General features: G+C 31.9%; 48 protein-coding genes and 1 riboswitch (2 of these 49 only partly in view). Of the genes, 24 read left to right on the top strand and 24 right to left on the bottom strand.

Annotation, left to right across the window (positions count from 1 at the left end; all coding sequences use genetic code 11):
* From SLH33_RS01485 to SLH33_RS01465, 5 genes are all read left to right on the top strand, one after another.
* Positions 1-277, top strand: partial view of a class I SAM-dependent methyltransferase gene (locus tag SLH33_RS01485; protein WP_320417287.1) — the final stretch only. Its footprint begins 899 nt before the window's first position; the window shows 277 of its 1,176 coding nt (coding positions 900-1,176); its start codon lies off the left edge, out of view; its stop codon occupies positions 275-277.
* Between the two features lie 168 nt (positions 278-445).
* The gene (gene fdhD, locus SLH33_RS01480; protein ID WP_320417286.1) at positions 446-1,243 is read left to right on the top strand and encodes a formate dehydrogenase accessory sulfurtransferase FdhD; all 798 of its coding nucleotides are present in this window, start codon (positions 446-448) and stop codon (positions 1,241-1,243) included.
* A complete protein-coding gene (locus SLH33_RS01475; RefSeq protein ID WP_320417285.1) occupies positions 1,233-3,533 on the top strand; it encodes an FdhF/YdeP family oxidoreductase in 2,301 nt (766 codons plus the stop codon). The genes fdhD and SLH33_RS01475 overlap by 11 nt, the downstream gene beginning before the upstream one ends.
* 48 nt (positions 3,534-3,581) lie before the next feature.
* Positions 3,582-4,202 (top strand): hypothetical protein, encoded by a 621-nt coding sequence (locus tag SLH33_RS01470; RefSeq protein WP_320417284.1) that lies wholly within the window; start codon positions 3,582-3,584, stop codon positions 4,200-4,202.
* Between the two features lie 10 nt (positions 4,203-4,212).
* The gene (locus tag SLH33_RS01465) at positions 4,213-5,754 is read left to right on the top strand and encodes a hypothetical protein (protein ID WP_320417283.1); all 1,542 of its coding nucleotides are present in this window, start codon (positions 4,213-4,215) and stop codon (positions 5,752-5,754) included.
* A 71-nt stretch (positions 5,755-5,825) separates the two neighbouring features.
* Here the strand turns inward: SLH33_RS01465 and SLH33_RS01460 are convergent, their stop codons facing one another.
* Entirely contained in the window at positions 5,826-7,451 is a 1,626-nt protein-coding gene (locus tag SLH33_RS01460; protein WP_320417282.1) for an aminopeptidase P family protein, read from the bottom strand.
* A 165-nt stretch (positions 7,452-7,616) separates the two neighbouring features.
* Between SLH33_RS01460 and gcvT the strand changes: the two genes are divergently transcribed.
* Positions 7,617-8,699, top strand: coding sequence for a glycine cleavage system aminomethyltransferase GcvT (gene gcvT, locus SLH33_RS01455; RefSeq protein WP_320417281.1), 1,083 nt, complete (start codon positions 7,617-7,619; stop codon positions 8,697-8,699).
* Positions 8,700-8,755: 56 nt separating this feature from the next.
* Here the strand turns inward: gcvT and SLH33_RS01450 are convergent, their stop codons facing one another.
* The gene (locus tag SLH33_RS01450) at positions 8,756-9,313 is read right to left on the bottom strand and encodes a 1-acyl-sn-glycerol-3-phosphate acyltransferase (RefSeq protein WP_320417558.1); all 558 of its coding nucleotides are present in this window, start codon (positions 9,311-9,313) and stop codon (positions 8,756-8,758) included.
* Between the two features lie 114 nt (positions 9,314-9,427).
* Here SLH33_RS01450 and rmuC point away from each other — a divergent pair, with 114 nt between their 5' ends.
* On the top strand, positions 9,428-10,759 hold the full coding sequence (rmuC, locus tag SLH33_RS01445) for a DNA recombination protein RmuC (protein WP_413818253.1): 1,332 nt from the start codon (positions 9,428-9,430) through the stop codon (positions 10,757-10,759).
* A gap of 40 nt (positions 10,760-10,799) precedes the next feature.
* Here rmuC and glyA read toward each other — a convergent pair whose 3' ends face one another.
* The 3 genes from glyA to SLH33_RS01430 are packed head-to-tail and all read right to left on the bottom strand — an operon-like array spanning position 10,800 to position 13,575.
* Complete coding sequence (glyA, locus tag SLH33_RS01440) at positions 10,800-12,074, bottom strand: serine hydroxymethyltransferase (protein ID WP_320417279.1); 1,275 nt, start codon at positions 12,072-12,074, stop codon at positions 10,800-10,802.
* A gap of 32 nt (positions 12,075-12,106) precedes the next feature.
* Positions 12,107-12,412: an LETM1 domain-containing protein gene (locus SLH33_RS01435; RefSeq protein ID WP_320417278.1), complete on the bottom strand. Its 306-nt coding sequence runs from the start codon at positions 12,410-12,412 to the stop codon at positions 12,107-12,109.
* Entirely contained in the window at positions 12,412-13,575 is a 1,164-nt protein-coding gene (locus SLH33_RS01430) for a proline dehydrogenase family protein (RefSeq protein WP_320417277.1), read from the bottom strand. Before SLH33_RS01430 ends, SLH33_RS01435 begins: the two co-directional genes overlap by 1 nt.
* A 98-nt stretch (positions 13,576-13,673) precedes the next feature.
* Here SLH33_RS01430 and aroB point away from each other — a divergent pair, with 98 nt between their 5' ends.
* Positions 13,674-14,732: a 3-dehydroquinate synthase gene (gene aroB, locus SLH33_RS01425; RefSeq protein WP_320417276.1), complete on the top strand. Its 1,059-nt coding sequence runs from the start codon at positions 13,674-13,676 to the stop codon at positions 14,730-14,732.
* Here aroB and bshA read toward each other — a convergent pair.
* Both bshA and SLH33_RS01415 read right to left on the bottom strand, forming a co-directional pair.
* Positions 14,720-15,847: an N-acetyl-alpha-D-glucosaminyl L-malate synthase BshA gene (gene bshA, locus SLH33_RS01420; protein WP_320417275.1), complete on the bottom strand. Its 1,128-nt coding sequence runs from the start codon at positions 15,845-15,847 to the stop codon at positions 14,720-14,722. The two genes, aroB and bshA, sit on opposite strands and share 13 nt — an antisense overlap.
* A gap of 104 nt (positions 15,848-15,951) precedes the next feature.
* Positions 15,952-16,797 carry a transketolase gene (locus SLH33_RS01415; RefSeq protein WP_320417274.1) on the bottom strand — a complete coding sequence of 282 codons (846 nt, stop codon included), beginning with the start codon at positions 16,795-16,797 and terminating at the stop codon, positions 15,952-15,954.
* Between the two features lie 308 nt (positions 16,798-17,105).
* Between SLH33_RS01415 and SLH33_RS01410 the strand changes: the two genes are divergently transcribed.
* On the top strand, positions 17,106-18,806 hold the full coding sequence (locus SLH33_RS01410) for an AraC family transcriptional regulator (RefSeq protein WP_320417273.1): 1,701 nt from the start codon (positions 17,106-17,108) through the stop codon (positions 18,804-18,806).
* Here the strand turns inward: SLH33_RS01410 and SLH33_RS01405 are convergent.
* Positions 18,803-20,062, bottom strand: coding sequence for an asparagine synthetase B (locus SLH33_RS01405; RefSeq protein ID WP_320417272.1), 1,260 nt, complete (start codon positions 20,060-20,062; stop codon positions 18,803-18,805). The genes SLH33_RS01410 and SLH33_RS01405 overlap by 4 nt on opposite strands.
* A 73-nt stretch (positions 20,063-20,135) precedes the next feature.
* Positions 20,136-21,662, bottom strand: coding sequence for a replicative DNA helicase (gene dnaB, locus SLH33_RS01400; protein WP_320417271.1), 1,527 nt, complete (start codon positions 21,660-21,662; stop codon positions 20,136-20,138).
* A 124-nt stretch (positions 21,663-21,786) separates the two neighbouring features.
* On the opposite strand from dnaB, the gene SLH33_RS01395 reads away from it, so the two are divergent.
* From SLH33_RS01395 to lysA, 3 genes are all read left to right on the top strand, one after another.
* Positions 21,787-22,863, top strand: coding sequence for a DUF3810 domain-containing protein (locus SLH33_RS01395; RefSeq protein WP_320417270.1), 1,077 nt, complete (start codon positions 21,787-21,789; stop codon positions 22,861-22,863).
* Between the two features lie 83 nt (positions 22,864-22,946).
* Positions 22,947-24,185, top strand: coding sequence for a peptidase T (pepT, locus tag SLH33_RS01390; RefSeq protein ID WP_320417269.1), 1,239 nt, complete (start codon positions 22,947-22,949; stop codon positions 24,183-24,185).
* A gap of 233 nt (positions 24,186-24,418) precedes the next feature.
* Positions 24,419-25,621 (top strand): diaminopimelate decarboxylase, encoded by a 1,203-nt coding sequence (gene lysA, locus SLH33_RS01385; protein ID WP_320417268.1) that lies wholly within the window; start codon positions 24,419-24,421, stop codon positions 25,619-25,621.
* 236 nt (positions 25,622-25,857) lie between these two features.
* On the opposite strand, the gene SLH33_RS01380 is transcribed toward lysA, so the two are convergent.
* The 4 genes from SLH33_RS01380 to rpsF form a co-directional block, all read right to left on the bottom strand.
* Positions 25,858-29,061 (bottom strand): carboxypeptidase regulatory-like domain-containing protein, encoded by a 3,204-nt coding sequence (locus SLH33_RS01380; RefSeq protein WP_320417267.1) that lies wholly within the window; start codon positions 29,059-29,061, stop codon positions 25,858-25,860.
* A 108-nt stretch (positions 29,062-29,169) separates the two neighbouring features.
* Complete coding sequence (gene rplI / locus SLH33_RS01375) at positions 29,170-29,619, bottom strand: 50S ribosomal protein L9 (RefSeq protein ID WP_320417266.1); 450 nt, start codon at positions 29,617-29,619, stop codon at positions 29,170-29,172.
* A 15-nt stretch (positions 29,620-29,634) separates the two neighbouring features.
* Positions 29,635-29,931, bottom strand: coding sequence for a 30S ribosomal protein S18 (gene rpsR / locus SLH33_RS01370; RefSeq protein ID WP_320417265.1), 297 nt, complete (start codon positions 29,929-29,931; stop codon positions 29,635-29,637).
* Between the two features lie 3 nt (positions 29,932-29,934).
* The gene (gene rpsF / locus SLH33_RS01365; protein WP_320417264.1) at positions 29,935-30,276 is read right to left on the bottom strand and encodes a 30S ribosomal protein S6; all 342 of its coding nucleotides are present in this window, start codon (positions 30,274-30,276) and stop codon (positions 29,935-29,937) included.
* 141 nt (positions 30,277-30,417) lie between these two features.
* Here rpsF and SLH33_RS01360 point away from each other — a divergent pair, with 141 nt between their 5' ends.
* Complete coding sequence (locus SLH33_RS01360; RefSeq protein WP_320417263.1) at positions 30,418-32,637, top strand: TonB-dependent receptor; 2,220 nt, start codon at positions 30,418-30,420, stop codon at positions 32,635-32,637.
* A gap of 84 nt (positions 32,638-32,721) precedes the next feature.
* Positions 32,722-33,612: a sterol desaturase family protein gene (locus SLH33_RS01355; RefSeq protein ID WP_320417262.1), complete on the top strand. Its 891-nt coding sequence runs from the start codon at positions 32,722-32,724 to the stop codon at positions 33,610-33,612.
* Here the strand turns inward: SLH33_RS01355 and ald are convergent.
* On the bottom strand, positions 33,602-34,696 hold the full coding sequence (ald, locus tag SLH33_RS01350; RefSeq protein WP_320417261.1) for an alanine dehydrogenase: 1,095 nt from the start codon (positions 34,694-34,696) through the stop codon (positions 33,602-33,604). The two genes, SLH33_RS01355 and ald, sit on opposite strands and share 11 nt — an antisense overlap.
* A 353-nt stretch (positions 34,697-35,049) precedes the next feature.
* Complete coding sequence (gene mqo / locus SLH33_RS01345; RefSeq protein WP_320417260.1) at positions 35,050-36,525, bottom strand: malate dehydrogenase (quinone); 1,476 nt, start codon at positions 36,523-36,525, stop codon at positions 35,050-35,052.
* A 182-nt stretch (positions 36,526-36,707) separates the two neighbouring features.
* On the opposite strand from mqo, the gene SLH33_RS01340 reads away from it, so the two are divergent.
* Together SLH33_RS01340 and SLH33_RS01335 are read left to right on the top strand one after the other, a co-directional pair.
* Entirely contained in the window at positions 36,708-38,798 is a 2,091-nt protein-coding gene (locus tag SLH33_RS01340) for a S46 family peptidase (RefSeq protein WP_320417259.1), read from the top strand.
* Between the two features lie 153 nt (positions 38,799-38,951).
* Entirely contained in the window at positions 38,952-40,364 is a 1,413-nt protein-coding gene (locus tag SLH33_RS01335) for a P-loop NTPase fold protein (RefSeq protein WP_320417258.1), read from the top strand.
* Positions 40,365-40,471: 107 nt separating this feature from the next.
* Here the strand turns inward: SLH33_RS01335 and SLH33_RS01330 are convergent, their stop codons facing one another.
* Positions 40,472-40,846 (bottom strand): Fur family transcriptional regulator, encoded by a 375-nt coding sequence (locus SLH33_RS01330; RefSeq protein ID WP_320417257.1) that lies wholly within the window; start codon positions 40,844-40,846, stop codon positions 40,472-40,474.
* Positions 40,847-41,005: 159 nt separating this feature from the next.
* Here SLH33_RS01330 and SLH33_RS01325 point away from each other — a divergent pair, with 159 nt between their 5' ends.
* From SLH33_RS01325 to SLH33_RS01310, 4 genes are all read left to right on the top strand, one after another.
* The gene (locus SLH33_RS01325; RefSeq protein WP_320417256.1) at positions 41,006-41,914 is read left to right on the top strand and encodes an NAD(P)/FAD-dependent oxidoreductase; all 909 of its coding nucleotides are present in this window, start codon (positions 41,006-41,008) and stop codon (positions 41,912-41,914) included.
* Positions 41,901-42,173: a hypothetical protein gene (locus SLH33_RS01320; RefSeq protein WP_320417255.1), complete on the top strand. Its 273-nt coding sequence runs from the start codon at positions 41,901-41,903 to the stop codon at positions 42,171-42,173. Before SLH33_RS01325 ends, SLH33_RS01320 begins: the two co-directional genes overlap by 14 nt.
* Complete coding sequence (locus SLH33_RS01315) at positions 42,166-42,789, top strand: class I SAM-dependent methyltransferase (protein ID WP_320417254.1); 624 nt, start codon at positions 42,166-42,168, stop codon at positions 42,787-42,789. The genes SLH33_RS01320 and SLH33_RS01315 overlap by 8 nt, the downstream gene beginning before the upstream one ends.
* 49 nt (positions 42,790-42,838) lie before the next feature.
* Positions 42,839-43,024, top strand: a riboswitch (cobalamin riboswitch).
* A 172-nt stretch (positions 43,025-43,196) separates the two neighbouring features.
* Positions 43,197-43,583 carry an acyl-CoA thioesterase gene (locus SLH33_RS01310; protein WP_320417253.1) on the top strand — a complete coding sequence of 129 codons (387 nt, stop codon included), beginning with the start codon at positions 43,197-43,199 and terminating at the stop codon, positions 43,581-43,583.
* Positions 43,584-43,792: 209 nt separating this feature from the next.
* On the opposite strand, the gene priA is transcribed toward SLH33_RS01310, so the two are convergent.
* From priA to recG, 3 genes are all read right to left on the bottom strand, one after another.
* Positions 43,793-46,240, bottom strand: coding sequence for a primosomal protein N' (gene priA / locus SLH33_RS01305; protein ID WP_320417252.1), 2,448 nt, complete (start codon positions 46,238-46,240; stop codon positions 43,793-43,795).
* A 241-nt stretch (positions 46,241-46,481) separates the two neighbouring features.
* Positions 46,482-47,006: a GNAT family N-acetyltransferase gene (locus SLH33_RS01300; RefSeq protein WP_320417251.1), complete on the bottom strand. Its 525-nt coding sequence runs from the start codon at positions 47,004-47,006 to the stop codon at positions 46,482-46,484.
* 23 nt (positions 47,007-47,029) lie between these two features.
* Positions 47,030-49,147: an ATP-dependent DNA helicase RecG gene (gene recG, locus SLH33_RS01295; RefSeq protein ID WP_320417250.1), complete on the bottom strand. Its 2,118-nt coding sequence runs from the start codon at positions 49,145-49,147 to the stop codon at positions 47,030-47,032.
* Between the two features lie 61 nt (positions 49,148-49,208).
* Here recG and SLH33_RS01290 point away from each other — a divergent pair, with 61 nt between their 5' ends.
* The gene (locus tag SLH33_RS01290; protein WP_320417249.1) at positions 49,209-50,426 is read left to right on the top strand and encodes an RsmB/NOP family class I SAM-dependent RNA methyltransferase; all 1,218 of its coding nucleotides are present in this window, start codon (positions 49,209-49,211) and stop codon (positions 50,424-50,426) included.
* Positions 50,427-50,591: 165 nt separating this feature from the next.
* On the opposite strand, the gene SLH33_RS01285 is transcribed toward SLH33_RS01290, so the two are convergent.
* From SLH33_RS01285 to SLH33_RS01265, 5 genes are read right to left on the bottom strand one after another with little or no spacing between them, the layout of a single operon-like run.
* On the bottom strand, positions 50,592-51,425 hold the full coding sequence (locus tag SLH33_RS01285; RefSeq protein WP_320417248.1) for a prohibitin family protein: 834 nt from the start codon (positions 51,423-51,425) through the stop codon (positions 50,592-50,594).
* A 42-nt stretch (positions 51,426-51,467) separates the two neighbouring features.
* On the bottom strand, positions 51,468-52,364 hold the full coding sequence (locus tag SLH33_RS01280) for a cation diffusion facilitator family transporter (protein ID WP_320417247.1): 897 nt from the start codon (positions 52,362-52,364) through the stop codon (positions 51,468-51,470).
* A 43-nt stretch (positions 52,365-52,407) separates the two neighbouring features.
* A complete protein-coding gene (locus SLH33_RS01275; RefSeq protein WP_320417557.1) occupies positions 52,408-52,800 on the bottom strand; it encodes an acyl-CoA thioesterase in 393 nt (130 codons plus the stop codon).
* A complete protein-coding gene (locus SLH33_RS01270) occupies positions 52,800-52,985 on the bottom strand; it encodes a CPXCG motif-containing cysteine-rich protein (protein ID WP_413818249.1) in 186 nt (61 codons plus the stop codon). The genes SLH33_RS01275 and SLH33_RS01270 overlap by 1 nt, the downstream gene beginning before the upstream one ends.
* Positions 52,982-54,997 (bottom strand): VWA domain-containing protein, encoded by a 2,016-nt coding sequence (locus SLH33_RS01265; protein ID WP_320417246.1) that lies wholly within the window; start codon positions 54,995-54,997, stop codon positions 52,982-52,984. The genes SLH33_RS01270 and SLH33_RS01265 overlap by 4 nt, the downstream gene beginning before the upstream one ends.
* Positions 54,998-55,098: 101 nt before the next feature.
* Between SLH33_RS01265 and purB the strand changes: the two genes are divergently transcribed.
* The 3 genes in view from purB to SLH33_RS01250 are tightly spaced (at most 14 nt apart) and all read left to right on the top strand, a layout consistent with a single transcriptional unit that may run on beyond the window.
* Positions 55,099-56,442 carry an adenylosuccinate lyase gene (purB, locus tag SLH33_RS01260; RefSeq protein ID WP_320417245.1) on the top strand — a complete coding sequence of 448 codons (1,344 nt, stop codon included), beginning with the start codon at positions 55,099-55,101 and terminating at the stop codon, positions 56,440-56,442.
* 4 nt (positions 56,443-56,446) lie between these two features.
* The gene (locus SLH33_RS01255) at positions 56,447-56,929 is read left to right on the top strand and encodes a hypothetical protein (RefSeq protein WP_320417244.1); all 483 of its coding nucleotides are present in this window, start codon (positions 56,447-56,449) and stop codon (positions 56,927-56,929) included.
* A gap of 14 nt (positions 56,930-56,943) precedes the next feature.
* Positions 56,944-57,671: the 5' portion of a DUF808 domain-containing protein gene (locus SLH33_RS01250; RefSeq protein WP_320417243.1), read on the top strand. Its footprint extends 151 nt past the window's final position; 728 of the gene's 879 nt are visible here — the first part of the coding sequence; the start codon lies at positions 56,944-56,946; its stop codon lies beyond the right edge, outside the window.

Genomic DNA, 57,671 nt, shown 5'->3' with positions numbered 1-57,671 from the left:
TATACATAAGCTACACTTACACTCTCATTTATATACTTCTAATAAACTTATTTGTTTTCCGGGAAGAAAATTTAAAATAATTAATACTCTCAACTACGACAAAAAAGAATTAAAAAAATTAACCCAAGGAAAAGCTAACATTACAACACGTAACTTCCCTAAAAAAGTAGAACAGGTAAGAAAAGAAACAAAAATTAAAGATGGAGGATCTATTTATGTTTTTTTAACAACTAATAAAAATGGTAAATTATGTAGTATACTATGTGAAAAGGTATAAATTTTTATACAAATTATACAATTTCAGTCTATTTTTCATAAATTTTATAATTATATTTGAATACACAACAAAATTAGTAGCATATAAGTGTTTAAACTGGGGGGTATAAACACTTATAAAAGCTTCGGAATGTTTCCGAGGCTTTTGCTTTTTTAGTAAGTTTGTTAAGTGCAAACTAATACATATATATCTTTAAAAGTTATTGCTAATTATTCTACTAAAATCCAGGATACATTAGTAATAGAAGCTCCGTTACAAATTAACATTAATGGTGAGCCTTACACTGTAGTTATGAGAACTCCAAATGATGATTTAGAGTTGGCTAGAGGTTTATTATATGCTGAAGATATTTATAAAGAAAATCAACGACTCAACTATCAAATTCAAGAAAAAGAAAACTTTTCTTCTGTTATTAATTTTAATATTCCTTCTGAAAAATTAGGAAAAGGATATTTAAACAAAAGAACGCTACTATCCGTTTCCTCTTGTGGTATTTGCGGTAAAAAAGAACTTGATCATGTCCACATTTCAGGAAAACCTATTAAAAGTTTATTTCAAATTTCACAGTCCAGTATTCAGCAAATGTTTGAAATTATGCAAAGCCAACAAACTACTTTTCAACAATCTGGAGGAAGTCATGCCTGTGCTATTTTCAATCAGGAACAAAAATTATTAACTTTAAAGGAAGATATTGGTCGCCACAATGCCGTAGATAAGTGTATTGGCGAATTATTAATAAAAAATAACTTACAAAAAGCAAAAATTATGTTGGTAAGCGGACGCGTTTCTTATGAAATCATTTCCAAAGCTTTTTTTGCTAAAATACCTATCATTGTAGCTGTCTCTGCTTGCTCTTCATTAGCAGTTGATTATGCCAAAGAATTCGGAATTTGCCTCATTGGTTTTAACCGAAATAATAAAATGACCATTTACTCCAACCCTCAATACATTCAATATGAACAGTAAAAAAACCAATGCCCAACCTCCTGTAAAACTAACGGGAATTGAATTGAGTAATGTCCCTAAAGAAGCTGTAGGTACAAAAGCTATTCAATCAGCAATTAATCATATTTTCTCTGAAGTTGGAGTTATAAAGGGCATTAGTGCATTAAAAAATTTAAATCAAACTTACGGATTTGATTGTCCGGGTTGTGCATGGCCAGATCCTGACGAAAAACGAGCTTTTTTAGCTGAGTATTGTGAAAATGGTGCAAAAGCTGTTGCAGAAGAAGCTACCAAAAATAAAGTTTCTCCGATGTTTTTTGCCACACATTCTGTTGAAGAACTTTCAAAGTGGTCAGATTATGAAATTGGTAAAAGCGGTCGTATTACGCACCCAATGGTATTAAAAGAAGGAAGTTCTCATTACGAAGAAATTTCTTGGAAAGATGCCTTTACTATGATTGGTAAGGAATTAAATTCTTTAAATTCTCCTGATGAAGCTATTTTTTATACGTCTGGAAGAACTAGTAATGAAGCAGCTTTTTTGTATCAGCTATTCGTTCGACAATTTGGAACTAATAATCTGCCCGATTGCTCAAATATGTGTCATGAAAGTAGCGGAGCAGCATTATCAGAAACCTTAGGAATTGGAAAGGGTTCTGTTACTTTAGATGATTTTGAACATGCTGATTTGGTAATTGTAATTGGTCAAAACCCTGGAACTAATCATCCAAGAATGTTAACTGCCTTGGGCGATACGAAGAAGAATGGCGGAAAAATAATGACTATTAATCCTCTTCCTGAAGTTGGTTTAATGCGTTTTATTGCCCCACAAAACCCATTAAAATGGTTTGGTAAAGGACTTCAACTTACTGATTTGTTCTTACAAGTTAAAATTAACGGAGACGTAGCGTTGCTAAAAATTATTTTAAAATTGATGCAACAGCGTGAACAAGAAAATCCAGGTTCAGTTTTTAATCATCAGTTTATTAAAAACAAAACTCATGGTATAGAAGAGCTTTTAGCCGATTTAGATACTTACTCAATAGAAGATTTACTTCCACAAACAGGATTAGAGCTTACACAAATACAAGAAGCTACCGAACTAATCATCAACAATGAAAAGATAATTATTTGTTGGGCAATGGGTTTAACTCAACATAAAAATGCTGTTGATAATATTCGAGAAGTTGTAAACTTACTATTATTAAAGGGAAGTATTGGTAAAAAAGGTGCTGGCACCTGCCCTGTTAGGGGACATTCTAACGTGCAAGGTGATAGAACTGTTGGCATTTGGGAAAAATTAAACCCTGCATTTGGAGAAAAACTAGCAAAAGAATTCCATTTTAGTCCTCCAACCAAAGAAGGGTATGACGTAGTAAATGCTATAAAAGCAATGCACGATAAAAAAGCAAAAGTTTTTGTGGGAATGGGTGGTAATTTTATTTCTGCAACTCCAGATACTGAATATACTGCTGAGGCATTGCGTAATTGTAATTTAACGGTTCATATTTCAACCAAATTAAATAGAAGCCATTTAATTCATGGAAAAAAAGCACTGATTTTACCTTGTTTAGGAAGATCGGAAAAAGATATTCAAAATTCAGGAGAACAATTTGTTTCTGTAGAAAACTCAATGGGAGTTGTGCACCAATCTCACGGACATCTAAAACCATGCTCTGAACATTTACTTAGTGAACCTGCAATTGTTGCTGGAATTGCCAATGCAACACTTAAAAATTCAAAAGTAGAATGGTCAAAATTAATCTCAAACTATGATCTTATCAGAGATAAAATTGAAGCGACCATTCCTGGGTTTGAAAAGTATAACAAACGTGTGAGACAAAAAGGCGGATTTTATCTTCCAAACAACGCTCGTAGCAACGATTTTAGCCCTACATCAACAGGAAAAGCAAACTTTACGCTTAATAAACCATCAGATATTGTTTTAAAAGAAGATCAATTTATGCTGATGACCATTAGAACTCACGATCAATACAACACAACCATTTACGGATTAGATGATCGTTATCGCGGAGTCTTAAATGAACGAAGAGTTGTTTTTATAAATCCAGATGATATGACAAAACTTGGATTGAAAAAGCTAGACAAAGTCAACTTAATCAGTCATTTTAATAATGAAAATAGAATAGCCGAAGGTTTTTTAGCCATTCCATATAGCATACCAAAACAATGTATGGCCACCTATTTTCCAGAAGCAAATGTTTTAGTTCCTATAAAAAGTGTTGCTAAAATAAGTAACACCCCAGCATCTAAAACTGTGATAATTTCAGTAGAAAAGATGGCTAATTAAAAAAGATTTGTATTTTTAGAAGCTCATTAACCCTTAAACCTAATTATCATGCCATTTTTAGATGAACAAGAATTAGCAGCATTAAGACAAGAAATTCATGATGCCAACGAAAGAAATGAGGAGTTGGAAAATGAAATGAATGAAAAAATAGAAAAGTTAGAAGACGCTAAATATGCTGCCCGTAATAGAAATATTGTACTCAGTGTTTTACTTGGGGTTGCTGGTGCTTTAGCCTATTATTTTTATTCTAATAAAACTGTTAATAATGTAAATATAGCTGAAATTAAAAAAGCAGAAGCAGAAAGAGTTATTGACAGTATTGGTGAACTACAATTAGCAAACAACAATAATAATGATGATGATTATGAAGAAGGAGATGAAGAATTTTCTGTAGAAGAAGGAGCTGCCGCAATTAGCAACCAAATGGATGGAGAAACTATTTACTCTGTACAAATTGGTGTGTTTACTAAAAAAAAGCATCCCCTACTATCTGAAACATTTACAGGAACAGTATCTAAAGGAAATTTGTTTAAATATTCTGTTGGATTATTTAAAACCTTACCCGAAGCTCAAAAATTTAGAAAAGAATTAGTAGACATTGGCTTTGATGATGCTTTTGTAGCTTCATATATTAATGGAGTTCGTCAACAAATTCATCAACCAAATTAAAAAATTAACTATGGTATATACCATTAAAAAGGCACTCATAGTACTCAGTATTATGAGTGCTTATTTTTTACAAGCGCAAACACCCGAAAAGAAAACCCAACTAGGTTTTGGACAGGTAGATTTTTTATCCATAAAAATGCCTGAGAACGAAAAGAACATGGATTTCACTGGAATTCATTATAACCTTATGCTTAATGATTGGAGCTATGCAGGTGCAGGATTTTATGGTGCTGTAGGCGGAACTCGTGGTGGTTTTTTTACTTTGGGGGTAAATGCAGGAATCAAACAAAACTTAACAGATAATTTATTTGTCGATGCAGGAATCCACTTTGGCGGTGGCGGTGGTGCCGGGGCTCCTGATGGTGGAGGTGCTTTTATTTTACCTCATGTTAATTTGGGGTACGATTTTAAAAATGTTGCCGTTACAGCGGGTTGGAGTTATATTGACTTTTTTGATGGTGGAGATATCAACAGTAATCAGTTTTATGCCTCGGTACAGATTCCTCTTTCTTTTGATTTTTCTGATTTTGATGATAGAGAATCTTCTTTTTCTATGGATGGACTAACTTCTTCAAGTTGGAATCAAAAATCAAATAGAGTATCTTTATTAGTTCATTTAAACAATTTAAAAGCAGAAGGTGATTCAAGATTTACAGATGAAACTCCCACAAGCACCAATAAGTTAAGCGGAAAAACAATTCGATTGGCAGGATTTGAATTGAACTCATATCTAAATAAAAATTGGTTTTACTTTGTAAAAGCCGATGGTGCTTACCACGGAATTAAAGCGGGGTATATGGATATTTTTGTTGGTGGTGGTTATCATCTATCCATGAACAAAAAAAGAACTAATATTTTAGCAAAATTCGGTTTAGGTGCTGGAGGTGGCGGTGGTGTTGATACTAAAGGAGGTTTCTTAATTTATCCAGATCTGTCTATAGAACAAAAACTATTTGATAATGTATATGCATCTATCAATAAAGGATATTTAATGACTCCTGATTCTCATTTCCTCTCTTCTACTCTAGGTTTTGGATTGAAATATTATGTAGATAAAGATGGAATTACTTCGGATGAAAACGAATATTCATCAGTAAAATTTAAAGGTATTGAGGCTATCATGAAACAAGATTGGTATATGGATGCTTCTAGAGATGGTGGATTTGAACAAGATATGCATCAAATATCGTTACAAATTAACTTCTTCTTAAATAAATACATTTACGGAGCTGGACAAACCTCGTTTGCTAATTTTGGTGATGCAGGTGCCTATGCCGAAGGAATTGTTGGTTTGGGGGTGCAATCTAATCGTTTTTTAAATGATAAAGTAGCTGTTTTTGCTCAATTGTTAGGAGGAGCTGCCGGTGGTGGTGGTATTAGTACAGGTCAAGGTTTAATTGTAAAACCAAGTGCTGGATTGAATTATAAAATATCTGACAGGCTTAATTTACGTGGTGGATTGGGTTATGTAAAAGCACGTGGAGGTAGTTTAAGTAGTACATTCGCAAACTTGGGGTTAAGTTATAATTTTTCTTTTTTAAGCGCGAAATAAGATTTAAAACTGATACAATAAAAAAAGCAGCTACAAATTATGTAGCTGCTTTTTGTTTATGAATAAATCTTTTAATCTAAACTTGGTAATACAAAATCATCTAAAACACTCTTTTTAGCCATCATTTTTTCAATAGCTTCTACAGTTCTTGGTGCTTCTTCTGATAAGTTTTTAGGTCCGCTTTTAGTAATTAAAATATCATCTTCAATTCTAACGGCAATTCCCCACCATTTTTTATCACATGGGCTTCCCTCCGGGATATAAATACCAGGTTCTACCGTAATCACCATGTTCTCTGCAAATTCTCCGTACGTTCCCGGATCATGAACATCTAAACCTATGTGATGTGAAGTTCCGTGAGGAAAATAATTGTGTTTAGCAGATGGCGAGCTGATTATTCCCAATGCCGCTAATCCATTATTAATTACTTTTTTAGCTTCAGTATTTGGCTGCCAAAACTTGTTTCCAACTTTACAAGCAGCTATTCCAGCATCTTGTGCTTTTAATACAATTTCATAAATAGCTTTTTGTTCAGTAGAAAACTTTCCGTTTGCAGGAATAGTACGTGTAACATCTGCCGTATAACCACGGTATTCAGCACCTAAATCCATCAACACTAAATCGTGCCCTACTTTGGTTTTATTATTTTCAATATAGTGCAAAATACATCCGTTATTCCCTGCTCCAACTATACTTGGATACCCTTCATACTCTGCTCCGTATTTTTTATAAACAAACTCGTGAATTCCTTGAATTTCAGTTTCTGACATATGCGGTTGCATTGCTTTCATCATTTCTATTTGTCCTACTGCTGAAATTCGAATAGCTTTGATTAATAGTTTTAACTCTGCCGGAGTTTTTACCTCTCGCATTTCTGCTAATTGTGTTGGCAAAAAACTCACATCAATATTTGAAGGTTCATTAAGCTTTAAAGCAGCTTTTTGTTTAAACTCTTTTTTTAAAACATCGGTACCTGCTTTACTAAAACCCATAATAATTTCATCTTCTTTTAAAGAAGGATAATATGTTACTGCTTGACCTATCATTTGTGCTACATTAGCAGAGTTTTCAATTGGTGTAGCCTTAATTAATTCATAAACTCGCTTTTTAGTTTGTGATAAAAACATTGAAGGATTATAGCTTGATCTTTCTTTAAAACTCTTCACTAAATCGTATAAATCACCATTGTTTCTTTCAGAATTTCTGTAATCATCTTTGAATTTTTCTACAAATATTTTATCAAAATTTTTAAAGTTTAATTGATCCGAAATGAATTCTTCTGAAGTTTTAGCTACTTTAAAACCTAACTCCTTTTGCACTCCTTCTACTCCCAAACGCTTTCCATTCCACATTTCAAATTGCGGATCTCTTTTGGGTACATATAAAACTTCATTAAAACTATTCCCATTAGCATCTTTCTGACTTTCAGAAAATAGTACCAAAACCGCATTAGGTTCTCTAAAGCCTGTTAAGTAGTAAAAATTAGGATCTTGATGAAACACATAATCCACATCATTAGCTCTATTTCTTACTGGATTTGCAAACACTACCGCTACTGAATTTGAAGGCATTTTACTTCGTAAAATATCTCTACGTTCTTTATGAAATTCTTTTGGAAGATAATCGGTTGGTGTTTGTGCAACAACAACGTTCATGGCAAAAGCCAATAGTAACAATAAAGTAGTTTTTAGTTTCATCAATGTTTAATTTTCTGTAATAAATCAAATTTAAGGTTATTTATGACATCTGCTGAGTAATTAACATTTTTTTAGGGTTCATAATGATGAATATTAACGCTTAATTTCATCTGCTTTTTGATGATTTTTCAATACTTTTGAGCATCTTAAAACAAACAAACTAAAATGAAAAATACTGCATTAACCCATATACACGAAGCCTTAGGTGCTAAATTAGTTCCGTTTGCAGGTTATAACATGCCTGTACAGTATGAAGGTGTGAATATTGAACACGAAACTGTAAGAAACGGTGTAGGTGTATTTGATGTTAGCCATATGGGTGAATTCTTTTTAAAAGGAGAAAATGCTTTGGCATTGATTCAAAAAATAACTACCAATGATGCTTCTAAATTAGTTCCGGGAAAAGCACAATATACATGCATGCCAAATGCTGATGGCGGAATTGTAGATGACTTGATCATTTACATGATTGCTGAAAACGAGTATATGTTAGTGGTGAATGCTTCGAATATTGAAAAAGATTGGAACTGGATTGCTAATCATAACGATTTAAACGTTGAAATGGAAGATCGTTCAGAAGATTGGTCGTTATTAGCCATTCAAGGTCCAAAAGCAGCTGAAGCAATGCAATCGTTAACCTCAGTAGATTTATCAACTATTAAATTCTATACATTTGAAATTACTGATTTTGCCGGAATACCAAATGTTGTGGTATCTGCAACAGGTTATACCGGTTCTGGTGGATTTGAAGTATACGTGAAAAATGAAGATGTTGAACAACTTTGGAACAACGTATTTGAAGCTGGAGCTGATTGGGGGATCAAACCTATCGGATTAGCTGCACGTGATACACTTCGTTTAGAAATGGGATATTGTTTATACGGAAATGATATTGACGATAGCACCTCTCCTATCGAGGCTGGTTTAGGTTGGATTACCAAATTCACCAAAGACTTTGTAAATGCAGAAGAATTAAAAGAGCAAAAAGAAAACGGAGTATCTCGTAAACTGGTTGCTTTTGAGTTAACTGAACGCGGAATTCCTCGTCACGATTATGAAATTGTAGATGCTGACGGAACTGTAATTGGAAAAGTAACTTCGGGTACCATGAGCCCAAGTTTAGGAAAAGGAATTGGTTTAGGATATGTGACCATCGAAAATTCTAAAGTAGATAGTGAAATCTTTATTCAAATTCGTAAAAAACAAATTCCTGCTAAAGTGGTGAAATTGCCGTTTTATAAAGGATAAAAATTATCAATCTGAGTTTATTTCAGAGTGACAATATTAAAACAAAATACCTGCTTTTACAGCAGGTTTTTGTTATTGAATAACTCTGGTTTAGCAGGTGTAATATCTTTGTAAAAGTTTAAAAAATGATCAAAATCAGCCTGCATATCATCTGTTAAATAGTAAGGTTCTGCAACTATTATTTGCTTATTTTTAAAATCAAAAGCAAACATTACAATAGGTACATTCGCTCCTTTGGCTATATAATAAAACCCCGTTTTCCACTTATCTACATATTCTCTTGTTCCTTCAGGTGATAATGCCAACCTGAATTCTTCTTTAGAATTGAATAAATCTACAATAGCATCTACCAAATTATTACTCTTACTTCTATCTACCGGAGATCCTCCTAGTTTTCTAAAAATGAATCCGAAAGGTGGTTTAAACAACGAATCTTTTCCTATGTAATTTATGGGAGTTCCATCAACACTTCTTGCTAAAATAGCAATAGGAAAATCTTTCCAACTGGTATGTGGTGCACCAATAACTATATACTTTTTTAAATCTTTAGGAAAAGAACCAACCAATTTCCAACCTAATATGTTAGAAAATATAAATTTTGCAATAAAGCGTATCAAATTATCTTATTTTGGGTTGTCAATGATACGTTTTTAAAAACAAAACTTCAAATAAATATCTTTTTACCATTCAATTATAAAATGATAAATTTAAACTTTGATTTTAAAATGATGAATGAACAATTAATTTATTTACTACTTACTGGTTTAGTGGGAACTATCTTAGGATACCTAATAGCTTATATCGTACAAAAAAATAAAACTAGCGAGGTAGAACGCGAAAAGACGAGTCTTTTTGAAAGAAATACTTTATTACAAGAAAGTAAATTAACTGCAGAAAACACTATTGAAGAACTAAAAATTGAATTAAGAAGTATTCAAAATGAAAAAGAAGGTTTAATTAAAGTAAATACACGTCAGGATGTAGATTTACAAAACCTTCAAATAAAATTAGATGAGCAAAAAAGTGAAGTTGAAAAATTGCAGGATAAGTTTACCAAAGAGTTTGAAAATTTAGCCAATAAGATTTTAGAAGAAAAATCGACCAAATTTGCAAATCAGAATAAAGAAAACATCAAAACTATCCTTGATCCATTAGAAAGAAAGATCAAAGATTTTGAAGAAAAAGTAGAAAAAACGCATAAAGAAAGTATTGATTATCATTCAGCGCTTCGTCAGCAAATATTGGGTTTAAAAGAGTTAAACCAACAAATGAGTAAAGAAGCTGTTAATCTTACCAAAGCGTTAAAAGGTGATAGCAAAACACAAGGAAACTGGGGAGAATTGGTATTAGAGCGGGTGTTAGAAAAATCTGGATTGGAAAAAAATCGTGAGTATTTTGTACAACAAAGTTTTGTTAGCGAATTAGGAAAACGTATGCTCCCTGATGTGGTAATACATCTACCTAACGAACGTAAAATGATCATTGATTCAAAAGTATCATTAACCGCATACGAACAGTACATTAATAGCGAAGATGAAATTTTAAAAGAACAGTTTTTAAAAGAACATGTTGGTTCTTTAAAACGCCATGTTGAGCAATTATCTGAAAAGAAATACGAAGATATTTACAAAATAGAATCTCCTGATTTTGTATTATTATTTGTTCCTGTTGAACCAGCTTTTGCTGTGGCTTTAAATGAAGATCATACACTTTATAACAAAGCTTTTGAAAAAAATATTGTTATTGTTACCCCTACTACCCTTTTAGCTACACTGCGTACTATTGATACGATGTGGAATAATGAAAAACAGCAGCGTAATGCATTAGAAATTGCTGTACAAGCAGGTAGACTGTACGATCAATTTGTTAACTTAACAGAAGATTTGATCAAAGTAGGAAATCAGTTAAAAACAGTTCAAGGAAGTTATGACACAACTATGAAAAAGCTTACCGGACAAGGAAACTTAATTAGAAAAGTTGAAAACATTAAAAAATTAGGAGCTAAATCTAGTAAGCATTTTAATGATAAGCTACTGGAAAGAGCAAATGATGATGAATAAAAAAAGCACCGATTTCGGTGCTTTTTTTGTTTTGCTTTTATTACATCACAAACAATCTTCTAAAGTGCATTAAATCATACACTTTTTCTCCTATTTCGTGTAGTTTATCTTCGCTATTAGCATTTTGGATAGCTTCATCAATCAAATCAACGATAATAACCATATCTTTTTCAGCCAAACCACGTGTAGTTACAGCAGGAGTACCTATTCTTATTCCTGAGGTTACAAATGGTGATTCGGTGTCAAAAGGTACCATATTTTTATTTACCGTAATTTCTGCTTTTCCTAAGGCTATTTCTGCATCTTTACCAGTAATGTTTTTATTTCTAAGGTCAATTAGCATCATGTGATTGTCTGTTCCTCCAGAAATAATATTATATCCTTTTGCTACAAAGGCATCTGCCATTGCTTTTGCGTTGGCACGTACTTGAATTTGATATTCTAAAAATTCATCCGTCAATGCTTCTCCAAAGGCAACCGCTTTAGCAGCAATAACGTGCTCTAAAGGTCCTCCTTGATTTCCTGGAAAGACTGCTGAATTTAATATAGTTGACATTTTTTTAGGGTTTCCGTTCTTTAATTTTTGTCCAAACGGATTGTCAAAATCCTTCCCCATCATAATCATTCCTCCACGTGGTCCACGTAATGTTTTGTGCGTAGTTGTAGTAACCACATGACAATGTGGTAAAGGATCATTTAAAATACCTTTAGCAATTAAACCTGCCGGATGAGAGATATCTGCCATTAAAATAGCGCCTATACTATCAGCAATTTCTCTAAATCGTTTAAAATCTATGTCACGAGAATATGCCGAAGCACCCGCAATAATTAATTTAGGCTTATGATCTTTAGCTTGTTTTTCTAAATGATCGTAATCTATATATCCTGTTTCTTTATTTACTCCATAAAACACAGGATTATACAATTTTCCTGAAAAGTTTACTGGAGAACCATGTGTTAAATGACCTCCGTGAGATAAATCAAATCCTAAAATAGTATCACCCGGTTGTAAACAAGCTGCAAAAACGGCTGTATTAGCCTGACTACCAGAATGTGGTTGTACATTCACATACTCTGCTCCAAAAAGCTCTTTTGCTCTATCAATAGCAATTTGTTCCACTACATCAACTACTTCACAACCTCCGTAGTAACGTTTACCTGGATAGCCTTCTGCATATTTATTAGTTAATACCGAACCTTGCGCTTGCATTACTTGCTCACTTACAAAGTTTTCAGAAGCAATTAACTCTAAACCGTTTGTTTGTCTTTCTTTTTCTTCTTGAATTAAATCAAAAATTAAATGATCTTGTTGCATTGTTGTTTGGTTTTTATCTTAAAACTGAATACTCAATTTTGAGGTTTTATTTTATCGGAATTATCTTCTCTAAACGAACTTGGTAAAATGGTGGGAATCATTTTTATTAATAAAGGTAATAAAAGTGCGCCACCTGGTAACATAAAAACTGTAAATGCTGGAATAGTTTTACAAATATCCAACACTTGTTCTTTAACCTTTTTTTTCTCTTCTTCAGTTAAAGTAGTGGTCAATGACTTTCTGAGTAAAAAAACCAGTTCTTTACTTTCTTGTAGCTCTTGCAATACTCGAGCTTTATTTTTTTGAAGTAATATTTTTATTTCTTCTACAGAAGTCATTATAGCTTACGACGTTCTTTTTCTGTTTTTAACAGATTTAATTCTCTTGAGGTTTGTCCTTCTACAGAAGTGTTTTCCTCTGCTCTTCTAATCAAATAAGGCATTACATCTCTTACCGGACCAAAAGGAACATATTTAGCTACGTTATAACCTTCTTTTGCTAAATTAAAGCTAATATGGTCACTCATTCCGTACAACTGACCAAACCACATACGTTTGTCGTCTTTTTCAATACTGTATTGTTTTGCTAAATCCATTAATAAATAAGAACTTTGCTCATTATGTGTTCCTGCAAAAATAGCCATGTTCTTATGCTCCATCATATATTGAACAGCCTCATCATAATTTTGATCAGTAGTGAATTTATCTTTACAAATAGGTGATGGATAGCCCATTTCTTGAGCTCTGGCACGCTCTTTTTCCATATACGCACCTCTAACCACCTTCATTCCAATATGATATCCTTTTTGATAAGCTCTTTGATATAATTCTTTAAGATAATCCATTCTATCATGACGATACATTTGCAATGTATTGAAAACAATAGCTTTTTCTTTATTGTAAGTTTCCATTAACTCTTCTGCTAAGTCATCAGCTGCATCTTGCATCCAACTTTCTTCTGCATCTATTAATAACGGAACATCTTTATCATGCGCTAGCTTACACACTCTATGAAAACGAGCTTTTACTCTCTCCCACTCAACTTTTTCGTCATTAGTAAGTTCTTTACCTTCTCCTATTTTTTGATACAAGGCAAATCTACCAAATCCTGTAGGTTTAAAAACTGCAAACGGAATTGAATCCTTTTCTTCTGAAAACTGAATAATTTTTACAATTTTTTCCACCGCGTCATCAAAGCTTGCTTCTTCTTCTTTTCCTTCTACCGAATAATCTAATACACTATGTACATGACCTTTAGCATACATTTTTTCAATATTAGGCAAACAATCTTCTTCGGTTACGCCTCCACAAAAATGATCAAAAACTGTTGAACGAATTAATCCTTCAACAGGCAAATGGGCTTTTAAAGCAAAATTGGTAACTGCCGTACCAATTCTAACCATAGGTTGATTTTGAATTAATCGAAATAAAAAATAAGCCCTTTCTAACTCAGAATCAGACTTTAATTTAAACGCTACTTTAGTATTTTCAAAAAGTTTCATTAAATGAGATCTTCTAATTTCATTATTGCCACAAATATAACTTTAGCCAATTAATTATTTTAATATTTTCTATTTATTTTCGCTTAAATTTTTAATGCATGAAAACAATACAATCTGCTACTTATCCTGTTCATTTTAATGATAAAGCTTATAGTAAATTATCAAACTTTATAGCCACTCAAAACTATTCATCTGTTTTTGTTTTGGTAGATGATAATACGATGGATTGTTGTTATCCAAGATTTATGCAAAATTTTGTTTGTAATTTACCTTTGGAGGTTATTCAAATTGATGCTGGTGAAGTTTTTAAAAATATAGAGACTTGTGTGGGTGTTTGGAATGCAATGACCGAATTAGGTGCAGACAGAAAAAGTTTACTAATTACGTTGGGCGGAGGAGTAATTACTGATTTAGGAGGATTTGTAGCTGCTACGTTTAAGAGAGGAATTGATTTTATTAATATTCCTACCACATTATTATCAATGGTAGACGCTTCTGTAGGTGGTAAAACAGGAATAGATCTAGGTGTATTAAAAAATCAAATTGGTGTATTTGCAAATCCAGAAATGGTTTTAATAGATCCTGAATATTTACATACGCTTTCAGCTCGTGAAATTCGTTCAGGAACTGCAGAAATTATCAAATACGGACTTACTCATGACATCAATTTATTCAATAAAATAAAAGATAACAACAACTTAAACATTGTTGATTTGATTCATAGATCGATTGAAATTAAAAATGAAGTTGTTTTAAAAGACCCGAAAGAAAAAAACTTACGTAAAGTGTTGAATTTTGGGCATACCATTGGGCATGGTATTGAAAGTTATTTTTTAGAAAACCCTGAAAAAGAAAACCTAACCCATGGTGAAGCGATTACTATTGGTATGGTATGCGAAAGCTTTATTTCTTCTAAATTATTAGGTTTTTCAGCAGAAAAAGTTGAAGAAATAAAACACACAGTACTTTCTATTTATGGAAAAATAGAAATTTTACCTGATGATTTTGAACCTATTATCAGTTTATTAAAACACGATAAAAAGAATGTTGGAGGGAATGTAAATTTTGTTCTCTTGAAGGATTATGAAGACTTTCAATTAAATTGTGAGGCTTCTACAGATACAATTGTTAAGAGCTTAAACTACTATTTAACATAACAGCTCTTATACAATTTTTCATATTCTGGTAAAATATTTTTTAGAGAAAATACTTGAGTTCGTTTTTTAGCATTCTGTTTAAAAGTGTTTAATACAGCATCATCTTTTAAAAGGTAAATGGCATTTTTAGCCATATCATCTACATCTCCTAAATTGCTTAAAAACCCTGTTTCTCCATGTATATTTACTTCTGGCAACCCTCCTGTATTGGTTGAAATTACAGCTGTACTTGCCGCCATAGCTTCTAAAGCCGCCAAACCAAAACTTTCAGTTTCTGAGGGTAATAAAAATACATCTGTGTAGCATAATATTTTAGCAACCTCATTGCTATTTCCTAAAAAAAGTACTTTATCTTTTATACCCAACTCTTTAGCTAATCTTTCTACTTTTTTTCGTTCAGGGCCATCGCCAACCATTAATAATTTGGATGGAATTTCTTGCTGAACTTTGTAAAAAATCTTAATTACATCTTCTGTCCTTTTTACGGGTCTAAAATTACTAACATGTGTTAAAATACGTTCTTCAGGAGCTGCTAATGCACTACGTTGGCAATCTTCAATATGTCCTTGATCATACTTCTCTGCATCAATAAAATTATATACAACTTGAATATCTTTTTCAATATTGAATAAACGCAAAGTATCTTCACGTAGATTTTTAGAAACTGCTGTTACAACATCTGATTGGTTAATGCTAAATTCTACAGCTGTTTTATAAGTAGGGTGACTTCCTACAAGGGTTATATCTGTACCATGTAAAGTAGTAACCACTTTAATATTAATTCCTTTTTCTGCTAGCATTTTTTTAGCCATATATGCTGCATAAGCATGCGGAATAGCATAATGAACGTGCAAAACCTCTAATTGATAGCGTTTAACAATTTCTACCATTTTACTAGATAACGCTAATTCATAAGGTTGGTATTGAAAAAGCGGATATTCTTCTAAAACTACTTCATGAAAATGCAAATGATGCGAAATAAAATCCAATCGAACCGGTTGATTGTATGTAATAAAATGAACTTGATGACCTTTATCGGCTAGTGCCATTCCTAATTCGGTTGCTACTACTCCACTTCCTCCAAAGGTTGGGTAACATACAATTCCTATTTTCATTCGTTTGGTTTTAAGTTTTGGTATTTGTGGTAAAAATAGACAATACCTAAAAAACAAACGCCATTACTTTCGTAATAGCGTTTATATTTTTGTTATCTCTCTGATTAATAATCTCCTAAAGTAACTGGGTTTTGCTCTAATGCTGAGGCTAATTGCTCATCATTTGGCGCTTTACCGTGCCACGCATGTGTATGCATCATAAAATCTACACCATTACCCATTTCTGTATGTAATAATACACAAACCGGTTTTCCTTTACCTGTTCTGCTTTTAGCTTCTGCCATTCCTTTTAAAATAGCTTCAATATTATTTCCTTCTTTAATTTCTAATACATCCCAACCAAAAGCTTCAAACTTAGCTTTTAAGCTACCCATTGGTAATACTTCATCGGTAGTACCATCAATTTGTTTTTCGTTAACATCAACCGTAGAAATTAAATTGTCTACTTTTTTAGCCGCTGCATACATGGTAGCTTCCCAAATTTGACCTTCTTGTAATTCGCCATCTCCATGTAATGAATACACTATTTTATCGTCTCCATTAAGTTTTTTAGCTTGTGCAGCACCAATTGCTACACTCATACCTTGACCCAAAGAACCCGAAGCTATTCTAATGCCTGGTAAATGTTCATGAGTGGTTGGATGACCTTGTAATCTAGAATCTAATTTTCTGAAAGTTGCTAATTCTTCAACAGAGAAAAAGCCACTACGTGATAAAACGCTATAATAAACAGGAGAAATATGTCCGTTTGATAAGAAGAATACATCTTCATTTTTACCGTCCATAGTAAAATCTGTAGAATAATTCATGATTTCTTGATACATACAGGTAAAGAATTCAGCACACCCTAAAGAACCTCCTGGGTGTCCAGAGTTTACCGCATGCACCATGCGTAAAATATCTCTACGAACTTGTTGAGTAAAATCTTGTAATTGTTGTGTTGTTGGCATTGCTTAATTTTTGTTTGAGCAAATGTAAACTTTTCAACAGTAAAAGACAATTAAATAAATAAAAAAGGGTTCAGATTTGAAGTTCTCTTTTTCGTTGTAATTTTCCCTTAATAATAGCAGTTGCTGAACCCTTTTTATCTTGCTCAAAGAAATAAACAACAAGTAGAATATACAAGCACAAGATGTCTGTTTTCATAAATTTAGGGTAATTAAACTCATACTAAAATACTAATAACAAACGTATTAAACCGAAAACTTCTTTTAATATAAAAATAGTAGATTTGCACCTCTTTTCATAAAAAAAACCTATGAATTTCATAAAAAATAAAACATTCTTATTAACTTTTTTCGTATTAATTAGTAGTTATCAAATTGCATTTGCTCAAGCAACAACTAAACAAGATTCTTTATTGAATAAATCATATGATGAGTTAGAAGAATTGTTTTATAAAAATATAACTGATACTCTGAGCGCTACAAAAATTGTATCAGCATATACTAAAAAAGCTAAAACAGCAAATAAACCAATTAAGTATTTCTATGGGAGAAGTTATTTAACAGACCTTTTTAGAGATGATTCATATATAAAAAAGGATGGAGATTCTTTGATAAATTTATTTACTAAATCAAAAAATAAAGAAAAAGAAATATTAGAAATATATCTAATTAGGGCAGAATACTATTTACATAATAATAAAATCTCAAATGTTTTAAAGGAAACATTAGCTGCAAACACTGTATTAAAAAAATACAAAAACGATAGTATTCAAGCATTAGTAAACATTTTTTTAGGATTAGCAAAAAGTGATAATGGAGAAGAACAAGAGGCTTTAAAATTATTAAAAGAAGCAAATAAATATGTAAAAAAATGCAAAAAATTCTACAAGAATAATACTTTTGCTTCTCTTCAATTGAACATACCAATTCAATATAAAAAATTAGGTCAAATGGATTCTGCTTATTATTATATTAATCAAGCTGAAAAAATGTTTTCAAAAACTCCCGATACCATATTTATTAAAGGTATTACTTTTTTAAAAGGAGGCATTGAATATAATATAGGAAATCATGAACAAGCTATTCTATTTCATCAAAAATCTATATCTTTTTTAGAAAAAGATCTTAATTATAGATTACTAATTGAGACATATTCTAAAATAGGAAAATCATATGAAACTCTAAAGGATTTTAATAATGCTTTCTTAAATTATAAAACTGCAGATTCTTTATATGATAAATACAAAATTAAAAGTGTAAACTTAATAGAAACATTCAGCTACTTATCAAATTATTACAAAAAACTAGGAAAGAGCAGAAAACAATTAGAGTATCTCAATAAATTGATTTCTATTAAAGAGAAAAGACTCTTAGATGAAAAAAACCTTAGTCAAACCCTATCTAAAAAATATGACAAACCAAAACTCATTGAAGAACGAAATAAAATTGTTGCCCAACTCGAACAAAAAGCGTTGTACAACAAACTATTTTATTACATCTCTATATTAATAGTTTTTGGTATTTTGGTTTATCAAGTATATAGAAAAAGGAAGTATAAAAAACGCTTTTTAAGAATTGTTAATCAGGATAAACTGAATAATCCAACAACAAAAATTGTTACTGATAAAAAAGAAATTTCTTCTTTATCTGAAGAAATTGTAAATGATATCCTTAAAAAACTGGACGTTTTTGAAAGTAAAAACGGTTATTTGAATACTGAAATAAGTTTAAACAACTTAGCGGATCAGTTAAAGACCAATTCTAATTATCTTTCAAAGGTAATTAATCAAACTAAAGATCAGTCATTTAGTAATTACATCAATCAATTACGTATTGAGTACACTGTAAAACGTTTAAAGAAGGATCCTTTGTTAAGAAAATATACCATAAAAGCTATTGCAAACGAAGTTGGTTTTAAAAATCCTGAATCGTTCTCAAAAGCATTTTTTAAGTTCACCAATTTAAAACCTTCTTATTTTATAAAAGAATTAGAAACTGCTAAAAACAATTAGGTTTTCTGCTTTTTCTTTTTAGCTGCTGGAAAAAGCACATTATTAAGAATTAAGCGATAACCCGGAGATGTTGGATGCAAATCTAATTCTGTTTTAGGATCTCCTACTCTATGCTGATAATCTTCCGGATCATGACCACCGTAAAAAGAAAACATTCCTTTTCCTTTGGTTCCATGGATATATCTAGCTTCTCCGTTAGTTTTATTCTCTCCTAAAATCAATACGGTAGATTTAATTGTATTGCTATCAAAAGATGTTGTTTGCCCCATAAATCCTTTAACAACCTGTGTATGATTTTGACACAACATAGTCGGGACTTGATCCCATTTTGCTGAAAAATCTTTTAATACAAAATAATCAGATTCTTTAGGGGTTCTACGTTTTCTAGTCATATCAATAGTTGAAAATTCATATGTAGTCGGATTACGAATCAACTCAAAATCTTTGAATGCAAATGTTTTGTTAAAATCTATTTTTGATTGATAATTAGGGTCAGAAGCATCGCCATCAAACATCGCTTCACAAATATCTACTCCATCTGCTGCTAGAGCAATATCGAAGCTATCGGTTGCAGAACACATGGCAAACATAAATCCACCTCCCACAACATAATCTCTTATTTTTTTAGCTACATCTCTTTTCGCTTCCGATACTTTGGTATAACCTAACTTTTTTGCCAAGGCTTCAGCATCTTTTTTCTGTTGAATATACCAAGGTGCTGTTCTAAAAGCGCCATAAAAACGACCATATTGACCTGTAAAATCTTCATGATGTAAATGTAGCCACTCATACAACAACAATTTATCGTTCAAAACTTCTTCATCATACACTACATCAAACGGAATTTCAGCAAAACTCAGCACCATAGTTACAGCATCATCCCAAGGCATTTTATCTTTTGGGGAATACACCGCTATTTTGGGTGCTTTTTCTAACGTTACTGCTTCTTGATTTTTACTAGGTGAAGAAATTTCTTCTAAAATAAGTTGTGCTTTAGCATCTGAAACAATTTGGTAAGAAACTCCACGGATTTTACATTCCTTTTCAACTGAATCATTGTTTTCTATCAAAAAAGCACCTCCATCATAATTTAACAACCATTTTGCTTTTAAACCATTCTGAAGTGCATAATAAACTATTCCGTATGCTTTTAAATGATTTTTTTGGTTGTCATTACTCATAGGCACATAAATAAAGGATGCCCAAAGTGAGTTAGACAACAGAAAAAATATGAGTATAAGTGTAAGTTTTTTCATTTCTGAAAACTAAAATACACAATTACTTTTAAGCAATTGTGTATTGGTATGTTTTTAAGAGTTTTTTTATCTATTAAAACGGAACATCATCCATTCCCATATCATCATCAGCAGGACCAAAAGCATCTTCTGGTGATGCAAAATTATCTGGAGCAACATCATCTGTAAAACTGTTCATACTGGAATGGAATTCACTACTAAAACTCTCTTCTAAATCTGAGAATTTTGCTAAGTGTCCTGTAAATTTTAATCGAATATTATCCAAACCACCGTTACGGTGTTTTGCTACAATAAACTCTCCTTGTCCTTCACATGGTGAATGATCATCATCGTCCCATTCGGTCATACCATAGTATTCTGGTCGATAAATAAACGATACAATATCCGCATCCTGCTCAATCGCACCAGATTCACGAAGATCGGATAGTAACGGACGCTTACTTCCTCCACGAGTTTCCACTGCACGCGATAACTGAGAAAGTGCAATTACCGGCACATTTAATTCTTTACCAAGAGCTTTTAAGTTACGCGAAATAGTAGAAATTTCTTGTTCACGGTTACCTCCTGCTCCACCTGCTGTCATTAACTGCAAGTAATCAATAATTAAAATCCTAACTCCGTGTTGTGATACCAAACGACGTGCTTTTGCACGCAAGTCAAAAATTGAAAGTGCCGGAGTGTCATCAATATAAATAGGTGCATCTGAAAGCTTTTTTACTTTTACGTTTAACTGCTCCCATTCGTGTGGTTCTAGATTACCTTTACGTAGTTTTTCAGAAGTTAATCCGGTTTCTGAAGAAATCATACGCGTAATTAACTGTACCGATGACATCTCTAAGGAGAATAAGGCAACGGGATGCCCAAAATCGATTGCCATGTTTTTAGCCATCGAAATTACGAATGCCGTTTTACCCATACCAGGACGTGCTGCAATAATAATTAAATCGGTTGGTTGCCAACCAGATGTTAAGGCATCTAATTTGGTAAAACCAGTGGCTAAACCACTCATTCCTTCCTGATTAGATATATCTTGAATTTTATTAATTGCTTGCTGCACAAGAGATTGCGCATTTTCTGCACCCTTTTTTAAGTTACCTTGCGTAACCTCAAACAACTTACTTTCAGCATCATCTAACAAATCAAAAACATCGGATGTTTCGTCGTATGCGTTTTCAATAATTTCTGATGAAATACTAATTAATCTTCTTTGAATGTATTTTTGGAGAATAATACGAGAGTGAAACTCAATATGTGCCGATGAAGCTACCTTTTGAGTTAATCCAATCAAATAAAAATCTCCTCCTGCTAATTCGAGTTTTCCTTCTTTTTTTAATTGATTAGAAACCGATAATAAGTCAATAGGTTCAGAATTCTGGAAAAGTGCATAAACTGCTGCATAAATTTCTTGATGGCGTTTATCATAAAAAGCTTCTGGATGTAAAATATCAATTACTTCATCAATTCCCTTTTTATCTATCATCATAGCACCCAACACAGCTTCTTCTAAATCTAGAGCTTGTGGGGGTAATTTTCCTTTTTCAAGGCTTATAATACGTGCCCTGTCAATTCTTGTTCCCTTAACCGATTGTGTTCTCTCCATAGCGACAAAAGTAAATTATTACGTTGAATTTTATAGAAGCCTTTTTTAAATTTCTTTTTCCACTTTTTTTGAATAATATTGTTATTAACTTGTTGATAAATTTTTTCAAGGATTTTTACACCTGATGGATCTACCAAAAAAACATTTAATTATTACCATTTTACTACCTGTACAGGTACTTATAGTACAATTTATCAGTCAAAAACCAGAATGGATAGAAACCTATTACTCTAATGGAATTTATCCACACTTGTCTTTTATTTTACGTTTGCTATTTGGTTGGTTGCCTTTTTCGTTCGGGGATCTTCTGGCAATAATATTGGTGTTTGTTTTTGTAAAAAAGGTGTATAAACTTATAAAAAATAAATTTAAAAACACACTTTTACATCTGTTAAAATTTACATCATTTTTATCTGTATTATATTTTTGTTTTTACTTTTTTTGGGGACTTAATTATTTTAGAGAACCTTTAAGAAAAAACATTGGTTTACAACAATCTAACTACAATACAAAAGAACTCGTAAAAACATCTGAATGGATTATTGATAACCTAAATAAATGCCATTTTAAAATAACCAACAACGATACTATAAAGGTTGAAGTACCATACTCTCAAAAAGAGATTTATCAAAAAACTAAAGATGGATTTTTTTCTATTGCAGCCGATTATCCACAACTCAACTACAACATTCCATCTATTAAAAATTCATTAGTAAGTTTACTTCAATCCTACAACGGAACAGCGGGTTACTTAAATCCTATAACGGGTGAAGCGCAAGTAAATTGTAAAATTCCCAAAACAGGATATCCAGCAACAGCATGTCATGAAATAGCTCATCAATTAGGATGGTCAGCAGAAAATGATGCTAATTTTGTTGGTTTTATGGCTTCCACTGCCAATCAAGATATTTACTTTCAGTATTCTGGTTACCGAATGGTCTTTGCGTATTGTATTGGAGAAGTTAGAAAAAGAGACAAACAGTTATCTGAAAACTTATTATCTAAAGTAAATAAAGGAGTTTTAAAAGATTACAGAAACAGTAACCTGTTTTGGAAACAATACAGAAACCCTATTGAACCATATATTAAAAAAGGTTATAATTCATACCTAAAAGCCAACAATCAAGGTCAAGGAATAGAATCATACAATTATGTAGTAGATCTGTTAATTGCTTATCATTCTCAAAAAGATTCATTATAATTTGATTCTCTTTGAATTTACCTGTAAATGATTCAAAAAATACATGTGAATTCTCTATTTTTGAAAGCCTAAAAATAAACCAAATGAACAAACAACATATTATAGATAGATTTGTAAAATACGTTACAATTGATACAGAATCTGATCCAAATAACCCTGCTTTTCCAAGTACAGAAAAACAATGGGATTTAGCTAAAGTTTTAGAAAAAGAACTTAAGCAAATAGGTATGGAAGATGTTGAATTGGATGAAAACTGCTACCTGATGGCTACTTTACCAAGTAATTTAGATTACGAAGTTCCTACCATTGGTTTTGTAGCGCATATAGATACAAGTCCTGATTTTACTGGTGCAAACGTAAAACCTCAAATCCATGAAAATTATGATGGAAAAGATATTGTTTTAAACAAAGAAGAAAATATTGTTCTTTCTCCTTCATATTTTGAAGATTTATTACAATATAAAGGTCAAACCCTTATAACTACTGATGGTACTACCCTACTTGGTGCCGATGATAAAGCAGGAGTTACAGAGATTGTTTCTGCAATGGAATATCTAATTCAACATCCTGAAATTAAACACGGAAAAATCAGAATTTGCTTTACACCAGATGAAGAAGTTGGTAAAGGTGCACATAAATTTGATGTTGAAAAATTTGGTGCTAAATGGGCTTATACTATGGACGGAAGTCAAATTGGTGAGTTAGAATATGAAAACTTTAATGCTGCTGGCGCTAAAGTTACTATTGAAGGTAAAATTGTACATCCTGGATATGCAAAAGGAAAAATGGTAAATTCAATGTTGATTGCCAGTGAATACATTAATGCTTTACCAGAAGATGAAGTTCCTGAAAAAACTACAGGTTATGAAGGTTTTTTTCACTTACATCATATGGAAGGTAATGTTGAAAAAACAACACTACATTATATTGTTCGTGATCATGATATGGAACAATTTAACCACCGTAAACAAGCTATGTTAGATTTAGCTGAAGTGTTGAATGCCAAACAAGGTAAAAAAGTGGTTTCTGTCGAAATTAAAGATCAATACTTTAATATGAAAGAAAAAGTAGAACCGGTAATGTATATTGTTGATATTGCTGAAGAAGTAATGAAAGATATGGGAATTGCTCCAATTATAAAACCAATTCGTGGTGGTACAGACGGGTCTCAACTTTCATACAAAGGATTACCTTGTCCTAATATATTTGCTGGTGGACATAACTTCCATGGTCGTTATGAGTATGTACCTGTAGAATCTATTATAAAAGCAACGGAAGTGATTGTGGGCATTGCTCAAAAAGTAGCTACTAAATTTGCTTAAAAAAGTATCTTCTGATATTTTGACAATATAAAAACCCTGGCTTTCGCCGGGGTTTTATATTACTATCCTCAGCAATTAACTTTTACTTTTATATTTATATAACACTCATAAAAAATCTTCCTTTAAATTAAAATGTATAATTTTTTACAGAGGTTTTAATATACGTTATATTTTTTCAAAGTATTTTGCAATACACAAGGTTTCAATATTTTTGACCAAAATAAATACTTTATATGGATAGAAATTTGTTATTGGAGCTTTCAAAAAAATATGGAAGCCCACTTTATGTTTATGATACCGATACTATTAAACATCAATATACCAGAATTACCGATGCTTTTTCTAAAGTAAAAAATGTAAAAATTAATTATGCAGTAAAAGCCCTATCAAATGTAAATATTTTAAAAGTATTTAAACAATTAGGTAGTGGTTTAGATACAGTTTCTATTCAAGAAGTAAAATTAGGTTTATTAGCAGGTTTTGAACCTCATGATATTATATACACTCCAAACGGAGTTTCTTTAAAGGAAATTGAAGATGTAGCCGAATTAGGTGTACAAATAAATATTGATAATTTATCTATTTTAGAATTATTTGGACAAAAACATCCAACTATTCCTGTGTGTATAAGAATCAATCCACATATTATGGCTGGAGGTAATAGTAAAATTTCTGTAGGTCATATCGATTCTAAATTCGGAATTTCTATACATCAAGTACCTCATATACAAAGAGTAGTAGAAAATACTGGAATGCATATTAATGGTATTCATATGCATACTGGTTCAGATATTTTAGATATTGATACTTTTTTAATGGCTACTGAAATTTTATTTGACGTTGCAAAACAGTTTAATGAAATTGAATTTATAGACTTTGGTAGCGGATTTAAGGTTGCCTATAAAGAAGGTGATATTCAAACAAATATTGAAGATTTAGGTAAACAACTTAGCAAACGTTTTAATCAATTTTGTAAAGAATATGGCAAGGATTTAACATTAATGTTTGAACCTGGAAAATTTTTAGTAAGTGAATCAGGGCATTTTTTAGCTAAAGTAAATGTTATTAAACAAACAACCTCTACCGTTTTTGCTGGTGTAGACAGTGGTATGAATCATTTAATAAGACCCATGTTTTACAATTCATACCATAAAATAGAAAACATTTCTAATCCTAAAGGAAGAGAACGTTTTTATAGTATAGTTGGTTATATCTGTGAAACAGATACCTTTGGTTCTAATAGAAGAATAAACGAGATTAGAGAAGAAGATATTTTATGTTTTTACAATGCAGGAGCTTATTGTTTTTCAATGGCATCTAACTACAATTCAAGATATAGACCTGCTGAAGTAATGATTCATAATGAGAAAGATTACTTAATACGAAAAAGGGAAACCTTTGAAGATATAATTAAAAACCAAGAAGTAGTATTATAAGATGAAGAAACTCTGACAAAATAGAAATGTCAGAGTTTTTTAAATATAATCCAATCCCCAAAAGACTATATTTATAGGCTATCAATAAAGTCCCCTTAACTTTATTAACAATACAAATATCATATAGTTTTATGAGAAATTAATAGGAAAATCACCTTTTTTACTAAGGAAAATAAACTTTTTAACAAAAAAACCACTCATTTTGAGTGGTTTTTGAAAATAATTGTTAAAATATATTAGAATATATATCGTAATCCTATTTGCATTTGCCAACGAGATAATAAGCTTGAGTCATAGACAAAAGTTTTTTCACCTGCATTAAAACTATAAATTGGTTCTTGAGTATAGTCTGGAACATAATTTGCTGGATTTGTATTTGTTGGATCAACATCTGGAAACGTAACTCCAACTGGTTGTACATTACCTACTTGCTGAACTACACCCCAATCAGAATTAATTAAATTTCCAACATTTAAAATATCTAAACTTAATTGTATTGTATTTTGTTTGTTATCGGAAACATTAAAATTAAAATCTTGTAAAATTTTAACATCCCATTTTCCTCTCCATGGTGCTAAAGCCCCGTAGCGCTCTACATATTGCCCTCTTCTACTATTTAAATAATCATCTTGCTGTATGTAATTTTCATATGCTACAGCATCCGTAGCGGTAGTAAAATTCATTTGAGATATTTCTGAAGATGTTGGTATATACAATAAATCATTTACAGTTGACCCGTCATTATTAATGTCTCCTCCATAAGTGTAGTTAAATCTGCCTCCTCTGGCATATTCAAAAAACGTAGAAATAGTTGTTGCATATTTATCTCCACCATACGTAAACTTCTTCGAAGCAACCCCAATAATTCTATGTGTGTCTCCATATTTTGAATATGATAAAACATCATTATTTGCATTTCCTACTGTTGGATTGAATGCAAAAGCATCACCTGTAATTTCTGCTTCAATTGAATTTACATCTTTTGAATTTAAGTAACTATAAGCAATATTAGTATACAAACCATTGTCAAAATACTTCTCTAATTTCAAAGAAGCATTGTAAGTTCTTCCTTTATCAGAATTTGTAAACACAAAGGCATCATTAATACTTTTGTCAGTATAATAAAACCTGTTGTCTACTCCTGTTAACCTTTCAGTTGGATTCCTTAATCTCCAATTCTGAACATGAGCACCATTTACATCTTTAGTATATGCTACATCTCCTGTAAGAACCCATCCGCCATCAAATTTATAATCTGCTCCAATGTTTGTTCTCCAAACTTGTGGAAATTGAAAATCAGGATCTACCAATTGAAAAAAACCATCATCTGCTCCACTTACTTGATTTCCTAACCAAACAAATGGTAAACGTCCTGTAAATAAACCAGACCCTCCTCTAACTTGTAATTTGCCTTCTCCATTCACATCCCAATTAAAACCTACTCTAGGAGAAATTAACCACTGGTTTGTAGGCATTTTTGTAGAACTTAAAGTAACTTCTTGATTGGTATTTGGGTTAAAGTACAATACTGAATTATCTCTTGTAGCACCGTTTTGTGTATCAATAAATTTTTGAATTAAATCAGAAGTATTAAAAAATAAAGGTTTGTCAAAACGAACTCCGTAAGTTAATTTAAAATTTTCATTTATTTCCCACTCATCTTGAGCATAAAACGCTAATTGACCTACATTTAATTCTGATAATTTCCATCCACCATCATTTCCCATTCCTGCTGCTTCAGACGCATTATACACTTGTTGTGCGTATGCTAAATTTGTAGCTAAAATTCCATTAGGGTTTAATGCATCATCTAAAAAATCTTGCATTGATGGATATGGTCCTCCAAAACCTGGGATAGTAAATGTTCCTCTATAAGGAAAAGTTCCAAAATTATCATAAGCCCCTAAGTTAAAGGAATTTTCAAACATAAATTTTTCAAAAGAAAAACCAATTGTTACGGTATGATCCCCTTTAAAGAAGTTCATATTGTTAGTTAATTGAAAAACTTTTTGATCTAATTTGTTATTAATAGAAAATGGTTCATGACCTGCTATAATATAATTACTACCTCCTTCTTGAATATTAATTACTGGTGCTGGCATCGATAAAGGATTTCTATAATCATCAAAAAGAGTATAACCTATTTGTAATTTATTGGTTGTTGACTCATTAAATGTTGAGTTTAATTCTAATAAGAAAGAATCAATATTATTATTGATTTGATACCCTGAATTTTCAAATTGTAATGTTGTAGCATTGGGACCTCTAAACCCTAATGCTGTTGGGTGTGCTGGTTTTTCTTTAGAAGCTCTTAAAAAATTATAAATTAATGCTAATCTATTTTTTTTATTAACATTCCAATCTAACTTAAAAATACCTTTGGTAGATTCTGAATCATAAGTAAAATCTTCAAAAGCTCCTGTATTATAACCTAAATTGGCAAGTGCATCTCTAACAGCTATTAAATCATTTCTATCAACTCTACTTTCATTAATTGCGCCTGAACCTGAATTTGGTACCCAACCATTTGTTCCTAAATCAGTTCTTTCATCTTTTTCAAAGTTAGCAAAGAAAAATAATTTGTTTTTAACAATTGGTCCTCCTAAACTGGCTCCGTATTGATTTTGAGTTAGTTTTGGTTTAACTACATCTTCTCCTTTTATTTTTCCTCCGGTCATGTCTTGGTTTCTGTAAAAACCATATACTGTTCCTTTAAATTCATTTGTACCACTTTTAGTTACTGCATCTACAGAAGCTCCTGTAAAACCTGATAAAGTAACATCGTAAGGTGCAACTGATACTGAAATTTGCTCAATTGCATCTAAAGAAATTGGTTGTGAGTCTGTTTGACCTCCGGGAGTTGCTGCATCTAATCCAAATGGATTGTTAAAAATAGATCCATCTAAAGAAAAGTTATTGAATTGATCATTTCTACCTCCAAAAGAGCCATTACTCGCAGTGGGTTCTAAACGTGTAAAATCTGATGCTGAACGTGAAATTGTAGGTAATGTTTTTAGTTGTACTGCAGATACACTTGTTTGTGCTCCTGTTCTATCACTATTAAAAACTTTACTTTTTGAAGCAGAAATTACAACTTCTTCTAATTGTTCTCCATCTTCGGCTAACGTACCATTAATGTTGGTTGTTTTCCCTAAAGTTAAAAATACATTTTCAACCTCTTGAGATTTGAATCCTATATAACTAAAAGTTATTTTATACGGTCCTCCTACTCTTAAGTTTGGCACTGTGTAATGACCGTTATCTTGAGCTACTGCTCCAGATACTGTTCCTGTAGGTACGTGAAGTACTACAATGTTTGCACCAAATAATGGCTCACCTGCATTATCGGTTACAGTTCCTTTAATTTTTGAAGTAGTTACTTGTGCTTGTGTAACAATTCCCCCTAAAATTAATAAGGATAAAATTAAAATTTTCCTCATTGTTAATTTATTTAATTGTGTTGTTAAAATTCGCGGCGAAATTACACAAAAAAAACCCGTTCACAATGAACGGGTTAAAGTTTTTTTAACAAGTATTTAACAGTTTAATTACTTTTCAGCAACAACTTCAAATACAATATCAGCAACTACAGTTCTGTGTAAACGTACAGCAGCGTTGTATTTACCTAATCTTTTAACGTTACCTCCAGTAACTTTGATAAACTTCTTATCAATATCAGTACCAGCTTTTGCTAATGCTTCAGCAACATCTGCATTGTTTACTGATCCAAATAATTTATCTCCAGTTCCTACTTTTGAAGCAATCTTTAATTCGTAACCTTTAACAGTTTCTGCAACTTTATTTGCATCATCCACTAGTTTAGCTTCTTTATATGCACGTTGCTTTAAGTTTTCTGCTAATACTTTTTTAGCTGAAGTAGTAGCTAAAACTGCATATCCTTGTGGGATTAAGTAGTTACGACCATAACCATTCTTAACAGTTACGATATCATCTTTAAAACCTAAGTTTTCTACATCTTGTCTTAATATCAATTCCATAATCGTACTGTTTAATTATTTTAACATATCTCCAACGTAAGGCATTAAAGCTAAGTGACGAGCTCTTTTAATTGCTTGAGCCACTTTACGTTGATATTTTAATGATGTTCCTGTTAAACGTCTTGGTAAAATTTTACCTTGTTCGTTAACTAAATACATTAAGAAGTCTGCATCTTTATAATCGATGTATTTAATACCGTTTTTCTTAAAACGACAGTATTTTGCTTCTTTTTTTGTTTCGATATCTAACGGAGTTAAATATCTAACATCTCCTTGTTTTCCTCCTTTTGCTTGTTGTTCAATTGATGCCATTTCTTACTTTTTTTCAGATTTAACACGGTTTCTTCTTTTCTCAGCCCAAGCTGCTGCGTGCTTGTCTAACTTTACAGTTAAATAACGCATTACGCTATCGTCACGTCTAAACTCTAATTCAAACGGAGCAACAACATCACCTGATGCTTTGAACTCAAATAAGTGGTAAAATCCACTTTTTTTCTTTTCAATTGGATATGCTAATTTTTTTAAGCCCCAATCTTCTTTGTGGATCATTTCGGCACCCTTGCTAGTCAATAAGTCCTCAAACTTTTGTACTGTTTCCTTTATCTGAACATCAGATAAAACGGGATTCAAAATGAAAACAGTTTCGTAATGATTCATAATTAATAAATTTAATTTTAAGCCTGCAAATATACAACTTTATTCTATTAAAAATCATTTAACGTAAAATTTATTATACTATGAAATGTTTTTCCTGATAAAAAACAAATATGTTTGCATTACAAATTATTAAAATTTACAATGAAGCCATTCTTTTCTCTCATTTTATTATTTACAATTTTTCATACTACTTTTAGCCAATCTATTAAAGGCATTGTTTTAAACTCTGAAGAAAAACCTATTCAAGAAGCATATATTTTGCATCAAAAAACAGGAAATCATGTTCATACGGATGCTAATGGTTTTTTTATTATTTCAAATATTTCTGAAAATGATATCTTAAGTATTAGCCATGTTAGTTACCAACCTAAAAACATTACTGTAAATAATATACAAGATTCGTTAAAGATTTATCTTACAGAAAGAGAGATTAAAATTCCTGAGATTGTTATAAACCCAACTATTAATGCTTTAAATTTATTTACCAACATAGATTTAGAGGTAAATCCTGTAAATTCTTCTCAAGAAATTTTACGCAAAGTTCCTGGTTTAATTATTGGTCAACATGCCGGTGGCGGAAAAGCAGAACAATTATTTTTAAGAGGATTTGATCTTGATCATGGTACTGATATTGCTATTGATGTAGACGGAATACCTGTAAACATGGTTTCTCACGCTCATGGTCAAGGATATGCCGATTTACATTTTTTAATACCTGAAACTGTTCAAAAAATAAATTTCGGAAAAGGTTCTTATTATGCTAATCAAGGAAATTTTTCCACGGCTGGTCATGTATCTTTTGCCACCAAAGATTATGTAAAAGATAGTTCTGTAAAAGTAGAAATGGGACAGTTTAACACAAGTCGTTTTTTAGGGATATTCAATTTATTAAATGAGGCAAACAACTCAGCGTATATTGCTTCTGAACTTTTAATGACTGACGGACCATTTGATAGCCCACAAAATTTTAATCGCTTTAACATTTTTGGAAAATATAAAACTCAACTAAACGAAAATGATAAGTTGGCTTTTACTCTTTCTCATTTTACCAGTAGTTGGGATGCATCTGGACAAATACCTCAAAGAGCAGTTGATAATGGATCTATTGACAGGTTTGGAGCTATTGATGATACGGAAGGTGGATTGACTAGTAGAAGTAATTTTTTATTGAATTATGATAAACAACTAAGTTCTAACACCTTAATTAAGAATCGCATATATTATTCTAAATACAACTTTGAGTTGTACTCTAACTTTACTTTCTTTTTAGAAGATCCTGTAAATGGAGATCAAATAAAACAGCAAGAATCTCGAGATATCTTTGGCTTTTTATCTGAGATTAATAAAAGATATAATTATAAAAACACTCAAATTTCTACACAAACTGCTATTGGATATAGACGTGATAAAAGTAACGCAAACGAATTATCACATACTCTAAACAGAAAAACAACTTTGAACCAAATTCAACTAGGAAATATTGATGAAACGAATTTCTTTGGTTATGTAAATGCCGAATTTAAAATAAACAAATGGGTTATAAATCCTGCGTTACGCTTAGATCATTTTAAATTTATTTATAACGATTTACTATCTGAAAACTATACAAATAAACAGGAGCAAAAATCAATTATAAGTCCGAAACTAAATATTCTTTACAATCAGTCTAAAAATTTACAGTTATACTTAAAATCGGGTAAAGGTTTTCATTCTAATGATACAAGAGGAGTTATTTCTCAAAATGGCACTAAAATTTTGCCAGCATCTTACGGTGCAGACCTTGGGTTTATATGGTCTCCTAACTCTAATTTAATTATAAATACTGCTGCTTGGTATTTATATTTAGATCAGGAATTTGTGTATGTTGGAGATGCCGGAATTGTAGAACCAAGTGGAAAAACCATTAGAAAAGGAATAGATTTTGGTATTCGTTATCATATTAACGATTGGTTGTTCTTTAATAACAATATTAACTATACCTATGCTCGTGCTATTGACGAAGAAAAAGGTAACGATTATATTCCGTTAGCTCCAGATTTAACAATAACTGGTGGACTGAATTTATTGAATGAAAATGGATTTTATGGTGGATTGAATTACAGATACTTAAAATCTAGACCTGCTAATGAAGATAATTCTATTGTTGCCAAAGGGTATTTTATAACAGATTTCAACTTCGGTAAAAAATGGAAAAATTTTGATGTGGGAATTACTATTAATAACCTATTTAATTCTGATTGGAATGAAACTCAATTTGCAACAGAATCAAGATTAGAGAACGAAACAGAAAGTGTAGAGGAAATTCATTTTACTCCAGGAACTCCTTTTTATCTAAAAAGCTACATCACATATAAATTTTAAAAAACTAACATTTTCCATTAATAGCTTAAAAAATTTGACGTAAAATTATATTTTCATTAATTTTACATCAAATAAATTATTTATATGGAAATCCCTGAGCTACCTAATTTAATTCATTACGCAATTCCTTTTTTTGTAATTACAGTCATAATAGAAGCTATATTGACTGTAAAAATAAAAATGGAAGATTATGAAATAAAAGACGCTAGAACATCTATAGCTATGGGATTGGGTAATGTATTTGTTAGCTTACTTACCAAAGGTATTATTTTAGGTGCATTTTTATTTTTATATAAATTTAGAATCTTTACCATCGGTTTTGAATGGTGGACATGGATGTTATTATTGTTTTTAGAAGATTTAGCTTACTATTGGAATCATAGAATTGCTCATGAAAGTAGATTGTTTTGGGCTAGTCATGTAGTACATCATTCTTCACAAAAATATAATTTAAGTACTGCTTTACGTCAAACTTGGACAGGTGGTTTTTATACTTTTATTTTTTGGTTACCTCTAATCATTATAGGTTTTCATCCTGTTATGGTTCTTATGCAAATGTCTATTAGTTTACTATACCAATACTGGATTCATACCGAATTAATTGATAAAATGCCTCGTTGGTTTGAGTATATCTTTAATACTCCATCTCATCATAGAGTACATCATGCAACAAATCCACAATATTTAGATAGAAATCATGCGGGTATCTTTATTATTTGGGATAGAATGTTTGGTACATTTGAGCCAGAAGTTGAAAAACCAGTTTATGGATTAGTAACTAATATTGAAACCTACAACCCAGTAAAAGTTGCTTTTATAGAATGGGGAAATATGTTTAAAGATGCTTTTACTTCTAAAACTTCATTTTTTAATCGATTAAAATATTTTATAAAACCTCCGGGATGGAAACATGACGGAACAGGCAAATTATCTAACGATTTAAGACGAGAGTGGGAAGAAAAAATTAATTTGTAACCAAATTAAACGTTTCTGCAATTTCTTTGTAAACAATTTCTCCTTTAACAATATTTAATCCTTTTGCTAAAGCCTTGTCTTGCTCACAAGCTTTTTGCCATCCGTTTTCAACAATTTTCAAAACAAAAGGCAATGTAACATTTGTAAGTGCTATAGTTGACGTATATGGAACTGCACCTGGCATATTAGCTACACAATAATGTACAACATCATCAATAATATATGTTGGATTTTCATGTGTTGTTGGTTTTGTAGTTTCTATACATCCGCCTTGATCTACTGCAACATCAACAATTACAGTTCCAGACCTCATATCTTTGAGCATTTCTCTGGTTATCAGTTTTGGTGCTTTGGCTCCCTTAAGCAAAACTCCTCCAATAATCAAGTCATGAGTTTTTATGTGTTTTCTAATACTGTATTCTGAAGAAAAATCTGTTACCACATGATTTGGCAACACATCATTAACATATCGAAGTCTTTTCATGTTAACATCCATTATAGTAACATGAGCTCCTAATCCTGCTGCCATTTTTGCTGCTTGTACACCTACAACTCCTGCTCCTAAAATCAAAACTTTTCCAGGAGATACTCCAGGAACTCCGCCCAACAAAATTCCCCTACCTTTAATTGGCTTTTCAAGATACTTTGCTCCTTGCTGAATAGCCATTCGTCCTGCTACTTCAGACATTGGCGTTAGTAAAGGCAATGTTCCCTCTTCATCTTCAACTGTTTCATAAGCAATGCAAACAGCTTTACTTTTTAACATGGCTAGCGTCAGTTTTTCACTAGATGCAAAATGAAAATATGTAAATAAAATTTGATTTGGTTGAATTAACTCATATTCTTCTTCAATGGGTTCTTTCACTTTAACAATCATTTCTGCAACATCATACACATCTTTAATTGTGAGTAAAACTTCTGCTCCAACTTCTTTATAGTCTTCATCTGTAAAACCGCTTCCTTCTCCTGCCGAAGATTGTACAAAAACTTTATGATTTCTTTTTGTTAGCTCAAATACCCCAGCTGGGGTCATACCAACTCTACTCTCGTTGTTTTTAATTTCTTTTGGTACACCTACAATCATATCACTTTTTTTTAGTGAAAATACAATCTAATTTCATAATTGTAAAGAAAAAAAACAATATGTGATTGATTTTTAGATTTTTACAATATATAGATAGCGAATTTTTAATTATTAATAAAATTTAAGCAATAATTTAAAATACTAATAATCAATTTATTTCTAAGATAAAGTAAAAACCTTTTTACAAACTATATAAAATATAGAAAGCCCCTAACTTTTCACATTAGAGGCTTTATATATCATATATATTATGATAACGGGATTATAAGTAATAATGAAACGAACTATTAAATTATCACTCATATCCTGTAGTTAAATATACAAAAAAAATTACAATCAATTAATTTTTAATTCTATAATTTTAATTTGTTTTTAGTTCTTAAAACTTCCTTTTTAAAAATCTCTGCTGAAAGTTTCTTTTTGTAGAAAGGGACTATTTTTTGTAGACTTTTTTCTCCTTTATCAGAAAATAACAACTCAGGAAATGCTTTTTCTAGCACTTCTAGCATAATTGCTGTTGCTGTAGAAGCTCCTGGTGATGCTCCTAACAAACAAGTAATACTTCCATCTCTACTAGTAATTACTTCGGTACCAAATTGCAACTTCCCTCCTTCATATTCATCTTTTTTAATGATTTGAACACGCTGACCCGCAACCATAATATCCCAATCTTCACTTTTAGCATCCTTAACAAATTTTCTAAGGGATTTCATTCGGTCTTCTTTACTCATTATTACCTGCTCAACCAAGTACTTAGTTAAGGGTAAATTATGCCAAAAAGCTCCCAACATAGGTGAAATATTATCAAATTGGATAGATTTCACCAAATCTAGATTAGAACCTTCTTTTAAAAACTTTGGGCTAAATCCTGCAAACGGACCAAATATTAACTGACGTTTCCCATCAATATAACGTGTATCTAGATGCGGCGTTGACATTGGCGGGTCACCAATTCCTGCTTTTGAATATACTTTTGCGTTGTGCTGTTGAATAATTTCATCATTATTACACACTAACCATTCTCCACTTACAGGAAAACCTCCATATCCTTCTTTTTCTTCAATTTCAACCTTTTGCAGTAACAATAAACTTCCTCCTCCTGCTCCAATAAACACATGCTCCGCATCCACATCATACACTTTATCAGTTTTACTATCTTTAAATTCAACTGTCCATTCAATTTCTGGATCTGGATCAATATCTAACACCTCACAGTTACAATGTACAGGAGTATCATACTTTTCCTCTAAAATTTGAAACAACTTTTTAGTCAGCACACCATAGTTTACCTCCGTTCCCCTATCTATTCGCGATGCTGCCATAGGCTCTTCTTCAGAACGATCGTGCATAATCAAAGGAAACCATTCTGCCATTTTCTGTTTGTCTTGTGTATATTCAATAGAATCAAACATAAAATGATTCTTAAAAGCACGGTATCGTCTTTCTAAATAATCACTATTTTCTTCTCCTAATACCCAACTATGATGTTTTACAGGCATTACAAAATCTTGCGGATTTTCAATCAATCTCTCCTCTACTAAATAGCTCCAAAATTGCTTTGAAATTTCAAATTGCTGACAAATTTTAACTGCTTTTGAAATGTCAATACTCCCATCTTCATTTTCCGGACAATAATTCAATTCACATAACGCAGAATGTCCTGTTCCCGCATTATTCCAAGCAGCAGAACTTTCTAAAGCAACTTCTGGTAAGCGCTCTAAAATCAATATTTTAATATCCGGATTTAAAATTTTAGCCATCAATGCTAAATTGGCACTCATAATTCCGCCACCTACACAAATTAGGTCATATTCCTTTTCGAACTTCATTGATTTTGTTTTTTATTCAAAGGTAAAGATAGTATTTTAGCCATAGTTTTAAACAACACTATAACATCTCGATACAACCTCTTTTCAGTCTGGTACTTGATGTGACAACAATAATATCAGTTCGAGTGATTTTCAGAAGTATGAGGAAAATTGTATCGAGAACATTTTAACACAAACAACCAATGAGAAAATTAAACCTATTATTTGCATTTCTTATCACATGTACACTTACTGCACAACAAGGTGGAATGTGGATTCCTTCATTATTAAAAGGAATGAACGAGCAAGAAATGACTTCTTTAGGAAGCAAATTAACTGCCGATGACATTTACAACGTTAACAAATCGAGCTTAAAAGACGCTATTGGGCATTTTAACGGCGGGTGTACCAGCGAAGTAATTTCTAAAAAAGGTTTAATCTTAACCAATCACCACTGTGGTTTTGGTCAAATTCAATCGCATTCAACTTTAGAGAATGATTATTTAAAAGATGGTTTTTGGGCTAAAGATTTTAAAGACGAGTTACCAAACGAGGACTTGTATGTAGAATTTATCGTGCGTATTGACGATGTTACTATGCAAGCATTACAAGGTGTTACAGACGCTATGGATGCACGCACAAGACAATCTACCATCGATAAAAACATTAATCAGATTCAAAAAAATGTGCAAAAAGAAGATTGGCAATTAACTAAGGTACGTCCGTTTTACAAAGGAAATCAGTATTTTTTATTTGTTACCGAAAAGTTTGAAGACGTTCGTTTAGTAGGTGCACCACCAACCAGCATTGGTAAATTTGGTAGTGATACCGATAACTGGGTTTTCCCTCGTCATACAGGAGATTTCTCGTTATTCCGTATTTATGCGGATAAGAATAACCGTCCTGCTAAATACAGCAAAGATAACAAACCGTATAAGCCAAAGCACTACTTACCTATTTCGATAGACGGTGTGCAAGAAGATGATTTTACGATGGTTTTTGGTTTCCCGGGTAGAACCAACGAATATTTACCTGCGGTGGCTATTGAGCATATTACCGAAGAATTTAACCCAACCAACATTGCTATTCGTGAAGCAGCTTTAAAAGTAATTGATGCCAATATGAAAGCTAATGATGCGGTTCGTATTAAATACGCTTCTAAGCAAGCACGTATTGCCAATGCTTGGAAAAAATGGATTGGTGAAAACTTAGGTATCAAAAAGAGTAATGCTATTGAAAAGCGTAAAGCTTTTGAAGCAAAATTCACCGAAGCAATTGATAAAAAAGGATTACCTGCCGACTATAAAAATATACTTCCTGAGTTTGATAAATTATATAAAGACTTCGCTCCTATCAATATTAAACGTAGAAATTTTATTGAAGTATTTATTGTTACCAACGAGTTGATGCAAATGACTTATAGAGCGTATCAGTTTGAACAAGCAGTAAAAAGCGACGCCTCTAAGCTTGAAGCAGCAAAAGCTTCTTTGGTAGGCAGATTAAAAGGAATTCATAAAAACTATGATGTAAATGTTGACAAAGGCGTGTACGAAGCAGTAATGCCACTATACAGCAAAAATGTAGATGCTTCTATTTACAACCACACTGCATTTACCAATTTAGACAGCGCTTTAGCCTTGTTAGAAGGTTCTGCGGATGAAGCTGTTGCTAAACTAAACAACGACAAAGCCTATACCTATGCAAAACCGTTTATCGAAGAGTTTTACACGAGCATAAACAAAGAATACCAAGAAAAGAACGAACCAATTTTAGCCTTACAAAAAAAGTATATGAAAGCACAAATGGAAGCAGTGCCCGATGCACGTTACTTCCCGGATGCTAACAGTACCTTACGTGTTACCTACGGTAAAGTAAAAGGATACTCGCCACGCGATGCGGTATATTACAACCACGTAAGTTATTTAGACGGTGTGGTTGAAAAGTACGTACCGGGAGATTATGAGTTTGATGTACCTAAAAAGTTGTTGGATTTATACTATGCACAAGATTTTGGTGAGTATGCTGATAGCAATGGTAAAATGCCGGTGTGTTTCTTAGGAACCAACCATACTACGGGTGGAAACTCAGGGAGTCCTGCTATTGATGCACACGGAAACTTAATTGGTTTGAATTTTGACCGTGTTTGGGAAGGAACTATGAGCGATATGAACTACGACCCTGCAATTTGTAGAAACATTATGGTAGACATCCGTTATGTATTATTTATTACCGATAAATATGCAGGTGCCAAACGTTTAATTAAAGAAATGAAATTGGTACACCCAAAAAAGTAAATAACTTGTTAATAAGTTGATACAAAGCCTAGTGAGTTTCACTAGGCTTTTTTTATATATTTATTTAAAAGAAAAGTTGTCTATCTATATCCAACAATATTTATTATCTAAACTAAAAATATTTAAAAATTAGCTAAAAGAAAAACCAAACTCATGAATATAAAACATAATGAACTTGAAATATTAGTTGAAGATCCATTTGCAAATTGTAGATTGGATAGAAAAAAATATGCTCAAATTTTAACTAACATCATAAACTCATATTCCTACGGATTTGTACTTGCTATAAATAATAAATGGGGAACTGGAAAAACCACATTTGTAAAAATGTGGGAACAAGACTTAAAAAACAAAGGCTATCAAACAGTATATTTCAATGCCTGGGAAAATGATTTTGAGAACAATCCGTTGATAGCTTTAATGGGTGAATTAAAAACATTAACCACAAAATCAACTGAACCGGAATTTAAATCTACTTTGAAAAAGGCATCAGCATTAACTAAACATATCGCTCCTATAGTAGCTAAAGCAATTGCTGATAAATACATTGATACAGAAGGTGTTAAAGATGCAATCATAGGAGTTACAAAAGGACTAACCGATGTTTTTGAAAATAATGTTAATGAATATTCTAAAAAGAAAAAGAATATTTCAGAATTCCGTAATAGTCTTTCAGAGTTTATTGCAAATACAAATAAAGGAAAGCCTTTAGTTTTTATAATTGATGAATTAGATAGGTGTAGGCCTGATTATGCTGTGTCTATTTTGGAGCAGATTAAACATTTCTTTTCAGTTCCAAACATAGTTTTTATTTTATCAATTGATAAAATACAACTTGGAAATGCTGTAAGAGGAGTTTATGGTAGTGATAAATTAGATGCTGAAGAATACTTAAGAAGGTTTATTGACTTAGAATATTCAATTCCTAAACCAGAATCAGGAGTTTTTCAAAGATATTTATATGAGTTTTTTGATTTTGATGAGTTTTTTAATTCTCCTGAAAGAATAAAATACAGTGAGCTGAAATATGACAAAACTGATTTTTTAAAAATATGCGATATTTTATTTTCTAATTCTGAGATTTCTTTAAGAGAACAAGAGAAAATATTTACACTTGCTAAAATATCTTTAAGAACATTCGGAGAAAATCACTTCGTCTTCCCTCTTGTATATTTATTTTTAACCTTCTTAAAAATAAAAAAAACTGACTTATACAATAATTTGAAAACACAAAGTCTTACTATTCAACAACTACAAGATAGACTTTTTGAAATAGTAGGAAATAAATTAAATAATGATAATGAAAGAATGCTAATGTTATTAGAAGCTTATTTACTGAACTTTTATAACAATTCATTAAATTCTGGTTATTACCATAAATCAAAATTATATGAAAGTGATGAAAATGGAAAAAACAAACTACTTATTAACTCAATAATAAATAAAACTAAAGATATTGATTTACTTCATTTACTTGAAAGCATAAGAGGAAGAAGAAGTGGTGGTGATTTAAAGTTGGATTATTTTTTAAATAAAATTGAATTATTAGAAGAATTAAAATTGTAAACCCAATGACACTTGAAGAGTTAGGATATACGCCATTTTTTAACTCAAATAACTCGTCATGCTGAACTTGTTTCAGCATCGCATACATTTATCCAAATTATTGTAAACTATGAACACTCTTTACACGTACCCGTTAAAACGCAGTTAACGGTCTCAACACTGTATGCAGTATCTATAGAAAAAATAACAGGAATTGGTAGGCATTCAATAGTATCACACTGTGTACAACGAAAGTGAAAATGATGCAAAGGTTTTTTGCTTTCATCACATTTTACACACAAAGCAAAATATTGTTTACCATCCTCAGCAACAATTTTATGAAGCACACCATCTTCACAAAATCTATTTAAAATTCTGTAAATAGTAGCTCTGTTAATATCAATATCAATTCTTTCTTGAATTGCATCCTGACTCATTGCTTTTCCTGACCTTAAAAGTAAATCTAATACTGCTTCTTTTGTTGGTGTATTCCTTCGTTTCATTTGTTAATGCAAATTATTCGCAATAATTTATTGCGATATTGTTGCAATAATAAGAAATTATAGTAAATTTGTCAAGGAAAGGATTATAATTAAAAGAAACGTTGGCTTTTGAGCTTGATTATCTCCTACTCCTTTGTTTAATTTATTAACTAATACAACATGAAAGCTATCAATATTTTTGATGTAATTATCATTGGAGGAAGCTATGCTGGACTCTCATCAGCATTAATTTTAGGAAGATCTTTACGAAATGTACTTGTTATTGACAGCGGAAAACCATGCAATAGGCAAACGCCACATTCCCATAACTTTTTAACGCAAGATGGTAAAACTCCCAAAGAAATTTCAACCATTGCCAAAAAACAAGTTAAAAAATACAAAACTGTGCATTTTTATGATGGTATTGCTGTAAATGGGAAGAAAAACAATGCCGGTTTTAAAATTGAAACTGAGTCTGGAGATATCTTTTATAGCAAAAAATTAATTTTTGCCACAGGTATCAAAGATATAATGCCAGATATTAAAGGTTTTTCTGAATGTTGGGGCATCTCAGTAATTCATTGCCCTTATTGCCACGGATATGAATTTCATGGAAAGAAAACAGGCATTATGTCCAATGGAGATCATGCAATTCATATGGCTTCTTTAGTTAACAATCTTACCAAACATAGTACTTTATTTACACAAGGAAAAGCAGATTTTAATACTGAACAAATTTCAAAATTAAACAAACACCATATTAAAATTCAAGAAGAGGAGATTACTGAAATAGAACATACAAATGGATATTTAACAAATGTAATCTTAACAAATGGTGAAAAATTAACTCTAGATGCTATGTATGCACATGTTCCGTTCAGTCAACATTGTACTATTCCTCAGAAATTAGGTTGTGAACTTACAGAGAGTGGCCATATTAAAATCAATGAATTTCAACAAACTACTATTCATGGTATTTATGCTTGTGGAGACAACACTACATTAATGCGCTCAGTTGCCAATGCAGTATTTGGCGGTAATGTAGCTGGCGCTATGGTAAATAAAGAACTAACAGATGAGCAATTTTAAAAATAGTATGATAGAAGTTTTTACTACAAATATTGAAAATGAATTTCAAGCTGAAAAAATTATTGAAATCCTAGAAAAAAATTCACCTCATATAAAAATTGATTTTGATTTAAGTGAAACGGAATTTCCTTATCCATGTGGCCATACAATTCTCAGGGTTGAAGGCACTGCAATTAATAATCAACACATAATTTCTTTGGTAAAAGAATTAGGGTTTCTCTGTGATATTCTTGAAGATAAACTGTGTAAAAGTGAATAATGTTTTGAGAGAATTTTGGGAAGATAATTTTATAGAAAAACAAGAAATGTGGGGTTTTAAACCTTCACAATCGGCTATGATTATTAAAGATTTTTTTATAGAAAAAGGAATTAAAAACATCCTTATTCCCGGAATTGGTTATGGAAGAAATGCACAAGTTTTTAAAGATAACGGAATAAGCGTAACCGGTATAGAAATATCAAAAACTGCCATAGAAATGGCTAAAAAACACTACGGAACAGATATGGTTATTCATCATGGTTCTGTTACCGACATGCCTTTTGATAACAATCAATACGATGGTATTTTCTGTTATGCGTTAATCCATTTGTTAAATAGCAAAGAGCGACAAAAACTTATTAAAAATTGTTACAATCAGCTAACTACAAATGGTTATATGATCTTTACTGCTATTACCGTAGATGCACCAACCTATGGCAAAGGAAAATTTATTAGTAAAGATCGTTATGAAATACATAAAGGCGTTAAAATGTATTTTTATAACAAGGAATCTGTAAAAAAAGAGTTTGAAAAAGTAGGTTTGTTTGAAATTCAAGAAGTAACTGAAAACTTTCCTTTCTACTTGATTAAATGTAAAAAATTAAAGAAACTGTAGCTTCTAAATCAGAAAATAAGTAATATTACACTTTAAAGTTCTTTCTTTAATTTCATTAAAAAGAAAAGGTTGTACTTAACTGTGTATTAAAAGGGAATCTGGTGTAAATCCAGAACTGTCGCGCAACTGTAAGTAACTTTAAGATTTTATCCTTGTGTTCCACTGTTTTTTTTATATGGGAAGGACGATAAAATTGTTACAAGTCAGGAGACCTGCCTATTCTTAATAACTTTGCTTTCGCGATCTAAAGCTATAAGTTAGATACTTTTTTATACAAATTTACATAGGATACCTATGTCTTGTCGTTTGTTGTAAAACACACTCTTTCTTAACTTTTTATTTCAGCAAAGTTGAAATATTGTATTGAACTTCTTATCAATTACATAATTATAAAAAGTTAAAATAAAATGACTGTAGAAGAGCGTATTGAGCAATCACAAACACGTGTTTTTAAAGCTGTATTCCCAAACACAACCAACCATTATGATACCTTATTTGGTGGAACTGCTATGCAACTTATGGATGAAGTAGCGTTTATTACTGCCACACGATTTAGCAGACAACGCATGGTTACTGTTAGTAGCGACAGAATAGATTTTAAAAAGCCAATTCCTGCCGGAACCTTAGTAGAATTATTTGGCAAAGTAACGTATTTGGGCAATACAAGTTTAAAAGTACGTGTAAATATTTTTATCGAACAAATGTATTCTGATGACAGAGAAAAAGCAGTTAGCGGTGAATTTACTTTCGTAGCTATAGATCAAGATAAAAAACCCATTAAAATCTTGAAATAAACGTGTTTTTTTTGTCAGTTTGAGTGATTTTCATGACATCGGGAATAAAAAATAGTAGTTAGAACTACTTCTATATAATTCTTATGCTCGATACAAATTCACTCGAATTGACAGAATTAATTTAATAATGGGCTGTCATTATGAGCGATGTCGAAGAATCTTAAGAAATCAAAAAAAAATGATTTTAATAATTCTCGAAGTAACGAAAGTTAATACGCATCCACATCAATAATAAAGCGGATAGGTCTAAAATCTTTTACCGCTTCAAACGTATTTTTAATTTTTTGCAGTTCTTCTTTGGTTTTCCCTAACGATTGCTTTGGCGGAATTTTAATCATTAAGTTTTTGATATACTGATTTCTAATTCTACTTACTGCTGGTGCGGTAGGACCCAAAACATTTTCACCAAACACATTTTGCAATGCTTTTGCTAACCAATTAATACCCATATCAACCTTAGTATAATCGCGGTGTTTTAAGGTAATTTTTATCAAACGGTAATACGGTGGATAATGGTATTGCCAACGATCTTGCAACTGTTCTTTATACATTTCATCGTAGTTGTTGGTCGAAACTTGTTGCAAAATTTGATGATACGGATTAAAACTTTGAATAGCTACCTGACCTTGTTTTTTGGTACGTCCTGCTCTACCCGATACTTGTACCATGAGTTGAAAAGCACGTTCGTGCGCTCTAAAATCAGGGAAATTAAGCATGGAATCGGCATTTAATATTCCAACTAAAGAAACGTTATCAAAATCTAATCCTTTAGACAGCATTTGTGTACCCACCAAAACATCAATTTCCTGCGTTTCAAAAGCTTCAATGATCTTTTGATACCCAAACTTACCACGTGTGGTATCGGAATCCATACGACCGATATTGTAATTTGGAAATAACTCTTTGAGTTCTAACTCAATTTGCTCAGTTCCAAAACCCTTGGTATCTAGTGTTGAATTTCCACAAGCACCACAACTCGTAGGCATTGCACGTTGGTAATGACAATAATGACATTTTAATTCACTTCGGAATTTATGATAGGTTAAACTCACATCACAATTCGGACATTGAGGCGACGTTCCGCAAGTTGTACACTCTACAATTGGTGAAAATCCACGACGGTTTTGAAATAAAATCACCTGTTCTTTCTCCTCCAACGCTTCATTAATAAGCTGTAACATCCTATCCGAAAAATGACCCGTCATTTCCTTTTTTCTATGTTTCTCCTTAATATCTATCAGCTCAATTTTTGGTAATTGAATATTACCGTGGCGACGCTTTAATTCTACCAATACGTATTTTTGTTGCGTAGCATTGAACATACTTTCAATAGACGGAGTTGCAGAACCCAACAACACTTTTGCTTTGTGTAATTTACCTAGCACAACAGCAGCATCACGTGCATTATAGCGTGGTGAAGGTTCGTATTGCTTATAAGATGATTCATGCTCTTCATCTACCACTATCAATCCCAAATTTGAAAATGGTAAAAAGATAGAGGAACGTGCCCCTAAAATAATTTGTGCCTTAGGTTTGTTATCCAATACATTATTCCACACTTCCACGCGTTCATTAATGGAATATTTAGAGTGGAATACTGAAATACTATTCCCAAAATACGCTTGTAAACGTGTGATGATTTGCGTAGTTAACGCTATTTCTGGCAATAAAAACAGTACTTGCTTACCACTTTCAATGGTTTCCAGTATTAACTTGGTATACACCTCTGTTTTACCCGAACTCGTTACTCCGTGTAATAACGTAATATCATGTTGTTCAAAGCTTTGTTTGATCTCTTCTGAAGCTTGTTGCTGATGTTCATTTAACTGTTTTAACCCGTTGGTTTCACCTTTAAAATGAATTCTATCCGTTTGTAAATGGTAAAATTCAAAGATATTTTTATCAACCAATGCTTTTAAAATCTGACTCGAAACTCCCGATTTTTGCTCTAAATCTTTCGCTTTTATCGGTTTTTTGATCGATTTTAACTGAAAAAAGGTTAAAACTGCATCGCGTTGCTTTTTGGCTCTTGAAAGTTCATCTAACAATAATTGCAATGCTTCTTCATTTTCGTACTGCGGATGCAATCGAACGTATTTAACCAACTTTGGTTTATAGGTTTCATAGATCTCTTCCTTGATTTCAATTACCGACTTATGTAGCAATTCATTGATAATAGGAAGTACTTTTTTCTTACCTAAAATATCTGCTACTTGATGCACCGTTAATTGCGAATGATGATGCAATGCCTCAAAAATCAAGAATTCTTCATCGTTTAATACACTTTCATCAGAAAACGCATTGTTTTTATACAAAACAGTTTCACTTTCTAACAAAAATGCAGACGGTAACGCTGCTCTGTAAACGTCTCCTAACGAACACATGTAATAATTAGCAATCCACTGCCAATGCTTGAGTTGTTGTTCGTTTACGATAGGCTGTTCATCTAAAATTTGATGAATATCCTTTGCTTCATACAACTCAGGAGCTTTTTGATGAATATTGAAAACCAAAGCTGTATAGATCTTCGATTTACCAAATTCTACCGCAACACGCATTCCTTTTTGCAAGAAATTAGCCTCAGCTTCGGTTACCGAATAGGTAAACGTTTTTTGTAAAGGAATAGGTAATATAACGTCGATGAAGTGTTGTGACAAACTAAATTATTTTTATAAAAGCATTGTAATGTTCATTTTGAATGTCATTCCTGCGTATGCAGGAATCTAAAATAGATAAACTACATAAAAAGATTCCCGCTTTTGCGGGAATGACAAATCTAATTGACTTATAATAAACTTGAATCAAAACTACATAAATTTCACTACATTGTAAACAGAAATCTACAGGAATTACAGTTGTTAATTACCAGGAAAAAGAACCTGCAGTTATAATTATATTTTATTCTTTTAATAATAATTTCATCATTAGGTCGGTTTGTATATCATCCCCTAATTTAAAGATATGTTTGTCAAAGACAACAAACCCATTTTTCTGGTAAAAATGAATGGCTCTCAAATTTTCTTCCCAAACTCCCAACCAAATATAATCTACCTTTTTTTGCCTTGAAATTTCCATTGCTTTTTCAAAAAGCAATTGTCCTATTTTTTTCCCGTAAAATTCTTTTAGCACATATATACGTTCAATTTCAATAGCATTTTCTTCTTTTATTTCTGTTTGTGATTGACCTAAATTAATTTTTAAGTAGCCAACCACAGTCTTATTTTCTAACGCAAAATAAAATTCAGAATTTTTATCTTTTAATTCGGTCTTTAATTTTTGAGTAGAAAAACTTTTCTCCAAATACGAGTTCATATTCTCCTCACTGTTTTCCGAAGAAAAAGCTTCTAAAAAAGTTTGTATGCCTATTTTTTGTAATTGATCTATTTCGTTTGGTACTACCTTTCTAATTTCAATATTTTCCATTTTATACTATTTAGTCTTGGTTGTTAACTAATATTACTCCAAATTCCGCTTCTTTTTTGCAACAAACTAAAGCGTTTTAAAATTGGTGCATTTTGAGGTTTTGATAACTCAGGATCATCATTCAATAACTGAATAGCGGTTTGACGTGCTTTGTATAAAATAGGACTGTCTTTCACTACATCGGCAATTTTTAGATTTAACACACCACTTTGTTGCGTTCCCATAATATTTCCCGGACCACGAAGTTTTAAGTCTACTTCTGCAATTTTAAATCCGTCTGAGGTATCAACCATGGTTTTTAAACGCGTTTTTGCATCTGATGACAATTCATAACTGGTTAATAAAATACAATAGCTCTGTTCTGCTCCACGCCCTACTCTACCACGCAACTGGTGTAACTGACTCAACCCAAAACGTTCTGCACTTTCTATAACCATAACCGACGCATTTGGAACATTTACACCTACTTCAATAACAGTAGTGGCAACCATAATTTGAGTTTCACCTTTTACAAACCTGTCCATTTCGTAGTCTTTATCTACAGGTTTCATTTTACCATGCACGATACTGATTTGATATTTGGGTGATGGAAATTCGCGTGAAATACTCTCGTAACCATCCATCAAATCTTTATAATCCATTGCCTCCGACTCCTGAATTAGTGGATATACCACATATACTTGACGACCTTTATCAATTTCATCTTTTAAAAACTTAAAAACAGCTAATCGGTTACTATCATAACGATGTACCGTTTTTATATCTTTTCTTCCCGGAGGTAATTCATCAATTATAGAAATATCTAAATCTCCATACACAGACATTGCCAAGGTACGCGGAATTGGAGTTGCTGTCATCACCAAAATATGTGGAGGGATAGCCCCTCCTTCTGAGGATGGGCTACTCTTCTCCCATAATTTTCTTCGTTGCGCTACTCCAAATCGGTGTTGTTCATCAATAATGGCAATTCCTAAATTATTGAACTGTACTTTATCTTCTAAAATAGCGTGCGTACCTATGAGTATATGCAAGCTACCGTCCTCCAAACTTTCGTGAATTTCTCTTCTTTTTTTGGTTTTAGTAGAGCCCGTAAGCAATTCAATTTTAATATCTGTTCCTTCTAATAATTCTGCAATTCCGTTATAATGTTGTGTTGCTAAAATCTCGGTAGGTGCCATAATCGTAGCTTGGAATCCGTTATCAATGGCCAACAACATCGTTAGTAACGCCACAATGGTTTTTCCCGAACCTACATCACCTTGTAATAATCGGTTCATATGCGCACCCGTACTTACATCTTTTCTAATTTCTTTTAAAACTCGTTTTTGCGCATTGGTCAGATCGAAAGGTAAGTGATTTTGGTAGAAATTATTGAAGTTCTCTCCTACTTGCTCAAATACAAATCCTTTAATTTTGGCTTTATTGATGAGTTTTTTCATCAGTAATTGCAACTGAATAAAGAATAACTCTTCAAATTTGAGTCTGTATTGTGCTTTGGCCAGTAATTCCTGATCTTTTGGAAAATGAATATTTAATAAGGATTCCTTTTTACCCAACAACTGGTTTTGTTGCATAAAATCATTAGAAAAAGTTTCTACAACACTTCCATAAGCTTGTTGCAAAAGATTTTGCAATATAGATCGCATGATCTTTTGAGAAATTCCTTTGTTAGTGAGTTTTTCTGTAGATGGATATACAGGTTGCATTGCTGTTTGCAACTTCTTTTTATACTCAGAAACTAATTCAAGCTCCGGATGTGGCATATTTGCTGTGCCATTAAACCAATTTAACTTTCCGTAAATCACATACGGAACATTCAATTTTAAGCTATCTTTTATCCACTTTACGCCTTTAAACCATACTAGTTCCATCGTTCCTGTAGCATCTGTAAAGGTAGCCACTAACCTACTTCCTCTTTTTTGTTTAACTGTTTTTACATCAACAATTTTACCTACAATCTGAACTTCAGCTGTATTTTGTTGTAACTGATTAATGGTGTAAAACTGTGTTTTATCGATATATCTGAAAGGAAATAAGTGTAACAGATCGTTACAAGTCTTAATTCCGAGTTCAGAATATAGCAACTCAGCTCGTGCTACACTAACGCCTTTAATGTATGTAACTGGTTGGTTTAAATTCATTGAAAACGAAAATACAAAAAGCCAATTAATCGTGCTATCTTTGTAGCCTTAAATTCAATCAATGAGATTACATAGAAATTTAACGTATGCTGTTATAGACAGTTTGCGAGATATATTTAATGAAGGAGTGTATGCAGACAAAGCTGTTGAAACTGCTTTACGAAGAGACAAACGTTGGGGAGCCAGAGATAGAAAGTTTGTTGCAGAAACTATTTACGATATAGTACGTTGGAAACGTTTATACTCTGAGATTGCCAATGTAAAAGCTCCGTACTCACGTCCGGATTTATGGCGTTTATTTTCAGTTTGGTGTGTATTACGTGGAATTCAATTACCCGATTGGAACCAGATTGAACCTACTCCAACACGAAGAATTAAAGGGAAATTTGATGAACTTTCTAAAATCAGAAAATTTAGAGAGTCTATTCCTGATTGGATAGATGAATTAGGTGTTAAGGAATTAGGGGAAGATGTTTGGACGAAAGAGATCGCTGCTTTAAACAAACAAGCAGAAGTTATTTTACGTACCAATACTTTAAATACAACCAAAGAAAACCTACAAAAGCAATTAGCTTCAGAAGGTATTGATACTGAATTTATAAAAGGTTATCCAGATGCTTTAAAATTAGTAGAACGTGCCAATGTATTTAAAACTGAAGCCTTTAAAAAAGGATTGTTTGAAGTACAAGATGCATCATCTCAATTAGTAGCTGCTTATTTAGATATTGAACCAGGAATGAAAGTAGTTGATACTTGTGCTGGTGCTGGTGGAAAAACCTTGCACTTAGCCTCTCTAATGGAGAACAAAGGGCAAATCATTGCTATGGATATTTACGAAAGTAAATTAAAGAAGTTAAAAGTTCGTGCTCGTAGAGATGGAGTGCATAATGTAGATACTCGAGTTATTGACTCTACCAAAGTGATTAAAAAACTACAGGATAAAGCAGATAGAGTTTTAATTGATGCTCCGTGTTCCGGTTTGGGAGTTATTAGAAGAAACCCTGATAGTAAATGGAAATTAGAACCTGAGTTTTTAGATAATATTAGAAACGTACAACAAGAAGTATTACAAAGCTATTCTAAAATGGTTAAACCAGGAGGAAAATTAGTATATGCTACTTGTTCGGTATTACCCTCTGAAAATCAACAACAAGTTGAGTTCTTTTTAGCTTCAGACGCTGGTAAAGATTTTAAATTTGTAAAAGACGAAAAAGTGTTAGCACATAAATCTGGTTTTGACGGATTTTATATGGCTTTACTTGAAAGAAAACTGCAATAAAAACAAAAAGGCTCGAGTATTTACCAACTCGAGCCTTTTTTCAATCAACTATTAAAAACTAACTAATCACTAACTTTCTTAATGAAAGTAATCTATTATATAGACGGATTTTAAGTTGATTTGTTACAAATATTTTTCTGTTTAACAATACTTTAAGAAAACCATTTATTGGTTTCCTAAAATAATTGGCATTCCGTTTTTACCAGAACCTATTAAAACTACTTTGCTGTTAGATGATTCTGATAATTTTAAAGTAGCCTCAATACCTTTTTCTTGTAAAATCTTATCTGTTAAAGAAGCACTTAAAATTTTATTTGCTGCTGCTTTTCCTTCAGCATCAATCTTTTGGCGTTCTGCTTCTTTTTTTGCTTTTGCTATTCTAAACTCATATTCTAAAGCTTCTTGTTCTTGCTTTAATTTACGTTCAATAGCATCTTTAATAGTTGGTGGCAACTCTACATCACGTACTAATACTTCGTTTAACTGAATGTATTGTTTGTCTAAAATCTTTTTAGTTTCTACAAAAATTTCATCTTGAATTACATCTCTTTTACTTGAATATAATTGCTCTGGTGTATAACGCCCAACAACACTACGAGCTGCTGAACGGATGGCAGGTTTAATAACTCTATCTAAGTAATTTTCTCCTTTTTCACGATGTAATAAGCCTAATTTTTCTACTTGTGGTTGATACCATGCTGAAGCATCTAAACGAATTTCTAATCCGTTTGAAGAAAGCACTTGCATTTGCTCAAATAATTCTTGTTGACGAATTTCATATACATGCACTTTATTCCAAGGCATTACAAAATGAAACCCTTCTCCCATTGGCGGTTCATCAACAGCTACTCCGCCTCCAAAAGTCTTATACAAAACCCCGGCTTGACCAGATTTTATGGTTTCTGTAGATTTAGAAATAAAAATTAATAGTAAAATTGCTATAGGAATTAAAAGTACTCCTCCCCTAGGAAAATTAAAGTCTAATTGGTTTCTTGCCATTTTTTTATGATTTCTGTTTTTTTCAAAGATACAGTTAATTTACTATTGATTTCTGTATTCACAGTCTTCTTCTTTTCTCTCTAACTCTAACGTTATATGTTTTACCCCAAAATTATCTAGTAAACTATGTTTGATGTTCTGTTTAAGGGTTTCTGTTTTATTGGGTATATGTATTTCATCACTAACAACTATATGCGCTGTTAAAATGTTAGATTCTCCATCTAATGTCCATAACTTTATATCATGAGCATCAACTACTCCATCAAACATCAACAATTTTTCTTTTACATTTTCTATAGAAACTTCTTTAGGTGTAGCCATAAGTATGATTTGCAAACTATCTTTCATATTTCGAACCACATTGTACAACACAAAAAGAGCAATAAGTAACGAAAGAATTGGATCTAATATGGGAACATCCCAAAATTGCATTACAATACTGGCTACTAAAACGGCTATCCAACCTAATACATCTTCCAATAAATGCAACGAAACCACACGTTCATTAATCGAATTCCCTTGACGAAGTTTAAAAACGGCTACACCATTAACTATAACACCTAAAATAGCAAGCCACATCATACCGTTGGCATCTGCTTGTTGCGGATTAGTTATTCTTGGTATAGCCTCTTTAATGATAAAAATAGAACCAATAATTAAAATAACTGAATTGATTATAGCTCCTAACAACGAAAATCGTTTGTAGCCATAGGAATATTTTTTATTAGCTTCTTTAGTAGAAAGTTTTTGAAAATACCAAGAAGCTCCTAAGGTGATGCTATCACCTAAATCATGCAAAGCATCAGACATAATAGCCAAACTATTAGTAAAAAAACCGCCGACAAACTCAATAATAGTAAAGAATAAATTTAAAAAGAATGCTGTTTTGATATTCTCTGTAGATGCATCGTGTGAATGGTGGTGGTGATTGTGTCCCATATTGTTTTTTTAAACAAGACCTTAATTATTTAAAAAAGATGCATTATTTGTCTTCTAATCTATCTTTTACATATTCAACTTTTGTTTTTCCATGAGGAATTGGATTTCCATCAGCATCTAAACTTACCATAACAATTTTATCAATGTTTATAATATCTTTACGTGTTAATTTATTTCTAACCTTACAATTTAAAGTGATAGATGTTCTTCCAAATTTAATCACTTCAATTCCAATTTCTATGATATCTCCTTGTTTAGCAGAACTCACAAAATCTATTTCTGACATAAACTTAGTTACTGTTTTGGGTATTTCTAGCTGAATAATAGCATATAAAGCTACTTCTTCATCAATCCATTGTAACAATCTACCTCCAAATAAAGTTCCATTTGCGTTTAAATCTTCAGGTTTTACCCATTTTCTAGTGTGAAATCTCATCATTGTTCTATACTTTTTGCTTCAAAAGTTATTAATTCATTTTGCTGAAAAACTGTAGTAATTTGTATCGGATTACAACATACCTCACAGTCTTCTATATAGGTTTGAGAAGCACTTGCATCCAAAATCATTGAGATTTGCTCCCAACAATACGGACATTGAAAAAAGTGTTCTATTTCCATCATATTTTTCCAAAATATTTGCGTGTAAACCACTCAATAGTTAACAAACCAGCAATTAAGAATAAAATCCATTTCCAGTTTATCAAGTTTTCTTCTTTATCAATAGATTTCTGAGTAGTATAATAGTTTTTATCATTTACCAGAACATTAATCAGCTGCTGTTGCTCTGTTTTATAAAAACGTTTTCCTCCTGAATTATTTGCGAGCTTTTCTAATTTTTGCGTATTAGCTCTTGTAAATTGTTCTTCTATTTGATAATCTGAAATTTTAAATCTACCTGATTTATTAATCGTTTGTCCTTCAACAGTTACTTTGTAAGAATAATCTCCAGCCGGTAACCCCTCAACATTCACTTGATATGCGTTATTTACCAATGAAAACGGATAGATTTTTCTTTCTTTAGTTTCTGAATTCAAAATGCTTATTTGCAACGAAGCCCTATTATCAAACTGATAATTCTGATCTAAATACAACGCTGAAAGTTGGATAGGTTGATTTGCCAAATACAAGTTATCAAAATTCACCTCTAATCGATTTCTCTTTTTATTCGACGCTAAATATTGAACAAAATTTCCAAGAAACTCATCAAACTCTTGAAACGAATTTTCTTTTAAATAGCTTGCCGCTCGCCATTTCCAAATGTCTTCTCCTAATATCACCGCAAACTTACTCTCTCCTTTTTCAAAAGTGGAAATTAAAGGTTCTTCAGTAGAAATGTTTCCTATTCTCTGATACGCTAATGGTTGATTTTCATCAAAACTTACCGAACCAAACTTATCTCTTAACGGAGGAAAGCTTCCAAAACCAATATCTTTTTGCAAGAAAGTTAAGAATTGAGCATTGTATGTTGCTCTGTAATTTTCTGATTGGTTGATTGCTGATTTTTTAATTCCTAGATTCAAGGAATTTACAAAATTCCAATCCGTTTTTGTTCCAGTTACCAATAAAAAATTGGATGTTCGTTGTTGAAAATCGTTTCTAAAATAAGAATTAGGCTGATAAAAAATTACCAATTGATAGTCATTCAAATTTCCTTCGAATTTATTGATTTGAACAATTTCAACTTGTCGTTGTTGATTGCTTTCTATAGCTTTTTTAAACGCTCCCAAATCTGGATGTAAAACAGACGCCAACACCAACACTTTGGTCTGCTCATCAATAACTTCTACCGAAAAATTCTTGTAGTTATTCTTTGTGTTTTTTTCATTTTCCAGCCTTGAAATACTTGCCGAATAATAATGTAATCCTTCTGCATCAGATGTTAAATTAGCAGAAACCGTAGTTGAATTGTTTTCTGGAGAAAGTGAAACTCGTTTTGAAAACACTTTTTTTCCATCTTTGGTGATAGTAAAGACAGACGAAACCGCCTCTTTTCCATCATAAACCACTAAAGCTTCTACGGGAAATTTATTTTTAATATAACTGTATTTATTAACGTTGAGTTGAGAAATTTTGATATCTTGATATTGTGCTGTATCTCCAATCACCAAAGGAAAAACCGCTTGTTTTGAATTGGTAAACTCATAATCGTTTCCAATGGTTTGGTTTCCGTCAGAAATTAAAACCGTTGCCGAAAGTTGATTTTTGTATAAATCATTTACGGATTGTATAGCTTTCGCAATATTGGTTTGCCCTTCATCAAAGTGCAAACTATCTAAAACCTGAATGTTTTTTCCGAAGGAAAAGAAATTCACATCAAATTTATCGTTCAATTTGAAGTTCCTTTTAAACTCCTCAACAAGTTGTTTAATCTGAGCTTCTTCTTTAAAAAACTGAGCAGATAGTGAATTATCAACCAAAACTGATAAAACTGGTTTGGTGTTTTCTGTCCTAGTGTTTTTAATCTTCGGATTAATAAGCAATAACAATAATAAAAAAACACTTAATGTTCTTAAAATAAAAAGAAGAATGTTGATTTTAGGCGCATTTTTAACTTTATAGAAATACTGAAAAAAACCAACAAAAACACTAAATAAAACCGCTAAAATGATGTAAAGAAGTGTCGTAGCCTGCACATTTTTTTGTTTAAACCGTGAAGATAAAAATATCTACTAAAAATACTTAGTTAAACCTTACATTTTTGATATTTTTGTGTCTTTCAACACAACTAACAAAAATGAATTTAACAAGTTTAAACGCCATCTCTCCTATTGACGGTAGATACAGAAACAAAGTAACCGATTTAGCTCAATATTTTTCTGAAGAAGCTTTAATAAAATACCGCGTAAAGGTAGAAATTGAATATTTTATTGCGCTTTGCGAAATTCCGTTACCACAATTAGAAGACATCAACAGAACTGTTTTTGTTGATCTACGTAGAATTTATGAAGATTTTTCTACAGAGGATGCGCTAAGAATTAAAGAGATTGAAAGCGTTACCAACCATGATGTAAAAGCGGTTGAGTATTTTATCAAAGAAAAGTTTGACAATTTAAACTTGCAAAAATACAAAGAGTTTATTCACTTCGGATTAACATCACAAGACGTTAACAACACTGCAATTCCGTTGAGTATTAAAGATGCTATTGAAGAAGTTTATTTTCCTGAACTTGATTGTTTAGCATCAAAATTAGCTGAGCTTTCTGAAGAATGGGAAAATGTACCCATGTTAGCACGTACGCACGGTCAACCAGCTTCTCCTACTCGATTAGGCAAAGAAATTTTTGTGTTTGTAGAGCGTATCAATCAACAAGTTTTACAATTGCAACACATACCAAGTGCTGCAAAGTTTGGTGGTGCCACGGGTAATTACAACGCTCATAAGGTTGCTTATCCGAATATTGATTGGAAAAACTTCGGAACTCATTTTGTAGAAGATGTTTTAGGGTTACATCATTCTTTTCCAACCACTCAAATTGAACATTACGATCACATGGCGAGTTTATTTGATGGGATGAAACGTATTAATAATATTTTGATTGATTTAGATCGTGATATTTGGACGTATGTTTCTATGGATTATTTCAAACAGAAAATTAAAGAAGGAGAAGTCGGTTCATCTGCAATGCCTCATAAAGTAAACCCAATTGATTTCGAAAATTCTGAAGGAAATTTAGGAATTGCCAATGCTATTTTTGAGCATTTAGCTGCTAAATTGCCTATTTCTCGTCTGCAACGTGATCTAACAGATAGTACGGTTTTACGTAATGTTGGCGTTCCGTTTGGGCATACGTTAATTGCTTTTAAAGCCACTTTAAAAGGATTGAACAAGTTATTGTTAAATCAAGAGAAGTTTGAGCAAGATCTAGAAAATAACTGGGCGGTAGCTGCGGAAGCTATTCAAACTATTTTACGTCGTGAAGGCTATCCAAATCCGTATGAAGCATTAAAAGGATTAACACGTACCAATGCTAAAATCACCCAACAATCAATTGCAGATTTTATTGATACGTTAGAGGTTTCATCAGCAATTAAAAACGAATTGAAACAAATAACTCCATCTAATTACACAGGAATATAGGTAGATGAGAAAAGAGAAAAGAGAAAAGAGAAAAGACTTGTCAGTTCGAGTGAATTTGCGAAGCATAAGCAAATTTGTGTCGAGAACTTTTATATTATCAATTTTAATCGCTTCTTGTACCAACCAACCTAAAGGAAGTGCAGAGCGTTTTAAGTACGGTACATTTGAAATTCCTGCGGGTGATGGTTATGGTAAGACCATAATTGTTCGTAAAGACTCGTTACAAATTGAAGAGTTTACAAAAAATGTAAGCATCTCTAATGACAGCGCTACATTTGTCAAAGAAGAAAAACATATTGACACGCTGTTCATTAAATGGAAAAATAACTTCGCATATACTTTGCGAATGAAAAGTCCAAAAACTAAATTAGATAAAGACCCTATTTTTGTTCAAATAACCAAAGTAACTGATTCTTCATACGACTTTACCGCAAAAATTGGTTATTCTAATTTCAAACAAAAAGGAACAGTATACATTAAAGAATAAAGAAAATAAAAACTATGGCTTCAGGAATTTTTGTTTTACTAGATGATATTGCTGCATTAATGGATGATGTAGCTTCTATGAGTAAAATTGCCACTAAAAAAACGGCAGGTATTTTAGGAGATGACTTAGCTGTAAATGCTGAAAAAGCTTCAGGATTTGTATCTTCAAGAGAAATTCCGGTTTTATGGCAAATAACTAAAGGATCATTTTTAAACAAACTCATCATTTTACCTTTAGCATTTATTTTAAGTGCTTTTGTTCCTGTTGCTATAACTGTAATCTTACTTATTGGTGCTATTTATTTAGCCTTTGAAGGAGCCGAAAAGGTTTATGAATATTTTGTCCCTCACGAGCAGACTAAAACGAAAGCTAATTTATCAGAAAATTTATCTAAAGAAGAGATCTTGGTTCGTGAAAAAGATAAAATCAAATCTGCAATTGTTACCGATTTTATATTATCGGTTGAAATTATAATCATTGCTTTAGGAACTGTGGTAAGTATTGAACAACCCTTACTAACACAAATACTTTCTGTATCAGTAGTGGCTATAATAGCTACTATTGGAGTGTATGGTATTGTTGCTTTAATTGTTCGTATGGACGATTTGGGTTACCGTTTCATAAAACTAAGTAACGGAAAAAAGAACTTCACATATCAAATTGGTAACCTACTTGTAAATGCTTTACCTAAAGTTATTAAAGGCTTAGCTTTCATTGGTACTATTGCCTTATTTTTAGTTGC

Source organism: Tenacibaculum sp. IB213877 (genome assembly GCF_034043975.1).
Taxonomy (GTDB): Bacteria; Bacteroidota; Bacteroidia; order Flavobacteriales; family Flavobacteriaceae; genus Polaribacter.
Note: the sequence above shows the minus strand (reverse complement) of the source record. Positions and strands in the feature narration are given on the sequence as shown.

What these genes read in the sequence shown, in the direction of transcription:
- SLH33_RS01475 (WP_320417285.1), top strand. Translation starts at nt 1,233, where the DNA reads ATGAACAGTAAAAAAACCAATGCCCAACCTCCTGTAAAACTAACGGGA.
- SLH33_RS01470 (WP_320417284.1), top strand. Translation starts at nt 3,582, where the DNA reads ATGCCATTTTTAGATGAACAAGAATTAGCAGCATTAAGACAAGAAATT.
- SLH33_RS01465 (WP_320417283.1), top strand. Translation starts at nt 4,213, where the DNA reads ATGGTATATACCATTAAAAAGGCACTCATAGTACTCAGTATTATGAGT.
- SLH33_RS01460 (WP_320417282.1), bottom strand. Translation starts at nt 7,451, where the DNA reads ATGAAACTAAAAACTACTTTATTGTTACTATTGGCTTTTGCCATGAAC.
- gcvT (WP_320417281.1), top strand. Translation starts at nt 7,617, where the DNA reads ATGAAAAATACTGCATTAACCCATATACACGAAGCCTTAGGTGCTAAA.
- rmuC (WP_413818253.1), top strand. Translation starts at nt 9,428, where the DNA reads ATGAATGAACAATTAATTTATTTACTACTTACTGGTTTAGTGGGAACT.
- glyA (WP_320417279.1), bottom strand. Translation starts at nt 12,074, where the DNA reads ATGCAACAAGATCATTTAATTTTTGATTTAATTCAAGAAGAAAAAGAA.
- SLH33_RS01435 (WP_320417278.1), bottom strand. Translation starts at nt 12,412, where the DNA reads ATGACTTCTGTAGAAGAAATAAAAATATTACTTCAAAAAAATAAAGCT.
- SLH33_RS01430 (WP_320417277.1), bottom strand. Translation starts at nt 13,575, where the DNA reads ATGAAACTTTTTGAAAATACTAAAGTAGCGTTTAAATTAAAGTCTGAT.
- aroB (WP_320417276.1), top strand. Translation starts at nt 13,674, where the DNA reads ATGAAAACAATACAATCTGCTACTTATCCTGTTCATTTTAATGATAAA.
- bshA (WP_320417275.1), bottom strand. Translation starts at nt 15,847, where the DNA reads ATGAAAATAGGAATTGTATGTTACCCAACCTTTGGAGGAAGTGGAGTA.
- SLH33_RS01415 (WP_320417274.1), bottom strand. Translation starts at nt 16,797, where the DNA reads ATGCCAACAACACAACAATTACAAGATTTTACTCAACAAGTTCGTAGA.
- SLH33_RS01410 (WP_320417273.1), top strand. Translation starts at nt 17,106, where the DNA reads ATGAATTTCATAAAAAATAAAACATTCTTATTAACTTTTTTCGTATTA.
- SLH33_RS01405 (WP_320417272.1), bottom strand. Translation starts at nt 20,062, where the DNA reads ATGAAAAAACTTACACTTATACTCATATTTTTTCTGTTGTCTAACTCA.
- dnaB (WP_320417271.1), bottom strand. Translation starts at nt 21,662, where the DNA reads ATGGAGAGAACACAATCGGTTAAGGGAACAAGAATTGACAGGGCACGT.
- SLH33_RS01395 (WP_320417270.1), top strand. Translation starts at nt 21,787, where the DNA reads ATGGATCTACCAAAAAAACATTTAATTATTACCATTTTACTACCTGTA.
- pepT (WP_320417269.1), top strand. Translation starts at nt 22,947, where the DNA reads ATGAACAAACAACATATTATAGATAGATTTGTAAAATACGTTACAATT.
- lysA (WP_320417268.1), top strand. Translation starts at nt 24,419, where the DNA reads ATGGATAGAAATTTGTTATTGGAGCTTTCAAAAAAATATGGAAGCCCA.
- SLH33_RS01380 (WP_320417267.1), bottom strand. Translation starts at nt 29,061, where the DNA reads ATGAGGAAAATTTTAATTTTATCCTTATTAATTTTAGGGGGAATTGTT.
- rplI (WP_320417266.1), bottom strand. Translation starts at nt 29,619, where the DNA reads ATGGAATTGATATTAAGACAAGATGTAGAAAACTTAGGTTTTAAAGAT.
- rpsR (WP_320417265.1), bottom strand. Translation starts at nt 29,931, where the DNA reads ATGGCATCAATTGAACAACAAGCAAAAGGAGGAAAACAAGGAGATGTT.
- rpsF (WP_320417264.1), bottom strand. Translation starts at nt 30,276, where the DNA reads ATGAATCATTACGAAACTGTTTTCATTTTGAATCCCGTTTTATCTGAT.
- SLH33_RS01360 (WP_320417263.1), top strand. Translation starts at nt 30,418, where the DNA reads ATGAAGCCATTCTTTTCTCTCATTTTATTATTTACAATTTTTCATACT.
- SLH33_RS01355 (WP_320417262.1), top strand. Translation starts at nt 32,722, where the DNA reads ATGGAAATCCCTGAGCTACCTAATTTAATTCATTACGCAATTCCTTTT.
- ald (WP_320417261.1), bottom strand. Translation starts at nt 34,696, where the DNA reads ATGATTGTAGGTGTACCAAAAGAAATTAAAAACAACGAGAGTAGAGTT.
- mqo (WP_320417260.1), bottom strand. Translation starts at nt 36,525, where the DNA reads ATGAAGTTCGAAAAGGAATATGACCTAATTTGTGTAGGTGGCGGAATT.
- SLH33_RS01340 (WP_320417259.1), top strand. Translation starts at nt 36,708, where the DNA reads ATGAGAAAATTAAACCTATTATTTGCATTTCTTATCACATGTACACTT.
- SLH33_RS01335 (WP_320417258.1), top strand. Translation starts at nt 38,952, where the DNA reads ATGAATATAAAACATAATGAACTTGAAATATTAGTTGAAGATCCATTT.
- SLH33_RS01330 (WP_320417257.1), bottom strand. Translation starts at nt 40,846, where the DNA reads ATGAAACGAAGGAATACACCAACAAAAGAAGCAGTATTAGATTTACTT.
- SLH33_RS01325 (WP_320417256.1), top strand. Translation starts at nt 41,006, where the DNA reads ATGAAAGCTATCAATATTTTTGATGTAATTATCATTGGAGGAAGCTAT.
- SLH33_RS01320 (WP_320417255.1), top strand. Translation starts at nt 41,901, where the DNA reads ATGAGCAATTTTAAAAATAGTATGATAGAAGTTTTTACTACAAATATT.
- SLH33_RS01310 (WP_320417253.1), top strand. Translation starts at nt 43,197, where the DNA reads ATGACTGTAGAAGAGCGTATTGAGCAATCACAAACACGTGTTTTTAAA.
- SLH33_RS01300 (WP_320417251.1), bottom strand. Translation starts at nt 47,006, where the DNA reads ATGGAAAATATTGAAATTAGAAAGGTAGTACCAAACGAAATAGATCAA.
- recG (WP_320417250.1), bottom strand. Translation starts at nt 49,147, where the DNA reads ATGAATTTAAACCAACCAGTTACATACATTAAAGGCGTTAGTGTAGCA.
- SLH33_RS01290 (WP_320417249.1), top strand. Translation starts at nt 49,209, where the DNA reads ATGAGATTACATAGAAATTTAACGTATGCTGTTATAGACAGTTTGCGA.
- SLH33_RS01285 (WP_320417248.1), bottom strand. Translation starts at nt 51,425, where the DNA reads ATGGCAAGAAACCAATTAGACTTTAATTTTCCTAGGGGAGGAGTACTT.
- SLH33_RS01280 (WP_320417247.1), bottom strand. Translation starts at nt 52,364, where the DNA reads ATGGGACACAATCACCACCACCATTCACACGATGCATCTACAGAGAAT.
- SLH33_RS01275 (WP_320417557.1), bottom strand. Translation starts at nt 52,800, where the DNA reads ATGAGATTTCACACTAGAAAATGGGTAAAACCTGAAGATTTAAACGCA.
- SLH33_RS01270 (WP_413818249.1), bottom strand. Translation starts at nt 52,985, where the DNA reads ATGATGGAAATAGAACACTTTTTTCAATGTCCGTATTGTTGGGAGCAA.
- purB (WP_320417245.1), top strand. Translation starts at nt 55,099, where the DNA reads ATGAATTTAACAAGTTTAAACGCCATCTCTCCTATTGACGGTAGATAC.
- SLH33_RS01255 (WP_320417244.1), top strand. Translation starts at nt 56,447, where the DNA reads ATGAGAAAAGAGAAAAGAGAAAAGAGAAAAGACTTGTCAGTTCGAGTG.